The organism is Rhizobium sp. CB3171 (assembly GCF_029714265.1).
Lineage (GTDB): Bacteria > Pseudomonadota > Alphaproteobacteria > Rhizobiales > Rhizobiaceae > Rhizobium.
This window is the reverse complement of sequence record NZ_CP121655.1, coordinates 115,343-173,013: the sequence shown is the minus strand read 5'-3', so window position 1 is coordinate 173,013 and position 57,671 is coordinate 115,343. Positions and strand designations below refer to the sequence as shown.

Below are 57,671 nucleotides of genomic sequence, written 5' to 3'. Positions count from 1 at the left end.
TTGAGCCTAGATTGTGATGCCGGCTGGTTTGCATCCAAACTCGCTGTCAGCGTGTCGGGACCGGCGATCACTGATTGGAAGCTGCTCGGCAGTGGTGACCTAACCTTATCGCAGATCGATCAACCTCAGTTGAGCTTGAGCATCCGGGGGAGCGGCCGCGTTGCCGCCAGTGGAACTGCGGATACGGTCGATGTGGACATCTCGGGTTCGGGCGCAGCGCGGCTTAAGGAACTGACTGCCAAGTCCGCGCAGATCAAGATTCGCGGCAGCGGCGACGCGCAAATGACAGCACAGACAGATGCGGACGTCTTTATCTCCGGGAGCGGCAACGTTGAGCTATTCGGCCGCCCGATCCTGCGGCGCTCGGAGATCAGAGGCAGTGGCCGCATCGTACAAGCGCCGTAGCCTACCGTGCCAAATGCGCTCGTGAAAACGGCTTGCCTGTCGGATTCAAAATAAGCCTCGATTTGCTTGGTTTCGTTCTGATCCGTGCGGTGTGTGCCTCAGTTATCCACGGGATCAGGCCGGTTATACCGCTGAAGCCAAACCGGAAAGACCGTCCCGTCTGCGACTTTCGGGCCCATAAGGATCGAAACCGTATCGAGCGCCTGCTCAACAAGCTCAAGCAGTTTAGGCGCGCAGCCACCCGCTACGACAAAACGGCAAAGCCGTTCGCTGCTTTCCTTGCTCTGGCTGCCGTTCGCGTCTGGTTGCCATCATTCACCGGAATGGTCCGCGAGCCATGATGTAATCGCAGCCTCCTCAGTTCGGACGTCTCTGTAGGCCGAGCTGATCTTACTCAGTACCGTCTCATCATCCGTATCTATCTCGTAGAACGTGCTGTCGACGCCTCGAATCGTAACCCATTTCTTGTCTGACTGCGTCGGTCCCCAGCCGACAAACTCGCCCCAGATAACCTGCCGTGTATTCTCGGCAAGGGCTGCTAGATCGGGGCCGGAAACTCGGGCGTCGTACTGCGCCAATTCCTCCAGTCGCTCGCCGCCTTCACCTGTGGCCTCGAACCATTCGTGCCCCGGTTTGGATGCAAACCAGCCGTCATCTGCTACCGCATTACATAAATCCCCATCACGACATATGTAATAATATTACAATACTCGACCTCGGTAAGTTGGCTAAGACTGCGTCAATCTCCTTATGCAATCAAAGCAATTACCAACGGCACCCAGAAACGTGGAGCTTCACCAGAGGTGAGAACTCTGCGACCCTGCTCTCGGAGGCAATCATTCGTTTGAAGACCATCCATTTAGCATCCCAGTAGATCGTATCGAATTGGAGTTGCCCCCAAAAGACCGGACATGCTCAGGTTTGAGATTGCGAGCTGATGAACTCGCGCGGCGATTGATATCCTAAAGCACTGTGCGGGTGAAGATTGTTGTAATGCTCGAACCAGAACGGCAGTTGAGCGATGACGGTTTCAGCGTCGGGGGTTGGATTCACCGAGACGTAGTCGCGCTTGAAGGTTTTGACGAACGCCTCGGCCATGCCGTTCGATTGCGGGCTTCGCACCGGTGTCGTGCAAGGTTCCATGCCGATGTCGCGGAGCAAGGATGCCGTGTCCCTGGCGATGAAGCAGGAGCCGTTGTCGGTGAGCCATTCGATGGGCTCGGATAGCATGTTGATGCGGCCGAAGCGGTTCTCGACAGCGGTGATCACGAGGTCCTGCACGTCTTCGCTCTTGATGCCCTCGGTGGTGGCGACATGGGCGATTGCCTCGCGGTCGCAGCAGTCGAGGGCGAAGGCGACGCGCACCTTCTCCTTGTTGTCGCAGCCGATCTCGAAGCCGTCGGAGCACCATCTGATGTTTGAACGCTCGACGGCGACCCGGCCGTCGTGAAGGCGATCATTGACCGCTCCGGTATGACGCACCAGCAGCAGATTGTGCAGCTTCATCACCCGGTAGACACGCTTGGCATTGGGCCACGAACGCCCCAGTTTCCGGGCATTCCGACGCAGGATGGCATGGACACGCCGATAGCCGTAGGTAGGCGTATCGGCGATGACGGCCTTGATGTCCTCCAGCAGCTCACGATCAGGTAGTGGCGGGCGTCCTCTGGCTTTGGAAGGGGAGCCTGCGGCGCGCGCGGCGATATTCGAGCGGGCGACACCCAAAGTTTCGCAGACGGTCTTCATTCCAAAATCCCCCTCGGAAGAGAGAGCGAGCGCAACAGATGTTTTTGGGCCACCGGCGATTTCGAGGGCTTCCTTCAGGATTTCGCTCTCCATCGTCTTCTTGCCCAACAGGCGTTGCAACTCCTTCACCTGGGCCTGAAGCGCCCGGTATTCGGAAGCCGGAACGACCTCCTCCTCGGCGGCCGTCGCCGTCAGTGCCCCTTGGGACGCCAGCTTGCGCCACGCAAACAACTGGTTCGGCTGGATACCGTGTCGACGCGCGACGATGCTCACCGTCGCGTCCGCCTCATAGGTTTCGTGGATGATCGCGAGCTTCTCTGCCGTGCTCCAACGCCGCCGACGTTCCGGCCCGGAGAGGACTTCCATCTTAAAATTGCTGCTAGTCATATTACCAACATTACTCCTACCCACTTAGCTAAGTGGTGGAGCATGTCCGGGCCTTTCGGGGGCTAATTCACGAATGCCGCATTTTCCAAAATTTTCAGCTTTCCGCAGAGGTCGATGAGAAAAGAAAGGTAGTGTGGGATGCCTTCCGTCAAAAACACCCCGCTGCCTTTGACGGAGCTTTGTTGCGCATGGCTAGCCATGACGTTGAAAACGGCCGCCTGACTATCTATGCCAATCGCACGTCGTTTTCCGCATAAGTAGCGACGCGCCATCCCGGATTTCTTGAAGAATATCCCGACGCGAAGCGCGCTGACCCGACAGGAATGACCGCCATCGTTTTAACGAAGGATCGTTCCATCATTGTCACCAAAAGAAGCCTTTCGGCGGATCAAAATCCTGGCGCACTTTATTTCGTCGGAGGCTACGCTGACGCGCCTGATGAAGGCGATGTGGTCGATCTTTTCAACGAAGCGGCGCGCGAGGTCATGGAAGAGATTGCCGTCGCTGATCTCAGCCGATCTACCTCATTGGCGATCGGCATAGCTTATGATGCCGTTTTCTGCCACCCAGAACTCTTCCTTCTGACCGTCAGCCAATCCACCGCTGCTGAGATTCTTGAAGGCGCTCACAATGCGCCAGATCGCAACGAAGCGGCTGAGCTCATTGCATTACCTTTGATCGACATTCTCGAAGAGCGAGGGCAATTGGCTACGGCACCCAAAACGTGGAGCTTCATCAGGGGAAGAACATTCCTCGCACGGCATTTGCTTCAATGTTCCGTGTAGAGTTCCGGATATATTTGCCGCTTTCGGACCGTCCCCATAAGCAAGAGAAGCAAAATGTTTAAAGCATTTAGAGCATGCTGCCTTTCTTTATCTTTTGTGAACTCCACTCAGGCGATGGGCCAAGATTGGCTGTCTGTGAACGGTGGAGAGACCATCACCATAGAAACCACGCAGAACATTCTCATGCGCGCCAGTCAGCCCAAGGGAAGCATTCTGTTGCTGACCGGCGGCGATGGGCGGCTGAATGTGAGTGCGGACGCTCGCTTTAGCGATGGCGCGACCAATGTTCTCATCCGCAATCGTGATGCCTTCCGGGACAAAGGCTTTAACGTGCTGCTCGTCGAGCTCGGAACTAATCTCACCGCGGCCACGGATTTCATGGCCGGTCTCAAGCGCCCCGTTACCATTGTGGCCACGAGCAAGGGAACGCAACGCGCGGCGGAAGGACTGCGCCAGGGCGCGCGTCCGGACAAGCTGGTTTTGACTTCCGGCTTCCTCAGTAAAGAATCCGGTCCGACCAAGAGCGTCGCCGCAATCCTCGGCAAGTCGGCGCTCCTGCCTACGACGCTCGTCATACATCATCCAGAAGACAATTGCCGCTTCACAAAGCCCGTCGGGGTGGCACCATTTAGAGAATGGGCCGGGGCGAGCGCTGAAGTGAAGTGGTTGAGCGGAGGAAGCGAACAAGGCAATCCCTGTACCTTCAGCGCGCATCATGGCTTCGCCGGGCAGGATGCCGAATTGGTGGCTTTGATCGCCGATTTCGCTGATCAATAGAAGGGCGTTTGCTTCCTCGATGCCCCTCTGCCGCTGTCATTGGTCTACGTGAACACTCGCATACCGCAAACTGTTCTGGTCGAGCCGAAATGGATCGTCCGGATGACCAATAGAAGGCGCCATTTTGAGGACGTAGTCCTTCTCCGACTAAACGGAATCTGTGCATCAGCGCGTTTAAGCTACATTTCTTGGAATAAGACGCGCAACCCTGGGGAGATTATCACGCCAACTGACGCAACTCCTTTGCTCCGGCGCCAACGCATGGGAAAGTTCAGCGATTTGGGCGCGGGATAGGCCGGATCGTTCACAGAAGAACGGATGCCGCGGTCTGCGTGAGAAGTAATTGTAATAAATCGCACAACGATCGCGGGATATGGCAGGTTTGCCGCGGTGGTACAGGCTGGCCGTATCACTGAAGATGACAGTTCCCGCCGGACCCGTGCAGGTGACGATATCGCGATCAGTGACGGGGCCGCCGAGCCTTGCCTCAAGCGATTCCTGACTGAGTATCGGATACGTGAATTTGTCCGCCAAGTCTCCGGTGATGACGTTCGGGCGGACCACCTCCAATGGGCCACCGCCTTCATCTACATCGTTGCAATAGACCGCGATCTTGATCATCCTCCGATCCTCGCGATCTCGATGCCACTTTCGCGTGCCAATCTGCCGGCCATCCGCAACGGTATAGAACAAGTTCAGTCCGTCATAGGCGACTGGAAGGCCGAGATAGGCCTCGACAATGTTCAACAAGCGCTGATTCAACCCCCAGAGGAAAATGGAAGGGTTACTCGTGATCTCATCCGGCGTCGCCATGATCGTCTCCCAACCATGGTAAGCATTTTGCCGGACGCGCTGCTCGTAGGTTTTGGCGATTAACCGGGCAGACGCGAACATCTCACTATTGAGCGGCAGACCGAGCGACGCTAGAGTGGTAACGTAAACGCCGTCGCGGTTTAGTCCCTCGACAATCTCAGCATCTTGGTCGGAAAGCTTCGGAAGCCTTGCCAAATGGCCAATGCGCGCTTGCTTATATGAGGTGCGAAGCCGAGCCTCGATCGCTGGAAGATTGATCACCCAAAGCGCCAACTCTGACGGCAAATTGCGCAATCGGCGATAGATTTTCCTAGGGATGGTGTTGCGCACCGTACAATCCTCATCAACCATGCCCCCCGTCAGAGGTTGTTTCAGAATTCGTGGCGCCAAGGAAGATGGGAGCGATCTTTGATCCCCAAAAATATGGGACTGTTGCAAGAATTCAGGTTGATTGTTCGGAAAACGTCATTTGATTGTCGGGACTTAGCTATCCCCGTCAAGGAGATGCAGCTGAACGAGGGGTCCCTGCTCGTGGAAGCAAGGCAGAGCCAGAGCATGGAATTCGACTCGTGTTAAGCGAACAATTCACCCTGAGGTCGGCAAATAAGGGGCGAGCATCATCAATGCTGCGGGCGGCGGCCTTCAGCAATGATGCTCGGATCACCTGTTCAGGACACAAGACGCAGCTTAACCAAGCTGCGCCTTGTGGTGGCGAGGTTTATCCCGTGTGAGTGGTGGTGAGAGCGTGCTCGTGATGATCATATAAGATCTTCACGCCAGCAGCGCTGGGGGAGAAATTCTCCAATGTGGCAACGGCGTGGGTTTCCGTGCCAGTGTTCACGTTGATGGTTGTCGTGTTGGTTTTGTCATCGACTACGGCAGTCAGGCGATTAATCGCGTTTCCTTCAGACAGGCTATCCTGCTTCATGAGAGCGTCAATCAAACCGGACACGTCGAGTTTATCACCCTCGGTCGTCGGATGAAAATCCGCGATGACGTCAGCGGGGTCGAGCTTGCTCAAGGCCGAGGCATCAATAATAAACGTGTCGGCACCTGCTCCGCCCGTCATCAAATTAAAACCGGAACCGCCATCCAGCATGTCATTGCCGGCACCACCAGTTAAGATATCGTTTCCGGCGCCCCCGGAGAGAAAATTAGAGTGATCACCTCCGATGATAATATCATCATAGGATGTTCCGATAATACCGTTGATATCCGAATAATCCAGGCCGCCGCCCGAAACGTCGAAATGCGTGGAAGTGCTGCTTTGGGTTAGTGTGATCTCGATCGCATGGTCGAACCGAGAAAAGTCGAGCGTATTGTTACCTCCGCCACCCGTCACCGTGTTGAACGAATTCTCAATCAGCTGAAAAGTGTCGTTGCCGCTACCGCCGATCATGGTGTTGACGGAGAACAGCCCAGCAATGAAGGTGTTGTCACCAGATCCACCGTCCATGGTGTTCGTTGCAAAGTGTCCACCAGAGAGGACGTCGTCGCCGCTGCCTCCATGCATCTCGTTGGTCGCATTCGCCGCGCCAATCAGCGTGTCGTTGCCGCTGCCACCATCCATTTTGTTGAGCGCATGCTGGGCGCCAATGAGCGTATCGTCTCCACCGCCGCCATACATGGTGTTTGTCGAATTGATGCCGCCGATCAAAAGGTCATTGCCGTCGTGCGCCGTCTCTGTCGTCCCATCACCGTAGAGGACATTCTCGGCAGTGTTTGCCGAGCCGATCAAGACATCATTTCCAAGGCCACCAATGATCGTGTCCCCATTGCCGCTTTGAGCTGCTACGAAAATCTCGTTCGCGGAGGTGCCGATCGTGTTCCAATGGCCGTTGAGGCTCGCCGTGGCAACCGTTTCGTGAAGTCCGTCACTAACGGTATAGTCGAATGTCTCGGCTTGGCCAGTCACAGAGATCGCGACACTGTCTCCATTTAGCGTCGCAACTGAACCCGTGATTTTAGCAATGGTAAGGTCTGTGGCATGCGCTCCGGATGCCGCCCACAAAAGCGCCTCCGTGGGGATGGTGATCGTCTCACCCGGCGCCGCGTTGGTGGTAATGGACCAGTTATTTGCAGTAGGGATATCGTTATGAATGTCGACGGAAAATGACTGGGATACCGCGGTCGTATCGCCATCGCCATCATGACCGACGACAGCGAAACTCAGGTGAAAATCAGTCGCGTCAGAATCACTGAGCGGCCTGTAGAGCGTGAAGTCATACGCACCGCTGGTGTGAGCGCCATTTTCGGAAAGAGAGACGGTGAAGACTGTTACCTCATGCCCATCCGAGAGGTAATAAGCTGTCAATGTCGAGTGGTCACTGCTGAGCGCATACTGCAAGGCATTTCCGCCCGAGGTCAGATGCGACAAATCGAGTACGTGACCGGTGCCGTCGGTCAGGGTGATATTTGAAGCCGCCGCCTGGCTAGCAAATGTGACTGCGGTCTTTGCTGGGCCGTCTGCGCCGAAGGAAAAATTCAGCGCGATTTCGCCAGTACTAATGCCGTCGCTTACCAACGATCCTGATGCGTCGATTAGATTGTTTTCCGTAAGCGTCTGATCTGCGATCGAGGCTCCAGCAACCGGTACATCATCGACGACCGAAACCGTAAAACTGTTCGAGGCGGAATCGCCATCAGAGTCGGTGGCGGTATATTCAAAGGTCAAAGTCAGCGGGTTTCCGCCACTCGCGTGGTCAAGAGACTGAACGAGTGTAAAGCTGTAAGCCCCTTTGCCGCTATCGGAAAGTGTTGAGTAAAAGACCACGTTAGCGTCTGTCAGCGCGCTCGCAGAGTCGCCGGTAAATCCGACCAGCGTACCATCCGCCAGGACTGTGGTGTGGACGAGGAGGCCGTGAGATGTCAGCACAGCGCCCGCTTCACCACTAACCGAAACGCTTTCGTTGAAAAATGCGACAGCCTGGTGCCCATCGGCACCCCAAGTGACGTTCAAAGAGCCCACAGCGGTCGCAGAAATGCCCTTTCCGCCCTCGCCTTCGGGAAGTGATGCTTCGTAAGCTGTGCCAGCGGCCCCCAAACCGGCAACCGGCGCGTCGTCGGCAACGGTCATTTTGACTAGCCCTGTCGCCGTGTCTCCATCGGTATCGGTTGCGACGACCTGAATACCATTTATGGTCACCGCGCTGCCGCTGCCATCGAGCGCATGGTTGAGCGTCGCAATGATCGTCGGCGTCGCGGTGTTGCCGCCGGCATCTGCCGTGAGCTGGCCCGTAAGCTTCAGGGTGACGAGCAACGCACCAGCGCTGCCATCCGCATTGGCCAGATGGCCTTCGAGTGTCGTGCCCTTGTTGACCCAGGCGATCGTTTCACCCTTTGCCAGGCCGTCGACCTTGATCGCCGACGGATCGCCGAAGGCGATAGCGATATCGTCCGAATGAGCCGTGAAGGTCAGCGAATTGTGCTTCCTCGTCGAATCCTGTTCCGCTTTGCCTTGCGCGTTCGGGCTCGTGCCATTTTTCAAATCGGCTTCGTTCAGGATCAGGGAAACCGTGGGCTGGCCAAAGAAGTCCCCTTTCGGTCCGCTCACGGTCGGATTCTGGCCGTCTTTAATGGTAATCTGCTGGATGGCTGTCGAGGTGTCGCCATCGCCATCCGTGATGGTAAAGCTGAAGCCGGCGGCTTCACCGTTCTTGTTGTTCTGGTTGAGCGCCGGATCGAAGCTCCAGCTCCCGTCGGAGCTGAAGGTGTAGACGCCCTGATCCGTCTTGATCACCGTCGGCTGGCCGGTTGAAACGGTGAAAGTATAGTTGCTGAGCGCATGCCCATGCCAAGTTGCGGCGCTGTTCAGCGTAACAGAGGTCAGTGTTGCGCCATCCGCACCGGCATGACTGGTGTCGAAGACATTATCTCTAATTTTCGAGGTGGAGTCTTCGCTGATGAATTTGGGGCTTTCAGCAATTGCCTTCGGGCCATCGTCCTGGAACTGGATTTGACCGCTGATATCGACGCTGTCCTGTGCGGTATCCTGGTCGCCATCCGTAACGGTGACGGTCGCATAGACCTTCTGGGAGAGAATCGAGACAATTTCGTGTGATTGGCTTGTGTCGGATTCGCTTAAGGAGGCGTATTGAACGATGTTCAGCTTGCCGTCCTGGGTGATCTCGATCGCGAAGGCAGCGGTCGTCGGTGTACCGCCGTCAGTCGTGCTGTAGCGGCCGACGATCAGTCCGTTCTCGCTATAGAGATAGATTTCGTGGCCATCTGTCGTTTTCAGGCCGGAATCGACTAGGCCGTTTTCGCCCGAAGCGCCAAGCGTCAGCGAATAAACGACCGCATTGTTTGTCGCCTGGCCGTCTGCTCCAAATGTCGGATCGGCACTGACGACAGCGTTGTCGCTGTGAGCATAGGCAATCGCATTGCCGTTGTTTGCTGCGTGATCGACACTGCTGAAAATCTGATGCAGTGCGGCAAGTTCGCCGCGGTTCCAGAACGATACGTCATCGTTATGATGGGGGATGCCGCTTTCGCCGATGACGATGCTTTGGTTGGTGCTGGATATCGTCACACTGGGGCTTGCATCCCCAACCGTAAGGGTCAGCGATCCACTGGCGCTGTCGCCGTCGCCGTCGGTGACCGTAAAGCCGATCGTGAACGTCGAGTTGTCCGCGTCCTTGGCTTCGGCAAGAGCACCCGTTTGCTGGAACGTATAGCTGCCGTCCGCCTGGACGGTCAGCGTGAAAATGACGTCGTTATGTTCGCCAGTCGCGGTGTAAACCGTCGTTCCGTCCGTCGTGACGCTCTTAAAGGTCAGCGTTTCGACATGCCCCACGCCGTCGGCATCGACATAGATGCCCTTGAGATTGCTCGGATCAGTAAATTCGAGTTTTTGAAAGCCATCCGCGCCGGCCTTGAACAGCGTTCCACTGACGCTGTCGGTATTCGAGGACGGCGCATTTTCTTGGCTCGGTACTTCAGCGAGCAGTTCCAGCGGTATCGAAGGTGGCGGTGGGCTGACGACTGAAGTCGTATTGCCATCGTAGAGACCTTCCTTTACTTCGGCATCAAACGCAACAGGCTTGTCGTCATCGACCGTCACCGTGAAGCTGTTCGTTGACGCGTCACCGTCCGAATCCGTCGTAGTGTAGCTGAAGGTCAGATGGATGGCATCGGACTTGACACCGTCGGCCAGCGACTGAACCAGCGTGAAGTTGTAGCTGCCGGCATCCGCATCGGAGACGGTGGCGTAGAAGACGACATTCTTGCCGTGGATGTCGCTCGGAACGTTCTCGCCCGTATAGCCAACCAGCGTGCCGTCGGCGAGAATGGTGGTGGAAACCGCCAGGCCATGCGAGGTCAGTTGCGCATCACTCGCAGCGCCCTCGACCGAGACGGAAGCACTGGTGAATGCAACCGAGCGGTCACCGACACTATTGCTGCCGTTATTGGCATCGTCCGCACCCCAGGAGATGTTGAGTGAGGCCGTCGACGACGCGCTGGTCACCGACGTTTCGTTTGCTACGTTGCCGTTCGAAAGCGCCGATTCCGTCGCTTCTGAAGTCGTGCCCAAACCCGCGACCGGTTTGTCGTCATCGACCGTCACTGTGAAGGTATTGGCGGACGTGTCACCGTCAGAATCTGTTGCTGTGTAACCGAAGGTCAACGAGATGGCGTCAGAGCCCTTTGCATCGTCCAGCGACTGCACAAGCGTGAAGTTGTAGTGGCCGTTATCGGTATCCGAAACCGTAGCATAGAAGACGACATTAGAGTTGGTGGTCGCGGTGGGCACATCGCTGCCCGTATAGCCGACCAGCGTGCCATCGGCGAGAATGGTGGTGGAAACCGTGAGGCCATGCGAGGTCAATTGCGCATCGTTCGCAGCGCCTTCGACCGAGACAGAAGCACTGGTGAAAGCAACCGAGCGGTCGCCAGCGCCGCTGCTGCCGATATTGGCATCGTCCGCACCCCAGGAGATGTTGAGCGAGCCCGTCGACGACGCGCTCGTCACCGATGTTTCGTTTGCGGTACCGCCACTGGAAAGCGCCGATTCCGTCACTTCCGAAGTCGTGCCCAAACTCGCGAGCGGCCTGTCGTCGTCCACCGTCACCGTGAAGCTATTTGTCGACGCGTCGCCGTCAGAATCTGTCGCCGTATAATTGAAGGTCAGCGAGATGGCGTCAGAGCCCTTTGCGTCGTCCAGCGACTGCACCAGCGTGAAGCTGTAGTGGCCGTTATCGGTATCAGAGACCGTTGCATAGAAGACGACATTGGCGTTGGTGGTCGCGGTGGGCACATCGCTACCCGTGTAGCCGATCAGTGTGCCGTTAACGATCGTTGTCGAGACCACAAGACCGTGCGATGTCAATGCCGTGCCGGCCTCGCCAGTCACGGCGAAATTGGCGTTGGTGAACGCGACCGAGCGGTCACCGAGGCCGCCCTTGTCGGTGTTGGCGCTGTCGGCGCCCCAGGAAATATTGAGTGAGCCGGTGGCCGACGTTGCGGCGACATGGGCGTCCGTGGCGCTCCCGTTACCGCCCGCGAGCGCGGCCTCGGTAACTGTTCCTGCATCACCGTTGCCGGCTACCGGAACGCTGTCGGCCACGCTGACGGTCGCCGTGCCGGTGACGCTATGATGGCTCTTGTCGACGACCGTATATTGGAACTGCAGTTGCAGTACGTCGCTGCCCGTCGCGTTCGCGCCAGCCGAATGATCGAGCGCGGCAAACTGTGTGAAAGTGTAGTCGCCGGTCGCCTTGTCGAAGACGAGCGTGAAGATGGTTTTGCCGTTCGCCGTGCCGGTGACGGTCTCGCCGTCCTGCGTGACGATGACGGCAACGCCACCCGACGTCAGGCTCGTTAGCTGCTGCGTGCCGTTGCTGCTGACCTCCGTTTCGCCGAGAAGCGTCACGGTGCTGATCGAGGCGTTGGCGCCGCCGAAACCGAAGCGGCCAGTGGTGCTCTGCGTGACAAAGGCACCGCTTGCGTCGCCCGTCTCGGTCAGCGAGGCGATCTCCGTACGCTGGGTATCGATGAAGGGCAGACCGTTCGGCGTGCCGGAGTTAAGACTGCCACCGCCATTGCCGAATTGGCCGTCTGGGCCGAGCAGGCCGATGAGGTTGAGCGGCGTGCGAGCGTTCTGGGCCGCGCTATCGCTGAATTCATGGCCAGAGGTAGCGCTGCCGGCATGGTAGGAGCCGTCTGGGCCTGCGGCGACATTGACGCCCTGCTGTTCGAGGGCAGCCACCACGGCCTGCTGCGGCAGCGTAACTTCGCCGATCATAAAGGTCGGCACATGCAGCGCACCATTGACGATGACGATGCGTGTTCCGTCGGCCTGGATGACAACGAGGTTGCGCCCCTCGACATGGATGTCGTCGATCGAGGTGTTCGGCGGCAGGTGAGCGATATTGCCTTGGTCGGGGGTGATCTGCACCGTTTGCTTGGCACCGCCATGCTGCGGATCGGCCCCGGCCTGCCCCTCGGTCTTGCCGCTGGCCGCATGCTCGGCGGCCTGCGCTAGCTGGAATTCGGCGACGTCCTCATTCCGCGATAACTGCAGCGGCAGATGCGTGCCGCTGTCGGCAGCATGGGCCTCGTCACGGCCGGAGGATGTTAAGTCCTGCGAAATGGCTTCGTGGTCTGCAATCGAAATACGCGAATCTTCCATCGGTCTATACTCTCGGTGTGTCTCAATATGGCCGCTATAAATTGTGGGAGCGGGCCGATTGCAAGACTTCGTTAACCGCCCAGGCATAACTGGCTATGCCAACATGAAAATAAATTTCCGATTGGTTAACTCTAGCCACAATCACGAACGGGGAGTTCCCGGTGGGAATGACCTCTTTGCAAGCAGACAATCCAGGAGAATATGAACAAGCCGTATGTCGCCGGCGGACCATAGTGAAGACTTTGGCTGTACAGATGCGAGATCGCCATACCGAGCACAGCGTAAACCATCCATGGCTCGCCCTCTCGTGCCCCTATCCAGGTTAAGATGACGCCACCGAACTCGCGACATAGGCGGTCCAGTTGTTTGCTCGCCGTGGATGCTGTATCAGCTTGGCGCAGGTCGATTCAATGTCATTGGTGTATCGACCTCCTTCCCCCTTATCCGGATCAGCGCCACGTCGCGCGGAAGCAACAGAGGTTCTCCCAATGGCAATCCTTATGGCCCTCTATGTTGCGTCGATTGTGGGCGCTCTCGCGATAACTTGGATGGAAGGTGTTCGGGCTGGCGCCAAGTTTGATCTTGGGCGAATTATGGGTCTGTTGCTGTGCCTTGTATGGCCGCTGGTCTTTGCGCTGACGTACTTGTTTATATGCTGGCAACGCCGGCGCCTGAGCCGAACAGCTATGCAACGCGCGAGCAATGCGGGACGCTCCTTGTCTTACCCTTGAGTAATAACGAACCCGGCCGAAGGCTTCCCCCAATACCTCTTGATGAAATGAACTGTCATCTCTTCGCGTGGTTGCCGAATATTAGGCGACAATGCTTGGTTGGTCGCCCCGCTGGCGGAACTTTCTCTATTGCCCCGAGATCAGCGCTCGAAGCCGTAGACCAGCCCAAGCGAGGCAAGCCCCCATGGATGCGCCGGCCGCCTTAACGGCAGCATCATTGATCTCGGCATGTCGCGTGGGAGAAAGGTTTTGCACCAATTCCATTGCTCCCACACCAAGCACAAGCAGGATGAGGCATACCCAAAAACTACGTGGATATGCCAAGACAAATAGAATGGCCAGCACCAGAAATGCCAATGCGCGATCCAAGTTTACGGGCAAGAGATCGTGCGGTCGCAACGCGATAGGGGAAACCGTTACGAAAATGATAGTGGCAAGCGCAAGCCATGCTACTAGTCTGAAAAGACGAACTGTCATCATATCTTCAATTTATACAGATTTATGAATGCTGCAATGCAGCATCATAGGTTATGCACGGACGATGTGTAATGGCTCGTGATCCGACATGGTTTCATCTACCCGTCCAAACTGGACCATTTTTGGTTGGCGTTTTTCGGTGTTCGGCTGGGAAGGGAAATGACAGAGCACCTCGGCGAAAAAATGATTGTACTTCAGGTCGTCCTGTCCGCGATGTCGGTCTTATCCGGCCTCCGTCCCCTTGAGGCCACCGTCTTCAGAAACTCGCGACGCTTCATCTGCGTCTCCTTTCTTACTAATTTGAGCAACGCGCCAGTCAGCAATTTTGCGATACGCGCGATCGCTCAAGCATATTTGCAGAAATATCAACGGTGCTAGGCTGAGTGGGTACGAACCCATCAGGAGCGCTTTGAAAAACAAGGAAAGCGCCGCTATTGGTTTGTTCTGATAAATGCTTTTTGCATAGTGCCACCCGCGATACCCATGATAGGCCCGCTCCGGAATTTGGCCCCTTAAGTCATTGAGCCACGGCAATTCTCCTATGGGCCGGCGACCGATAGAGAGGCGGTCCTCCTGCCATCCGTCAAACCAAACTACGGTGGGAAACAGGTTCATGTGAAACTCGCAGCCACCCAGTTGCAACCTGATCGCAAAGTCGGTGTCATCCCCGAAGGAAGCGTCCGCTCGGTAGTGAACCTTCCTCGCCAGCTCGGCAGGGACGATCAGCCCGCTCGTTTGAACGAAGCCTCGTCCGCAAATCAGGTAAGTTGCCATATCCTCAGTCGGCTTAATACCTCTAGGCGGCTTGACTATGGTGTTTCCGCCTCCCCGATCGACGATAACAGGCGAATAAACAGCTATATTTTCCCTTCCATCAAGAAGGGTGTTCAATGTTTCGAGGTGCATCGGCAAAAACACGTCGTCTGAATCCAAGAACGCGACGAACTTACCGCGTGCACGGTCGATGCCAGCATTTCGAGCGGCACTTGCGCCACTATTGGCTTGCCGGACGAAGGCAACTCGGTGATCCGTTATTTTCGACATTTCGTCGTCGATGAGGTCCTCCGATCCGTCATCGACAACGATGATCTCGAAATCCTCATACGTCTGTGACAGCACGGAGTTCACAGCTCTCCCGATTAGATGGGCGCGATTATAGACAGGTATGATGACCGAAAAGCGCGGCATAGGTTTATAGATCACGCGTTACGCCTGAAGACACTGATAATAATGTCCGAGAACCGTCGATAAATTCGTTCAGGCAACGCGATTTGCATTAGAATCGCCAAAGCGAGCTTTGGTCTGTAACATCCGCTTAAAAGCGCAATTAGGTAGTAGTTACAAGCGCGAAGCGGGCTGCTCGGCGCGATCCCTTTGGCGACATGCCAACCTCGATAACCGAGATATGCCTTACGAGATATTAGGGGCCTCATTTCTTCCAACCAGCCAACTACGCGCGCTCCCTTTCGTGAAGCAGACACACGTCGGGGATCCTCTATGTCCCGCCATATGACCGTCGGCTGTCCAAGCATTTGGAACCGGCAGCCCGCTCTAAACAAGCGAACAGCAAAATCAGTGTCCTGTCCGAACGGCAAGCCAACTCGATATTTCACTGTCCGTGCGACCTTCGTAGGGACCACCAAGCCACTGGTTTGCACAAAACCTCTATCGCGCATGACATAGTCCGCCATGTCTTCGCCGGCGGCAATTGGCCGGGGTGGCTTGACGAAACTTCGTCCCGAACCGCGATCAACGATCACGGGTGAATAAACGGCAAGTGGTAGCGTCGCATCATGACGCAGTATTTCATGCATCCTCTCCAGATGTGTCGGCTTGAATTCGTCGTCCGAATCGAGAAAGGCTATGAACCGGCCATTTGCAAGATCGATCCCCTTGTTTCGTGCTGCACTTCCACCTGCATTCGGTTGGCTCACAAACCGAATTCTTCGGTCATCGAGCTGACTGATGATCTCAGATGGGTTATCCGATGAGCCGTCATCGACAACAACAACTTCAAAGTCACTGAAGGTCTGATTCAATACCGAGTGCAATGTCGCGCCGACGACGTCCGCGCGGTTGTAAAGAGGAATCACTACCGAGAAAAATGGTGTCGCGTTCATGAAATTCTCCCTGCATAGAGGCTCGACCAGGGCTGCGGGACGAGGAAAAAGAGGTGTTACTGGTTTGTAACGGTGCGCGGTGACATTCCGGCCATGCCGAGCATAGCCAGACACCAGCTTCGATTAAAAAACCAACTTAAGGAAAGATATCCAAGGGCCCCAATCGACAAGCCCGCCGCCAATCTTGGCAAGTCACCGTCTATCGGCGTCACCAGTTCAAAAGCTAGCACCGAAGATAAAAGCGTGATCATCAACGGCGTTGCCCACTGAAGTGTATATTCAATAAGGCTGGCGTCGGTAATGGGTCGAACAACTGCCCACCAAACGACAAACGCAAAAACTATGTAAAAAACTGTTAGAGCGGAAGCCACCCCAAGTGTCCCCCAAGCGCTACCCAAGCCAATTGTCGGAATGATTAAGAGGGTTACACAGACGCTCTGTATGAGCGCGAGCCTTGCGTTGCCAGTACCATAAAGGAGGCTACCAATGGGGTTGCCAAGAGCTCTAAACATACCCCATACAGCCATGATTCCGAGAAGGTTTGCCGACGGCAACCAAGCCGAACCAAAAACAGTTATCACGACTTCGCGCCGAAAGACTGCCATACATGCGTAAATAGGAAAGTTGATTGCAGAGGTCATTCGTAGCGTTGAGAGATAGATTTTGCGAAGAAGATCTTTGTCGCCTTGAGCTTTAGCAAGCAATGGCGTGCCAACGCGCGTGACGATCGGATTCGTGGCAAACATTACTTTTAGTGTCAGCTCTCGCGGCACGGTGTAAAGGCCAAGTGCCGCGCTGCCCAGAAGACGCCCCACTATCATGACGTCCGCCTGAACCGTCGCTGTGTTGGCTAAACTTGTAAGAAGAAGATATAAGCCTGATTTCAAATTCTCTGAAGCATCGGCGATATTGAAATGCAGACTAGGTACCCACCTATCTCGTGCAAATAGCCAATAGAGAAGACTGTTACCCCCCGAAAGGGCAATTACGCCAGCTACGAGCGAATAAACTCCGCCGCCGAAATAAGCGACTGTGATGGTCAGCATGGTGCTGAAGGTCGCTGATACGAGTTCGACAACGGCGATCGACCGGAATGCCAAACGCTTCTCGGCAAGCACCTTTATCTGTTGTCCTATAGCAAGCAAGATAAAAGACGTGCCCGCGAGCGCAAGCGGCATCTCGAGTTCTGGCGTCCCATAGAAGCCCGCAATCGTGGGGCTTCCCATCCAGACTGCAATAGAGAGAACCGCTCCTGAAAGAAGGTTCAACCAGTAAAGGGTAGACAACACTTCGGCGGAAATTTCTCTAGCGTAGATTATGGTAGTGCTCAGACCGAGATCGGCAAAGAGTTGGATAAAGGCAGTTACGCTGATTATCATCGCCATCAGACCGAAGTCGTGTGGGGAAATCAGGCGAGCCATAACTATTAATTGTATTGTTTGCAGAACGACGCGCCCAATGGTTGCAAACGTTGTCCATCTGACGGCTGAAAAAGCTTGGGTTTTCGCGCTCACTGATGCACTCCCGGAACTCCATACGCCCTGACCATATTGGCAATCTGCACGTCATTGCCCCCATTCTGACCCCGATTGGAGTTCTGGAGGGCAACCCGCTGCGACCCAGTCCATTCATAGAACCGGATCCAACCGTCGACCTTACGTATAGACGCGCCGTTAAGGCGAGCCATCCAGTTGAGCCACACATCATCAGTCGAGGGGCAAAGTTCTCGAATCTTATCAAGATCAGTAACGTCTGGGTGGAGCACGCCGGGCGGATACAGCACGCCGCCAACACCAGTAAAAAACACATCAGGAGCGTTGCTGGCGGTGCGGATGTTGGAAATCCAGCTATCGTAAGGTTGAAACCCGTCTGTTGAACGCCTCATGAGATGCGCACGATGACAGAGCACCTCGGATACGCCCTCCCTGAACTCGCTCACCAGCCGCCTCAGCCAAGACGTTGGATAGTACACATCGTCGTCAGCAGTGACGATGATCGCATCTCGGTATAGTGCGAGCCCGGGGATCACTTTCTTATAAGAGCGCAAATCTTCAGTTGCGCGAATTGTAAGGCCATATGCCTCAAGTTCGGCGATTGCGCCGGGTATGAAGCTCATGTCTTCGTGCGCGATCCATAACACCACCTCATCGGCCTTAATGTCCTGCATGAGGATAGTTTTCAGAGTAAGCTCAAGTACATCGAACCTCTTCGGATACGATGTCAGAGAGACAACCAGCCTATGGGGAAGGTGATGTGGCTCCGCATTGCGTCGATAGTGCCACTGCCAACGCGTCCAGGCCTCGAGCGCACGCATAAAGGTCGGCTTAAGAACATTCTTTAGCGCTTGAATCATAACATCAACTTTCTGAAAGGTCGGGCGCCTTGCTGCTTCATGATCAGCGTGCTTCTGCTTGGGCCGTTGCCGGGTTGATAGCCTCGCCGTAACGCGACCGTCGGACCGAGACAACGATACCCAAAGTCATAACGATTTGGCCTAACATCACTCCAATCGTCGAATAGATTGGACCTACGACCACAAGGAGCATCGGCACTGCGACCAAAGTCAGAAGCGAGGACTTGATGCTGGCGCCAGCCAGCTCTCTGAAACGGCCTTCAGCCTGCAGAAACACGTTCAAAGGAGTTTGGACACATTGCACCAGGCACACCGCGGCCCATAACACGAAAGAAATTAGGATCAGATTTGCATCAAGGCCAGGTTTGAACGCGAGCGCGGGGAAGAAGTGCACAATGCATGCTACGGCGACAATCGTTGAAAGCCACATGAACCCAAGCACAGCCATGAATCTCGCCACATATCGCAGGGCGCCGGCTCGATTGCCAGTAGACAACGCCCGCGCCATCGCCGGCCTCTCGATTTGGGTCAGGGAGACCATGCAGACCCCAATGGGCCGCAGAAAGAGCATTGCCGCGGCAATAGGCGCGAATGCCGCAGGCCCGGCAACGGAAGTGACGATATAAGCATGTGCATTGGAGGTTGCTTCTGTTGTCACCAGACCAGCCACCGCCCAACGCGCTTGATCGCGCCAGACGGGACCATAAGAAGCTAAAGCGCTCTGCAAACTCACTCGGAAATGCTTCACTAGGAATGCTTTGCCGAATGGCAGCATACCAGCACAGCCGGCGATCGCGAAAAGACCGGCAGCCTCCGAAAGAGACATTCCATAGAACCACGCGATCGCCAAGCATGTCAGAAGGACTGCCGCATAGACGACATCAGACAGGGCAGCTCTGACCGGATTATGCATTGCATATGCTTCAGTACGGGCAAACCACCTTACCGTAAACAGGGCACTGGAGGCCGCGAACGCAAGAGCTGTTCCGACCGTAGCAGTTCCAAGCCAGAAAACGGTGAGAACCGCGACAGCAGCATTGCAAAGCGCGAGACCCGCGTTGATCAAAAAAAGACCCTCTGCCGACTGCGCGGATCTATCCGTGTTGATCAATACGGTGAAGGGTGCGGCTACCATGGAGTTACAGAGTCCCGACCCGAATTGCATCAACGTTAACATAAAGGCAACTAGGCCGAATTCAGCATTGCCGAGACTATGGAGAACGGCGAGCTGGACGAGGAGGTGGCTGCCCGACACTGCCGCCGTTGCAAACGTCGATAGCCCGTAGTTCCCAAGAAGGTGGGAGATGTCCTTGATGTTTCTCGCCACTCGGTGGTCCTCATGTCTGGTTTTTTTTGCAGGACGGCTTAAACCACGCCTGCGCGCATGTTTCGGTCGATTTCAGGTCTTACCTGTTCTCGCTCTTCTTACCGACGGCAAAGTAGCTGAAGCCGTGGCGGCTAACTTCGGCGGCGGGATAGATATTGCGCAGGTCGACGATCCTGGGCGTCTTCACCGTGGTCTTCAGACGTTTGAAATCGAGGGCGCGAAACTCATCCCATTCGGTGACGATGACGATTGCGTCAGCGCCTTCCGAGATTTCGTAGGGATTCTTGCCATAGGTAATCGGGCCAAGCATTTCCTTGGCGGCATCCATGCCCTCTGGGTCGTAGGCATGGACCGTCGCGCCGCCGTCGAGCAATGCCTGAATGATGGTGATCGAAGGTGCGTCGCGCATGTCGTCGGTGTTCGGCTTGAAGGTCAGGCCGAGCACAGCGATCTTCTTGCCGCGCACGCTGCCGTCGCAGGCGGCGATGACTTTGCGGCCCATAGCTCGCTTGCGGTTGTCGTTGATGGCGACGGTTGTCTCGATCAGCCGCATCGGGCTGTCGAAATCCTGCGCTGTTTTGACCAGTGCCAGCGTATCTTTCGGAAAGCAGGAACCGCCATAGCCGGGGCCTGCATGTAGGAACTTGTCGCCGATGCGTTTATCCATGCCGATACCCTTGGCGACCTTCTGGACATCCGCACCGATCTGTTCGCAGAGATCGGCGATCTCGTTGATGAAGGTGATCTTCATCGCGAGGAAGGCGTTGGCGGCATATTTGATGAGTTCGGAGGTGCGGCGTTCGCAGAAGTAGAGCGGCGCCTCGTTAAGATAAAGCGGGCGATAGACCTCTTTCATAACTTCGGTGGCACGGGAATCCTCGGTGCCGATGACGATACGGTCGGGTCGTTTGAAATCGATGATCGCCGCACCCTCACGCAGGAACTCTGGGTTGGAGACGACTGCTATGTCTTTGTCCGGAAACTCTTCGCGGAAGATGCGCTCGATCTCGTCGCCGGTGCCGACGGGAACGGTGGACTTGGTGACGACAACGGTGAAGCCGGTGACCGCAGCAGCGATCTCACGCGCCGCAGCATAAACGTAGCTCAGGTCCGCGTGGCCATCGCCGCGACGGGAAGGCGTGCCAACTGCGATGAAGACGACGTCGGCAACTGCCACGGGGGCTACCAAATCTTTCGAAAAGTCCAGCCGGCCGGCCGCACGGTTATGTTCAATGAGGGCATCAAGCCCCGGCTCGAAGATCGGCACTGCGCCGCGCTCCAGAGCATCGATCTTGGCCTCGGATTTGTCCACACAGGTGATGTGGTGACCGAAATCCGCCAGACAGGCGCCCGAGACGAGACCGACGTAACCAGAACCGATCATAACAATACGCATGCTGCTCTCTTACTTTCTTAACAGTGTCTAAAATGGAATTTTGCCACAATGCTGCATCGCAGCAATGCAATTCCGACTAAAAAGTCAAGTATCCATAATTGGTGCGATTAAGTTACTCTCCTAATGTGCTTAACGGGTCTCATCGACGGGCTTCGCGCTACCGCGCGCCACCTTAAGAGATCCACACTCTTTCAGCGGCCGTGCACAGTTCGGTATTCGGCATGTCCGTAATCTAGCAGTCCCGCCATCTTTCCTAGAACACGGGCACCGAGCCTCGCAGCCTCGAAACGACGGGTCGGATGCCAGAAGAAGACGGCGAGATTTGTCACAACAAAAGCCGTGGTCGCGGCAATCTTCAGAGTCTCCCTAAGTGCACCGAAGCCCGGAGGACGGTGCTTTCGATTGACCAGACTGTAAGTATTGCCAATCCGGTATGCCCGCTCCAACATCCATCGCGCCGAGGATCGCGATTCTGGCATTTCCTCCTTGACGATCGCCTCTGATGACCAGGCGAACTGCGCGCCCTGGAGCTTCAATGCAAGAAAGAGATCTGTATCTTCTCCGCCTAGAAGATCGAAAGCTGGATCGAACCATGGTGCTTCGCGCCGGCGAAAGAGATCGGCGCGAATAAGGACGTTGCAGGTCCCATCAACGAAATCAATGGAACCTGTCCTCATTTGCGAAAAGTCCGCAAGGTTGGCATTCTTCAAATATGCCGGCACCGGCACTGCAAAAACGCGTTCAACGGGCCCCCCCACGATGTCGGCACCGGTTTGCTGCTGCGCTGCGAGCAACGACTGTATCCAGCCCGACAGCGGCCACTCATCGTCATCAATCATCGCAATGAATTCTACTCGCGGATCCTTCAGAGCCTCGGCTATAAGGGCATTTCGGACCTGCGATATGCCGCGCTTCGCGACAGTGATCGCTGTAAGCGAAAACGGCTGCCCAGCAGCTCGATACTTCTCACATGCCTCAAGGCCTGCCTGCCCTGCTGCATCGTTGTCAGCGACGATGACGCGCGCAACGCCTTGAAGGTCGGCTTCTGCTAATGCGTCTAAACAGCGCGAGAGACCAAGCGGCCGGCGAAACGTCGCGATGCAGACGACCGTGTTAGGCAATGTTGCCATGGCGTCTCAACGCTTTCACCGTTCCCATGAATTGAAGTTCAATCAATTACGCCTCCTCATAATAGGCGGCGTAGCGAGAATTGTATTCCTCCGATCCGAAGTCCTGGTAGAATTTGGCCTTAGTAGGATCAACCTTGCTCAGGATCACGCCGGAACACTTACTATGAAGGCGCGGCTCGTTCAGCACAGAGGCCCTAACGATCTTGCGCGATGTTGCTCCCCATTCGACGACATAGATCAACGATCCAAGCAACGGCAGCGCTGCACGCGCGTCGACAACTGGGCGAAGCGGTGGCAGGTCGAGGATCACATAATCATATCGCGCCCGCGCCTCTTCGAGCAGGCGCTCCATGGCAGGGGATGCAAGCAGGTCCGACGAGTGGGGGATGCGGCGCTTCAAAGCGCATGGCAGGAACGTCAGCCGGGTCTGTGGATCGATGAGCAGCGTTTCCGCGATCTGCCGCTCCTCAAGGATCACTTCCAGCAGGCCGGCCTCGGCGTGCGGGCCGACCGCACGGGTCGAGCCACGATTGCGCAAATCGGCGTCGATCAGCAAGGTCTTTGCACCCTGCATAGCAAGAAGCTGGGCGAGGTTGACCGCGACTGTCGATTTCCCCTCTCCTGGCAGCGTCGATACGACGCCGACGATTTTGCCGGTCTTTTGACCGGTATGGAGATCGACTGCGATCTTGGCGCTGCGCATGGTTTCGGCAAAGGCAGAATGCGGATGGTCGATGACGTAACGATAGAGGCTTGAAAGCGGCTGCATCGCCCGCGGATTGTCGCTGTGTTCGGTCAGTTTAATAGCGGCCGAATTTTTGATTAGCTGGGTCGAACCGAGATATTCGAGATCGAGATTCTGGCGGATCTGCTCTCCGGTGCGGAAATAGCGATCGCGGAACTCCCGGTAAGCGCCAATCCCGCCGCCAAGCGCCAGACCTAAAAACGTCGCTATCGCGACGACGAGCAGCTTCTTCGGCTTGCTCGGCTTTACGGGAGGCTTCGCCTCAGTGATGACCCGTGCCTCAACGATCGGGAAAGACTGTTGCTGCGAGGCTTCTTGAAAGCGCTGCATGGATGTCTCCAGCAGTCCACGATAGCTGTCGCTGGTACGCTCAAGTTCGCGTAGCTGTACCTGGGTTTCGTTTGCGGCTGCAGACACGTCCGTGGCCTTGTCCAGACTCGCACGAAGCGTATTTTCTTTGGCCTTGGCCACTTGCAGTTCGCTTTGATAGCTTTCTGCAATGCGGCTCATCTCCTCAAACATGAGTCGCTGATATTCCGCCATTTCGCTCTTCAGCCGCGTCACCTGGACGTGGTCTGCACCCAACCGGTTCGACAGTTCCGCTTCGGTCTTGGAGGCGGCGAGGTATTTTTGTCTGAGGTCATTTGCGACCGAGCTGTCGAGTACATCAGTCACGATCGCGTCGGTGCGACCATTCTTTACGATGGCCTCGATACGATCGTACTTGGCCTGGGCGCGGGCCGTGTCCTGTTCGGCAGCAATCAGAGCACTACTTTGCTCAGACAGTTGCTGATCGGTGACAAGTGTTCCATCCTTCGTGGTGATCAGATTGTGTTCGGCACGGAACTTCTGAACTGCGAGGTCCGCATTGGAGGCTTTCTGCTTCAGTTCGTCGATGCGTTGCTCCAACCACTCACTTGCCCGCCGGGTCGCCTCATATTTTGAGTTCAGCTTGTCCACCAGATAAGCATCAGAAAAAGCGTTGGAAATCTGCGAGGCGAGTACCGGATCGGCGGAGGTATAGGCGATGTTAAGAACGTAGGTTCGGCCGACGCGGTCGACGTCCAAATTATCGGCCAGCGTGTCGGTCGCAATAGTCTCTGGATCTTCGTCGGCGGCACCGCCTTTTTCCGCAAGTACCTTGAGGTAAGAGCGCAGCTTACCAAGCAGGGAATTGCCGGAAGACATGAAAACTTCGTTATTTGTCAGATCGAGTTTCTTGACCACCTGGTCCGCGATGACGTCCGACTTCAGAATTTCGACCTGGCTGAGTACGGTTCCCTCGTCATCGACGGTGATGGCGGAATCCGATAGCTGGTTGACGATCCCGCTGCTGCCCTTGTCGATCAGGAGGCTGCTTGCAGCCGTGAACTTGGGCTCGGCGGTCAGCGCATAGACTACACCCAGAAGCATGAACACGACAGCACAAACGGCGACGACGCGCCATTGCCGCCAGGCGATCGCGATCAGACGATCAAGATCGATCGGCTGTATAGCGGGGCTCGATTCCCAAACATCGTCACTTGCGGAGGCCACTTTATCTGGAGACAGCATTTGTCGCTCTTTAATCTGCGTGTTGATGTGACCAGGCAAAGGGGATCTGACCCGCCTGCCAACTCGAATACCCGTTGGGCTAGGCTGGCAGCCGTAGCCTTCTTATGCGGACGCTTCTTAGCCAAGGCATCAATCTAACCAGATTGCGCCTCAACCTTTCATATGGAGAGCGAACACTTAGCTTCTTATTGCACCCTCACCTGCCCCGGGGCCACATGTGCCCCGGTGGCGGCGAAGGCTCTACTACTTACCGACGTTACTAGCCTGGTTCGCAGTCGACGCGGCCAAATTCAGAATGTTCAGGAGCTTTACCGTGTCGACGGAATCCGAATTTGACACGAAAATCACATCTTTATCCTGCATGGCGAATTTCTGCGCTACGAACATCCCGGCCGGATCACGAAGATTGGCCCGGAATACGACCGGAACCGTATCACCAGCGAAGCGGGACACATCAATACCCATGACTTGCAATTGCTGCCGGGCCACGGGACGATATACATAGACCTGCGACGGATTGGCCCGACTGTCGAGAAGACCACCAGCCTTACCGAGGGCATCACTGAGAGTGAGATTGCTGTCGGCGAAGTCAAATCGACCATTCTCGCCTGATGCGCCGAAAATCGTGTAGGTCCGGCGCTTGTGGTCGGCAATGACGGTGTCGCCGGCAGAGAGATAGATGTTTTCGGCTGGGTTTGCGAGGAGCGCGCGGTAGGCGATGGTTGCATTGCGGCCGCGGCGCTGCACCGTGATATCCGTTTCCATACCAGCCTCTGACAGGCCACCGGCCTGCGAGATCGCATCCAGCACGCGCTCGCCTGCAGCCGTGAGTTCGAATTTTGCCGGGCCCTTAACATCGCCGACGACGGAAAACTGGCTTGAGCGGCTCGTCACTGTCGTCAGAACAACCTGAGGCTCGATGGCGCGACTCTTGAGCTTTTCGGCGATTGCGTTCTCGACATCTTCCTTCCGGCGCCCTGCCGCGGCAACGGGACCAGCGAACGGCACACTAATCTTTCCGTCCCGATCAATAGTCTGGTTGGGAAGCGTCACGTAGTTTCCGGGCCTGCTTCCCGCATCGCTCGGAATGAACAGCCCTCCGGACTGCGCTTCGAAGATCGATACCTGCACCACGTCGCCGTAACCGAGTGGCACGCCTGCCGGACCACTCCTTCCACTGCCGAAAGTACCCTGCAACGAAGTCGGGGCGCTTGACTGGAGATATCCGATGCTGCCTCGGTTCAGATCGACCAGCGCATAGTCAATGCCGACTTTCTTATCCCTGGCAGTAACTGTGAGACTTGCCTTATAGGCAACCTCATGGCCATCGGGCCCCGACTGGGGAAGTGATGTGCAACTGGACAAAGCGAGTAAAAATACCAGGGAAACCCCCCGCCCTACAACTTTATTCATACTCTTATAAAACCCATCAAATTAGTTGCTAAGCCATTACCAAAGGAGTTCTATAAAGGCTAGTGCACTGCAATATGTTTGGCGATATTGGTAAATGACGGGTCCCCAATGTGGCAATGAAACAACAGGTAAATATTAGAAAAATATAGAATATCGATCAGCCACTTGCACTCGTTGCAGTTTTCGCTAAGCAAAAAACTGTGCATTGCGCCTCTCGCGTGGATGCGAAGCGAACGATATAGCAATCCTTAGTGTCCCTTCGAAAATTTTGACTTTTGCGGCAGCAACAGAGATTGGCTGCCCAAGAAGAGAGTGCTTTCTTAATGTCCAACGAGCAGACAGCGGCCAACCTTGAAGCGACCGTTTCTTTCGGACCAAGGGATGGGATCGGCAGAACTCTTCATGAGGTCAAGAAGGCCAACGGCGTACCGCACGGCAATTATCGCGGAGACATCGACGGCTTGAGAGCTATCGCCGTTGGGGTGGTGCTCCTCTATCACACTGGCGTAACACCGCTGCGAGGCGGCTTCATAGGCGTGGATATATTCTTCGTCATTTCCGGCTATCTGATCACGCGGCTTCTTCGCGCTGATCTCAACGCCAGTGCGTTTCGAATCAGCACATTCTATGAACGGCGCATCCTACGGATTTTTCCAGCATTGTTCAGCGTCACCGCCGCAACACTCGTCGCCGCCCCGTTCATCCTGTTTCCCGCTGAATTGAGAACGACAGCGCAAACGGCCATTTCCGCACTCGCATCTGCCTCCAATCTCTATCTACTTGGCTCTAGCGGTTACTTCGGTGCTGACACGCTGTCGCAGCCTCTGCTGCATACCTGGTCACTTGGCGTCGAGGAGCAGTTCTACTTGGTGTTCCCGCTGCTAATGATTCTTCTCGTCCGTCTGCCGGTTCGCGTAGCACGATGGACGATCGCCGTCATTTTTCTGGCTAGCCTCGGCGCTGGTATCGCTCTCGCCTACGTCAACAGGGATTATGCCTACTATTTTCCGCTGACACGTGCTTGGGAACTCTTGACGGGGGCGCTAATCGCCTTTGTCCCCGCAATCAGATTCGGTTCGCGGATCGCCGAAGTTGCGACGGCTTGCGCCTTGGCGCTTCTGCTTGCCTGCGCGGTAAAATTTCATTCCGGCTTGGCATTTCCGGGTTTCTATGCGGTCGCGCCTTGCCTTGCCGTGGCAACCATCATCTTATTCGGTCGCCACAACAAACCGCGGGTAAACGCGCTTCTTGCTAGCCCACCCTTTGCGTGGTTTGGCAAGATCTCCTATTCTGTCTACCTGTGGCATTGGCCTATTCTGATCTACTATCAGCTTGCAACTGGGCGGCTCCTGAGCGTAGGGGAAGCCATCGGTTTATGCATTGCGATCACGGCGATCGGGGCTTTGTCTTGGCGCTACATTGAACAACCCTTCAGAAGCCGGAGAATTCTCAGGCGCCGCTCGCAAATATGGGGTGGAGCGCTTCTCGGCTTCCTCCTACTTTGTGCTGCGGGAGCCAGCCTCTCGTTGCTGTCCATCCGTCAACCGTCGAACGAAGGCGAGCGTCTTGCCGCTTATCTCGACTATGACGAAAATCCCATCTATCGCCGCGGTAGCTGCTTCTTGTTCGGCCACATTGACTCCGTAGGGGTCTTTCACCGTGACCAATGCCTCACCGCCTCCACAACAGAGCCGAATGTCCTTCTCGTCGGCGACAGCCATGCCGCCCATCTCTGGCAGGGCCTCAACGAGACGTTGAGGGACATGAACGTCATGCAGGCGACGGCCACAGGATGCAAGCCTGTGCTCACCATGCGGGGAGAGCGTGGCTGTACTGGCCTGATGGATATGGTCTTTAGTGACTATCTTCAGCGGCAGCATGTCGACATTCTAATCCTTTCCGCACGGTGGATCAGCCAGGATACGCCCGATGTTGTTCGCACCGTAGAGGCATTCCGCGGCAAGGTTGGCAAGATCATCGTTTTCGGCCCAATCGTCGAATACTATCACGCTCTTCCGCGTCTGCTCGGTCAGGCCTTCTGGAGAGACGATCCCGCTATCCTCGTAAGAGGCCGCAACAACGAGCAGAGTGGTATAGACGAGGAACTAGCGCGCGCGGTTACGGCCGCCGGCGGTTCCTATATTTCCACTTATTCAATGCTTTGTCCGAAAAACGGGGACGCGTGTACGACGTCGACAGGTGGTGTGCCAGTCCAATGGGACTACGGGCATTTGACAGCTGAGGGTTCGGCGCTCGTCGCAACGCGGGCAGCCGAAACGGGTCTACTGACGGTCAGGCACTGACTCCCATTGAAGCGATCATCACGGCGCGCCCGCCCGGTGGCAAGGCCGTGCGAATTATGGACTAATGGCGCGATGTGGCCGAATTTGCAGCTGATACCGACGTTCAGCGACTAGAATTCATCGGCCCACTTTCTTTGTCCGTTTGACATGATACGCCAAGGCTGGCTTTGCCTTGAAGACACGGTTTGAGAGCCGGTTTTTGCGCATAACTGCCGAAGGTTTTCGACCGGGTGGAATTCGGGCGTATGCGGCGTCCACGCCCCATCGATTTTTCAGTTGCGGCAACCTGAGGCCGATTTTCGGCCGTCAAATGAGCTCACCGAAGAGTACCTGACGAGCTCATTGTGAGGGCTTGGTGCGGGCGGCATGGGCCCATGGCATCAGGGCATCGATGTCTTCGGCGAGGTGGCCGTTTGCGAGGCGGGTGAAGAGGTCGCACAGATAGGCGTAGGGTTCAACGCTGTTCATTTTACAAGTGCCGATCAGGCTGGCAAACCGGGCCCAGTTGCGGCCCCCTTCATCGTGCCCCGCAAAGAGCGCATTGCGGCGATTCATGGCGGGTCGGCGGATCGCGTTTTCCACCAGGTTGGAGTCGATATCGACGTGGCCGTCGTCCAGGAACAGCCGGAATCCGGCCTGTCGCGTCAGCATATAGGCCAGGGCTTTTCCGAGGTCAGACTTGCGTGAGACGCGCTTGGCTTGCGCTGCCAGCCAGGTGAAGAACTCGTCCACCAGCGGGAGGGACAGGTCCTGTCGAACTGCCCGGCGATGCTCGTGATCGCAACCCCGGATACGGCCTTCGATCTTGTAGAGCGCGGCGATCCGCACCAGCGCCTCGTCGACGATCGGCGATCCACTCTTTGGCGTGGCCTTGATCAGCTTTCTGCGCCCGTGCGCCCAACAGAAAGCCAGCTTCAATGGATCGCCACCCATCCGGTCCGACGTGGCGAGGTGAGAGTAACCACCGTAGGCATCCACCTGGATTGTCCCGTTGAACCCGTCGAGGATTTCAGCGGCATATTCGCCTTTACGCCCGGGCCGATAATGGAACACCACGCCCGGCGGCGCAGAACCGTTCCAGCCGCGGTCGTCACGCAACACGGCCCAGAGATAGCCGGTCTTCGTCTTGCCTCGCCCCGGATCAAGAACCGGAGCTGTTGTCTCGTCGACATAGAGCCGCGTGCTTTCAAACAGCAGCCTTTCGGCCATGTGGTCGACCACCGGTGCGATTTCGCTGCCCGTGCGCCCAAGCCAATCGGAAAGGACCGTGCGGTCGATCGGCACCCCGTGTCGCGCCATGACCTCGGCCTGCCGGTTGAGCGGCATATGTTCGGAATGCTTGGAGACGGCAATCTCAGCCAGAAGGGCTTCCGTCGGCCAGCTCCCTTCCAAGAGATGCGCCGGCGCTCTGGCCTGGACGACGCCCGTTCGACCCTTGGGGCAGGCGTATTTCGGGCGGATCGTGACGATCACCTCGTAGCGTGCCGGAATCCGGTCGAGCCGTTCCGTCCGGTCTTCGCCGATCCGGACCATGTTGCCGCAACCGCAGGGGCAAACGATGCTCTCGGGCTCGATCACTCTCTCGACCCGCGGCAGGTGTTCGGGCAGTGCACGGGCCTTACGCTCCTTGCGAGGGGCGGCCTTGTCCGGATCGGATGCGCTGGCTTCGATCTTTTTCTCGACGGCGGCGATCCGCGCCTGTGTTTCGGCAATCGCCGTTTCAAGGTCTTCCAGCGCCAGTTCCATCTGCGCCGGATCGAGCTTTTCCGATTTCGGCCCGAACTTGGTGCGCCGATAGTCGTGAACCTGACACTCAAGCTTCTCGATCAGTTCCTTCAACTCGGCGATGAAGGCGTCCTTTTCGGCCACCACAGCCTGCTCATGCTGACGTGCAGCACGCTCGACCGACAGTTCGAACTGCATCGCCGCAAAGGCTTTGACCACCTCGGGCGGAAGGTCCGGAAACAGGCTGAGATCAAGGGGCGACGACATGCGGCCTTATAGCAAGGCAGCACAAAAAAGCCAAATAAAACAATGCAAAGACGGCCGGATATTCACCCTGCCGCCGACGGCGCGATCACCCGTTGCGCCATGACCCGTCGCCAGTCAAGACCTTCGAACAAAGCCTCATATTGAGCCCTGGAAAGACGCATCGTCCCATCCTGAACCTTGGGCCAGGCAAAGTTTCCATGTTCAAGAATTTTGTAGGTTAGCACCATTCCGGTGCCATCCCATACCAGGATTTTCAGGCGATCACCGCGCTTCGACCGGAAGATCACCGTCACCCCGGAATGCGGATCGAGCTTCAACTCGGTCTGCACCATCAGAGCCAGCGCCTGATGCCCACAGCGGAAGTCCACCGGCCGCGTTGCAATCAGGATCGGCAGTCGTTGGCCCGCGACGATCATGCCGTCCCTCGCATGGCTCGCACCAGAGCCGCCACACGTTCAACCGGCACATCGCCGGGAACCCGCATCACAACATCCGGGCCGATCTCCAACGTCAAGACCGACGAAACCGCCGCCGGCAGCGGCGGCGCCAAAACATTCACAGCCGCGCTCGGCTCTGCCGCAATCGCCAAAGGCACAAATGCAGGCTCGGCATCGCCGCTCTCCGACTGGCCCGACATAGTCTCAAAAGGCAACGCCAGAATGCCCTCGCGCACTTGCCGGCGCCACAAGGAAAGCTGGTGCGCAACAACGTCATGACGGCGCGCGACATCAACAACACGAACACCAGGCTCAAGGCTTTCCGCCACGATCCGCGCCTTCACATCATCCGGCCAACGCCGGTTTCCGCGGCGCGGCTCGACAACTTCGTAGCGCCCAACAAATCCATCATCTGCCATGCAAATCTCCAGATAGTCCTGGAAACCTTCTCGCACACGCGGCAAGCCTCAAAATACAGCCAATTCAATGGGGCGGAGACGGCGCTTACATTCGGGCCGACTTTGGTGCCAGTAGCAGAATTGTGATGTTTCCGAGCGCGGTGAGATTGATCGACATGTGCCATTCAGCCTGATCCATCAGAAGGTCTGCGTTGTCCGCCACACTGTTTGATATCAATCAGGGGCTGGTTCATGGCACAGGTATCGCACCAAGGCATGACGAGTGCGGCAGTCTTGCCCAGTTGTGAGCAGATCGCGCCAAAGATATAGCCGAACCTTGATCGTTGATTATAGTGAGCCGAAGGCCTCGTCCCGTGCTCGTGGCTCTTCATTTTCATTTCGGCGAATGCCGCAGGCAAGCCGATTGGCGTCGGATCGGCTACTCGGAAATTCTGACCAAACACCGATACTGCCAAGCAGGAGGCCGCCACTTGTGCGGCCATTTCACCCCACACCCAATGATTGGGCGGTGTAGGGTGCCCGGTCTAATACATTGACTGCAGGGCTGGGGAACGAGCGGCGAACGGACCCGATACGATCGGTTCCTTTGCGAGAGGCTTTTTCACGGGGAGCTTAAATGGCCAACTTGTCTGCCTTAGCCAATTCAGATCGCCTCTTTTATATTTCAGGTAGCGCGACTGAACGACTGTAATGGCCACCACCACAAGAATCCAACTTTGCTTCTCCGGGGAAAAGAACTGGCTTTCGGTCAGGTTCTGCAAAATGCCAAAGAACCACATCGCGAAAAGCATGCTGTTGAGTTTGTAATTGTTCGGCTTTGGGTTGGCAAATCTGTAGAAAGGCAAGATCACCAGAGCCGCAATCGCCAACAACAACCCGATTATCCCGGTGGTCGCCAACACCTCCAGAAACCCGTTGTGCGACGTCCCAAGACGCAAGATAAATGGCAGGACGGCATACCGATATATCGGAGCGCTGTCCCCGATACCCCAGAAAGATCCGTAGCCAGAACCTAACCATGGGTGATCTCGGATATAGGGAATCATAGACTGCCAAATCGCGACACGCCCGGTCAGATTGTCCCAGTTGTTAAAGAAAGCCACGACGTCTGACCAGGAAACTAAAACTAAGACGGCGATGAAGGCCATAACAAAAGCCATCAAAGAGCTGAAAAGGGGCGCCGCCTTACGCGACATGAAGAAATGATAGACGCCTCCCATGCAGATCACGAAGAGAGCAAGGGCAAGAGCCGTTTTTGATCTTGTCCCGATCAGAAAGACGACAGTCAAAATCAAGAGGAACCAATCGAGCTTTCTGCCCCGGGAAATACCGTGGTAGAGGAACAATATTGAGGCGTGAACGGCGACTGGCCCGGCTGCGTTTTTGTGGGAGAAAATTCCCCTCCACGCTCCTGCCACGCTCGGATCTGATTCATCAATTGGATGGATCGAGAACGCAAAAATGGGAATGCTATGCAGCAGAACGGATACTAAGGAGGCGACAATTGCCGCTGCCAAGAACATGTAGACGAGATGGATCGTGCGCCTCGCACCGAGGTGATGGATGGCGACAGTGAACGGCAATAATATCGCATACATCAGAAGGGATCTGCGGATTGATTGCCCGGGTTCGATTGCCCAACTCGAAGACAATATCGCCCAAGCAATTCCCAAATGATAGGCGTGTGAGATTGGCACTGTTATCCTAAAGTTAGAACGATAGAGCGCCAACAACAAGGTTACGGCGATAACAGTGCTGTAGATAAGCTGGCGAAACGGATTCCCGTCGGCAGTAACGACAGCTTCTTGCTTATCTAAAATGCTATCCGTGGCGGTGTAGACTATGCCCACCATTACGTCGAATAGAATGTAGAGAAAAACGAGCGAGAAAATTGCATTTGCGAACCCGTCATCACTCGCACCGCGAGCGATCCAAGATGGCGGCCGCCGATATCTCTGCAACAACATTCTACTTAGCCCAATCTACATTTACTCCGAACTACTTCTTCAATCACGGCAGTAGCGTCATTTCAAGACGCTTCCTTGGTGCCTCGAAGATATCTTTCTACAACACAACCGTCGTCGCGGAGACCGCCGCTCCCCAACCTCGTAAGCAAGGAGCGGCAGTTGGGCTACAACTCTCCGATCTTTCAAACGGCAAAAACATTGTTTATTCAGCAGATCGGTCATTCGCACAGTGGATATATCGAGATTCTACTCACGACAGGGGTCATTGGGCTTTTTCTTGCGCTCATCGCTCTGCTGATCATGCCATATTATCGGTTTGTTACGGCGATTCCTGCCGACGCGTTGCTCTATCCCATGCTGTTTTCAATCTGGCTCTTTGGGATGCTTCAGAATCTAAGCGAGAGCCAATTCTTCTCTCCGGACAAGCAGAGCTGGATTTTTGTTGTTATTGCGATAGTGATTGTCCACACCCGTCACGTCGCCGCGTTGCGAGGTCATGTCGGTTGGCTTCAAAGCACTGCTTGGATGCCTATGCGTGGCGGAACTCGGCTTACTTCGCTCGGAGTCCATACGAGGCGAGCATAGTGTCGACCAAGCGTTTCGGTTGATAATTGACGTCAAAAGGAAGCGATCTACATAGTTGGCCGTCAGCCCGTTGATATTTGGGGGTGGAGTTCAACCAAGAGTACTTATCGGTTATTCCCCAGGTAATGCATCCCAGAGTATGCGGCTTGCTGAAGGCAACATTCAGAAAGCGTTTTGCTAGGGATGCGATAGCATCATCTCTCTGCTCTGGATCGGCAGGCCCATCACTGTCTGCCAAATCCATTTCTGTGATCATAACCTTGAGACCTCTCGAACCAATCTCATCCAGGAATTGAGAAAAGACCTCGTCGCTATAGGCAGTGCGAAACGTCTTTAAATGGGCCTGGATCCCGACAGCTTCGACCGGGACGTTTCGCTTAAGCAGCCGATCAAGGAGGTCCAAGGTTCCTTTCCGGATGTTGGCACTCCATCGTTCATTAGCTTCAGTATTAAGCTCGTTCAAAAATAGTATCGCATCCGGATCGGCTTGTTTAGCAGCGTGAAAAGCGATGTCGATGTAGCTCTCGCCGAATGCCTTATACCAAGGCGAGCTCGTTCGCATGAACCCAGGAGCTCTGTCCTCGATGTTGATTACCTCATTCACGACGTCCCAAGAGTGAACTCGGCCGCGATAGCGCTTTGCTACGGTCGAAATGTAGTCAGTGATGATCGTGTCGCGGGGCTTCTGATCGAGCGCGTCGATCAGCCACTCCGGCATTGCATCGTGCCAAACGAATGTGTGGCCACGCATCTTCTGGCCGTTCTTCTGCGCAAACCGAAAAATGGTATCCGCTGCGTTGAAATCATAACGGTCCGGCGCGGGCTGGAGTGCCTTACGTTTTGTTTCCGCTTCACATACTAAGATGGAGGCTTGCTTTGCTAGGAGGTCTGCATATTGCTCGTCTACAGTGAGAAACTTGGCGGCGGCGGCCGAACCGTAAAGCAGACCGGTTTTGTCTGCCGCATCGCGAAGGGCCCGCTGGCCTTGCGCCGTAGTAGGTGTGGCGACAAGGTGGGCGGCGACACCGGCAGCGACTGTCATGAACGAGCGTCGGGTAAATGCGGGCATAATAGATCCCAAATCAAAATCTTTGCGTGAGAGTAGAAGGATCAGTCTTCCGAAGCCACAAATGCACCAATGGGTGGGCGTGAGCAAATTACTGCGAGCCGCTTCTTTTTACGCGCCCAGGCGGGGTCGGGATCAAATTGAACCAGCCACCACGGATCTGCAAGTCCGTCGCCATCGAAGCGAGCGAACATGCTCGACGCTGCGGTCGGGATTTAGAAGCCCTTACCGCCCCGCAGCTCTGACAGTAGAGTGCCGAACAAAATCTTGATATCGAGCAGAATCGAGAAGTTCTCGATATAAAAGAGATCAGAGACGATGCGTGCCTTAGCTTTTGCTGGGCGGTCTGTTGGGCCGCGCAAGCCGCGCATCTGAGCCAGGCCGGTCAGGCCCGGCCTAACCACATGCCGCCTATGGTACTCAGGGACGAGCTCTTCATAAAGCATGCCCCCGGCGAGCATTCCAATCGCATGGCATCGCGGCCCGACCAGGGACATGTCGCCGCGCAACACGTTCCATATCTGCGGGAGTTCGTCGAGATTCGTGCGTCGCAGGAAGGCGCCGACTTTAGTGATTCTGGGATCGCCGCGTACCGTCTGTGCGACACCGGTCGGATCACCAAGATCTGTCCGCATGGAACGGAACTTAAGAACTCGGATCTTCTTTCCATCCTTTCCCCAACGCATTTGTGCGAAGAGTGGCGAACCCTTGCTCTCAAGGCGAATGATGATAGCGATCACGACGAGAAGCGGAGCAAACAGCAGGAGCGCAGTCAAAGAAATGCAGATGTCCATCGCCCGCTTGCAGGCGAAATGCCAACGTCGCTTATCAAGACCCGACTTCGCCCGGGAGGACACGACGTCGGGCGATTGCCCTTGGCCGTAGGCGACCATCATACCAGACGCGAACTGATTCGGCCTATCCCGATTTTGGACTGCAGTATACACTGGAAACTCCATCGCGAAATGTGTGCTATCTATATGATTTTGTTATACAATATAATGACAGAAGTCATTTCGAATGTTAGTAACTGGTTAACGCGCAGGCCGCTTTTCGCTGCAGTTGCGTGCGGCTTTAGCTCCCGCTACGTGGCCTGCGAGTCACATCTCAACTTGAGGACTTGAGTTGGGCTGTGCTCAGCTCGGTGGTGCGCAGCAGAAGAAGTAAAAGTGCGACCGGTGTTGTCGAAAGATAACGCCAAAACAGCTTCTTCGGCTGGGTCAGCATCCTATGAAGCCACTCCGTTCCGGTCTGCTGCATCCACACCGGCGCGCGGCTATAGGCGCCGGTAACGTAATTAAAGCAGCCGCCGCAGGTGACCAACCAGCCTACTTTGAGCCGATGTTTGTTTCGCACACAAAAGGCCTGCTCCTTCGGCTTGCCGAGGCCGACCCAGACGATGTGGGCGCCCGAGGCATTGATCTCGGCGCAAACGTCCGCTTCTTCGGCCTCGGAAAAATAGCCGTTACGCGTCCCGGCGATCTTCACGCCGGGATAAAGCTTGCGCATCTTGTCTGCGCAGGCCCGCACAACATCGTCGGTGGCGCCGAGAAGAAAGAAGCTCTTCCCGCTCTTCTGAGCGGCCGAGGCGACGTCGTGGAACAGGTCAGTCGTTGCGCTACGCTCTGGAACCGGGGTCTTTGTCATTAGCCTCGATGCCGTCACAAGCGGCTGACCATCGGCATGGACAATATCCGCAGAGTTGAGATTATCGCGGTATGCCTTGTTGAACAGGCACAGCGCCAAACCCTGGCCGTTAATGTCGAATAGCAACTTCGTAGCATCGTTGTTACGCAGGTCATGCCCACCAAGCATGAGTTCCACCAGATCGGCACGCGATACACAGTCAGTTGGAACCCCACCAATAATGACCCGTTTAATGTCACCCTTCATTCAAATACCCCGGCATAAAGACAAAAATTAATCCAATCGGAGGTCAAAACTGCTCGTCATGGTTAGTAAGATGTTAATCGAATTAATTACCAAAGAATGTGCTTTCCGCAAGTGCTAACGCCCGGCCTTTTTCGGGTGCATTGCGCAAATCCAATATTCAGTTAACAACTGTGACTTTGTTTCTACGATCTGCAACATCAAACGAAGCATATCTTCGCGTATTATTATAAACTAATACATTGAGAGCGGTAGCATAATTAGAATCCGCTCATTTAAATTCGAATGAGATATCGATTTACTAAGTGTACCGAACCATTCGCGGCGATGGTTCTACAGCCGCGCGTCAATTTACAAACAGTGGCTCTAGAATGAACAACACTTGGGGGCGAGCAGCGGCGAGACGGTCTACACCATGAGCAACGCCTTAATTTGGCGTATAGCCGCTATCTCCGCAGAGTCAGCAACGAGCTGATGGTCCAGGACGAGGCACGAACCTGCTGCAGTCGCAAGCGGTGTCGGCTTGCGACTGCAATGCCGGCTTTAGATATCTCTAACCAGTGCCTTGAACCCATCCTCGATGGTCGGACGGATGTCCGCGCGGGCGAGCGCGAAGGCGACGTTGGCGAGGATGAAGCCATCCTTGGCGCCACAGTCGAAAGTCTGGCCCTGGAAGTGATAGCCGGCGAAATCCTGCTCTTGCGCAAGCTTCAGCATGCCGTCGGTCAACTGGATCTCATTGCCCGCACCGCGCTCCTGGCGTTCCAGGATATGGAAGATCTCCGGCTGCAGGATGTAGCGGCCATTGATGAAGAAGTTCGACGGAGCCGTGCCCTTGGCCGGCTTCTCCACCATTTCGGTGATGCGGAAGCCGCTGCCGATCGTCTCGCCGACGCCGACGATGCCGTATTTATGCGTCTGATCCGGAGCGCATTCCTCGACGGCGATGACGTTGCCGCCGCTATGCTCATAAAGCTCGATCATACCCTTTATGCAGCCCTTTTCGGCACGCATGACCATGTCGGGCAAAAGCAGCGCGAACGGTTCGTCGCCGACGATCTCGCGGGCGCACCAAACGGCATGGCCGAGCCCGAGCGGCTCCTGCTGGCGCGTGAAGCTCGCCGTGCCGGCCTTCGGCAGCAGGCCGTTCAGCAGCGACAGTTCGGCATTCTTGTTGCGCTGGCGCAGCGTGTGCTCGAGTTCGAACTGAATGTCGAAATAGTCCTCGATGACATGCTTGCTGCGGCCGGTCACGAACACGAAATGCTCGATGCCAGCTTCCATCGCCTCGTCGACGACGTACTGAATCACCGGCTTGTCGACGACGGTCAGCATCTCCTTCGGCACCGCCTTGGTCGCCGGCAAGAACCGCGTCCCTAGTCCGGCGACCGGAAATACTGCCTTACGAACTCTTTTGTGGCCTGCCATAAATGATCCTTAAACCTTGCGAAGGGACGGTCCGGCGAGGCACAACCTGTGAGACTGCCAGGACGACTTAAATCGTTTTAGAATCAAGTCGCGAAGAAATTCAAGGGGCGATTCTGGAAGCCACCAATATAAATCCAGGATAGTTCGATTTTCTATACTTTGCTAATTACAAATTTTCTGCGCCATAAGGCTATTATATTAATTTCGAGATATCTAAATAAGTATGGCTCAACGCCGCCGCGCACTAGATCTCTATTCGGCTCCCAAACGCGACCGCTAAAACTACCGTGTACTCGCGGTCTGCTGTTGGTCGATCCCAGGCTGGATCTGATCGATGACCCACTTGCCGCTACCTACTATACCGCTCCACATCGCAACAGAAACGCCAATTGCCACTAGCAGGTTTTTCAATCTCGAGCTCAATGTCGTTCTCCTAGGCCAATGGACTGGCACCCGTGTCGCGTTGAGCGTTAGGGACAACATCTTACCAATGTGCTTACCGCAACCGCACACCTCGACAATCGGTTAATCGGGAGTGAATATGGAAACGGATACATTCGCCATCGGCACTTTCTGGGTCGGATGCTACGACTGCCTGGGGATTTCGCACTGGCGAAAATGCTTCCGGCACCAGAGATTGATCATACCTGGAGCGCCATCGTCGATCATGTCCCGAAGAAACCGTACCTATGCCCGGCGTGAAAACAGTGATTGTACAATCACAGCCATGAGTGTGACGGGCCAGAACAAATATGCGAGGGCCATTTTCCACGAAGAAACACGCTTTTTCTCGTCGGAACTTGACAGAAGCAGGAAGCCAATACTTAAGAAGACTAGGCCCACCAGCCAGAAAATAAAGACAATGTAAAACATGTGCTACTATTCCTCCCGTATAACACTTATCACATCTTCACGACTTAGCTCCAATGTTAAATCTTGCCAGTGCGGCTGCGGGGCGACCAACGGTTCCGCGGCACGCCTCCCGCTGAGGCAGACAGTGATTCGTTGGCTCCTGGCGCTCCTAGCTCTTTCGACCGCGGTATCGCCTGCCGCAGCCGGCTCCTTCGTGACCGTATGGCAGGACGACTTCAACGGACCACCGGGACGGCCTGACACGACCAAATGGGTTTATGATGTGGGCTCTGGAAATGCGCTCTGGGGAAACAACGAGTATCAGACCTACACCAGCACGATGGACAATGTCAGGCTGGATGGCGCAGGCCACCTCCTTATCACAGCGCGCAAAGAAGCCGACGGACGCTATACATCAGGGAGGATCAAGACGAAGGGACGGTTCAGCCAGAAGTATGGGCGCTTCGAGGTAGAACTGAAGATACCGCGTGGCCCCGGTTTGCTGCCGGCCTTTTGGCTAATGGGCAATGCTGGACAATGGCCAGCGAACGGCGAAATTGACGTAATCGAAAACGTCGGTGAAAACCCTGGCACCGTGTTCGCTAATTTGCATGCACCGGGCTATTCAAGCCCTGGCGAACATGTGGCTGATCAAGCTCTTGCCGAGGGATTTCACAATTACGCAATCGAATGGACCCCGGGGCGAATCCAGTGGTTTTTCGACGGGAAGCTTTTCAAGACCGCCGAGGCAGCCAAACTCCAACCTGGCCAGGCATGGGTTTTTGACGACCAGCCTTTCTATATGATCATCAATGTCGCGATTGGTGGCGATTGGCCTGGCCCGCCGGTCGACAGTGCGTTGCCGCAATCGATGATTGTCGACTGGGTGAAGGTCATGGCCTACCGGCCCTGAGCGATCCTGTGGGCATCTCCGCTTCTATGGCCTATTGGTGACCGGCGACAGGTCGGAAAAATGATGTCATCGAGTCCCGAACACGGGTTGAGGAAGCGTGGTTAAGAGATAAATAGCCGGCTAACTGCAATGTCGCCACACTGCAAAGAGATTGTCTATGTCTCCGATCAGACCGCGGGCCGTGTCATCGTGATGCAGCTGTAGCTGACCGCTAAGCCTTTCTTAATCATATTGGCGTGTCTAGTGTGAAGACTGCGCAAACGGTCACTATCGTTGGACCATGACGAATCGCCTAAAATATCTTTTGCTAGCCATCCTAGCTTCCATACTTCTATGGGTGCTCCTGGTTCTCGCAGCCTATTGGATCGCCGGGACCTGAGCGTTAGGCGTCGTCGGCGCTTCACAATATCACCGAGGGGCATTCGCTATGGGGCGGGCGTCCTTGTCTTTTGGAGAATATCTGTCTGCTCTTTAGCCGTTTGCCGTACTGGTTTCAGTTATTCCGAGTGTGATCGGTAGTCCGTATTCATGAGCTTGGGCCGGAGAAGCGTTCGGAGCATGTTGGATCGGTGGCCCCGGCGATTTAGGAAGGCCGACAACGCTCCCGCTCGCCGCCTTATGGGACGCCCTTCCCAATTTCTCTGCCTGCCATATGGCGTGGTTTTTTGATGCCCGACTGCCGTTAACCTCGTTCGTCAACCATTACAGGAGCTTCAGATTGCCGACGGATTCATAAATCAATAACCATCTTTTCGGTTGCAAGCTTAGAGATGGAATACGAATGGCACCGATGAAAATTCCTTTCGAATACACAATTGAAACAAAAGAACTGCGATTTGGTCGATGGATCTATGTCATTCAATTGAACGAGGGCCGAAGCCGGCCCAGCAGAAAATTTCGAACGCAGGAAGCTGCACTCGATGACGCTTACCAGATGCTCTCCTATATGCTCTGAACTGTTACCGGCCCGTATTTCTATAAGCGTTATGCATTGACTGCTCATGATTTCGCCGTGTCTCTCGATGACGCCACCAATCAGATAAAACCCCCGGCGGGTGTGGCTTTTGCCTGCAAATTTCACAATTGAGACGCTAAGCTGCAGTCAGCCACTTCGCAACGTGTCGAACTGCCGGCGTCGGCAGTTTGGACCGATTGTTTAATCCGTCGAACGCGATAGATAGCTTGCGACTTCAGCGACCCAAGGCCGTCTTGAGAGCACGCGAGCCGGATTGGTGCTTCTCCATGCTCGATTCCATGACGACGCTTCCACGTCCGGCTGATTTCGCACAATAGAGCGCCGCGTCTGCGCCTTTAAGGGCAGCCTCACAAGTGGTCCCGTTCGTCGCAATCTCGCTAATCCCAAACGAAGCACCGACGGAAATCTCGCATCCTTGCAGATGCATCTTGTTTGAAAGAGAGACCGACAGGCGTCGGCAGATTTCCGCAGCTTCTATTGCCGATAGACCCGGCATCATAATAGCGAATTCGTCGCCGCCCAGCCGAAAGAGCCGATCTTCCGCGCGAATACCCGCTCGCAGCCTCTCAGCCACGACCTTCAAGAGTTCGTCACCCATGGCATGGCCGCGAGTGTCGTTTACCGTCTTAAAGCCGTCCAGATCGAGGCAGGCGACCATCAGCGGCCCTTTCTCCGCCAAAGCCGCAAATTCCGGTTGCAGAAGCGAGCGGTTGGCAAGACCCGTCAGGAAGTCATGGGTCGCGGCGTACCGCATCTGCCGTTCCCTGCTCATCAGCATCTGCGCTGCCGTCTGGGTGATGCGAATCATCAAGACAGCACCTGCCACAAGAACAATGCCGACAGTCAAAATCAGGGGCAGCGACTGCCAAAGAATGTCGGAAGCAGGCGTTGGCGGAAGCCAGGACAGAACCTCGACTTCCCCCTCCGTTCCCACGGCGATTTCGGCGCGGGCGCGGTCGGGCGAAACGGCTGGAAGGGGACTGATTTGCGCGTCGTTGAGCAGAAAGCGCTTTCCGAAAAAATCCTGTAGGGTGCCGCCGATTGGCATGGCTGTGATGAGGACCGGTGCGCGATCGCCCTTCGGCTTGGATGTCCCAAAATCCGGCTGGAACAGGCTGGCCGAAAGGAGGACGGCTTCGTCCCCAATGACCTCGATCCGACTGATCGCGAGCGGTGACGGAATGCCAGGTTTTGTCGGTTGATGCTCACGAGAGCGGACATTTACCAGAAGTTCGGAGGCATCCTTCACCATCGCCGCCGGACCACGCACGAAAAAGGGCTTGTCCTTTACGGTATCATCCGTCCGGGAGTAGATGATCGCGTCATGCGAATCCAGGACGACCACAGAGCGGGTCCTCGATGTGCCGATCAAAGAAGCGCCTATGTTTCTGTCGGTCCATTCCTCATCGAAGGAATTGTCCAGCTTTGCGATCGCCTCGTCCCAGATAGTCCAGGCTGTCAGAGAAAATTCGACGTCAGAAATCCACAACGAGATATTCCGCTCGACAAGCATCTCCTGGCTTCGCCGTGCCTCCGCGTCGATCCGCTTCACACCGTAGTAGGGAAAGGTGGCCATCCCTGCGATGAATAACGCTACGCCGACAATAGCGGGGCCGACGAGCCTGAAATGTAAGAAGCGCATCAGCTTTCGTCTTCCCAGTCTTCAATCTCGCCCTGGATATCTGCGATGACCTCGGCCAGAAGTTGGCTGTACCCATCGAGCATGTAAGCTAAATCATGGTCAGAGTCGGAGTGGGCCTTCGCTACGCGCGCTGCCACGCGTTGCTCTTCAAGCATAAGGGCATCACGTTTGCCGGTCAGCTCGGCGGTGCGCATCAGTCAATGGCCTCTCTAGCTTTTGGCAGAGTTTCGGGGAAATCATCATCGCCGCTGCGTTCGATCAGGTCCTTCTTCGCTGATCGCAGAGCGAATGGCGTTCCCATGCAAAACGTCATCGTGCCAGTCAACCCTCGATCCGATAGACCGCAGCATTATCCTGTTTTTCCCGCAAGCCTTTGTAGGACGAATGCCGCAGTTTCCCGTCATCAGTCCAACCACGATATTCGATCTCGGCGATAAGCGTCGGTTGTACCCATATGGCGCCCTTCCGCTTCACGGCGACTGCAGGTTTTGATGTTTTCAGATTGTCCAGATCCTTGCGCAGCTTCATGGTCTCGCGCTGCTTGAACCCGGTCCCCACTCCGCCAACATAAACCAGGTCATCGCCCTGGCGCGCCGCCAGCAAAAGGCGGCCCATGCCGCCCAATGCGGCTGTTGATGGTTCGTAGCCGACGACAAAGAAGCTGTCGCTCTGAACACACTTGATCTTCACCCAATCGCCGCGCCGATCCGAATGGTATGGCGCGTCAAGTCTCTTGGCGACGATGCCTTCTAGGCCATGTTCGCAGGCGGCCGCGAAAAGCACGTCGCCATCGCCTTCGATCTCCTCCGATAGCCGAATAGCGCCGAAAGCCTTGACCGGAATGAGGCTCTCAAGCACCTGCCGACGTTCCGCGAGGACCATTCGCCGAAGATCATGCCCATCGAGATAAAGGACGTCGAAGGCAAAGAAAATCGCTTCACTTGCACTTCGCTTACCGCCGCGGCCGCCGAGAGCCTTTTGCAGGGCGCCGAAATCGGCGCGGCCCTGTTCATCAAGCACGACAGCTTCGCCATCCAGGATCATCGTACCGCCAACCCAGGACGCTCCCTGTGCGATCGATGGGAACCGATGGGTCCAATCGTGGCCACCGCGAGTGATGATGCGAACCCTCGTCGGCTCCATGTGGATGGCGAGGCGGTACCCGTCCCATTTGATTTCATAAAGCCAATTATCACCCTTCGGCGGCTTGGAAACGAGTTGCGCGAGGCACGGCTCTACGCGTTCCGGCATTGGATCAAATGGAAGGCGTGGCTGCTTAGGATCGCGCGGCTTGCGCGGCCTGCTGCGAAGCGGCGGCTCTGTCTCGCGAAGAAGCGGGCGAGATGCCTTACGAGGAGCCTTTGTCATACGCGAGAGTGCAGCAGACAAAGTAGGGAGAGTCGAGTCATCCTGATGGAGTAGCGAGAGGGCCGTCACTTGACGCAGACGGAAATAATCACGACATTTCAGAGATGTCTGATATTCAACCTCCTCGCTGTGACAATTCCGATCCGGACCGGCGCCTTTGGTGCCAGTACGCGCTGCATTTGTCCTTCGCCGAACTTGTCAGCAAGGCGGTCGACGCTGGTTGGGGCGAGCGGGAGGTTGCGGCAGCCCTCGTCGATCTTGCCGACCATCACATGCTCGGCCTGATAACATCAGGTGAAATTGACGAACTGCTCGGCGCCATCAAAAAGCGTTCTTGACTCATCCCGAATACAGGAACATAACAGGAACACATTGGCGGCGGCATGACCCGCCGTTCACCCTCGATACCCTGTTTTGTGCTGAAACTCCCTGGCGACAGTGGAGAAGGAAGACGTTTGCCCGATGAGTACCGTAGTCGCCCAAACCGAAGAACCGGAATTCGATCTTGTTGAGGCAGCACTTGCCCTTTGTGGCGGTGACGCCCATGCGACGATTACTGCGCTGCTGGACGAATTGCGGTTCGTCCGCGGCCAGTTGGCCTTGAGCGAAGCCGGAATGTCGGTTGGCTTTACGCGAGGCTGGAAGCCGCGTTTTGAAATCGAAGGAGATACGTGATGTTAGAGGTCAAGTATGATCCTGAGTGGGATCCGACGCCGAAGGAAGGCGCTTTAACGGTCAGTGAGACGGATATCGAGGCCGTAAGTGCTCTGGTGAAATACATCAGCGACGACGCGTTTGATCACTTTCACGGAAGCCGGCTTGAATTCCGTGAAAAGTCTCCGGAGTTTTTGGCTCATATCCGACGTGTCGGAGGTATTGTTGCCAGCGTGCGGCCTGACTCGACTATTGGCCAAGAGAATGTCCTTGCCATCTACCTGCTGATGAGGTTCATCGGCTACAACGTCTTCGATGTGTTCGGAGATCCGCCGGGCCATCGCGGTAAATCGTTCGAGCTTCAAGAGCTAGAACGCCCCGTAGATGCGATGCTTGCGAAGCTCATGAACCCAGGAGCGCCCGACTTCGAGGGCTTCTTCTGGAGGGAACCTTCCCCGCTCGCCGTCGACGAAGTCCATCCCAACCTCCTAGAGGAGATCGGCAATCGGCAGGTGCGAATGCTGCAAGTCGATCTTTCTTACCAGAGTGAGGAGTTTTATCTTGGGTCACTCGAAATGGCATTCGATGACGACAGCGGAAAGGTGTGCGGCGTAGTCCGTTTGAATGCCAATGGAAGCGACTTCATCGCTGGCCCTGCTTGGATCGAGACGACGGCGGATGTGAATGACGTGATCCAGACCTTTGCCGATGCGATACCCGTAGATAAGTTCTTTGCTCTGATGCAGGGGAAAGACGAGCCCGCACATAAGGTCGCCTGATTGTGCCCGAAACGCATCCGCCAGCTTACCTATCGCCAACGAAGATCGCGCAATTTCCAAAGCTTTCAAGCTTCCAAGACAGGCATTACATTCAGATCAAATGCAGTTGGTGTCGAAGCCAACATCTTTACGAGCCAGCCGACCTCGTGCAGATTTTCGGCGATCTTCCGTTCATGGGGATCGAGGGGAAGTTCCGGTGCAGTCAGTGTGGGAAGAAAGAATATCTCACGTCGAAACTACGATCCGCTAGCGGCGCTGAGGCCGTCGGCATTACTGTCCGTCGCCTGGTCGGGATCAAAACACTCAGGCGTCCCGTCTGGAAAGATGAAAAGCGATAGTCGGTGCATCGACGCCGAGTGTGTCGTAGACACCCCGGAGAATTTTACGATGATGGTTTTGGGAAGAAGGAGGGAGCGAGATCGTGTGCAATCTCTATAACGTCACAACGAACCAAGAAGCCATCCGACAATTCACCAGGGCGATGATCGACAGCATCGGCAACCTGGAGCCGTCGCTCGACGTCTATCCGGATCGCATGGGGCCAGTCGTTCGAAACACTCCGGCCGGTCGCGAAATGGCGATGGTGCGGTGGGGATTGCCTAGCTCGCAACAGGCGCTCATGCAGGCGGCCAAGAAACGCGCCGACAAGCTGCAGGCAAAAGGCATACCGTTTGACTTCGCGCAACTCCTGAAGATGGAACCGGACGGCGGCACCACCAATGTCCGGAATACCAGCAGCAAGCACTGGACGCGCTGGCTCGGCGTAGAAAACCGGTGCGTCGTGCCTTTCACCCGCTTTGCTGAGCCGGACTATGGAAGTCGTGCGGAAGGCGGACGTGTACCGAACGCCTGGTTTGCGGCCAACGAGGAACAACCACTCATGTTCTTCGCCGGCATATCGGTGGCGCAATGGCGATCGGTGCGGAAGATCAAAGAGGGAGAAATCATCGCCGACCTCTACGGATTCCTGACGACAGACGCCAACAGGGTCGTTGGTGAAATCCACGAAAAGGCGATGCCGGTCGTTCTTCGGAATGTGGAAGAGATCGAACTTTGGCTGACTGCCTCGTGGGAGGAAGCGAAACGGCTGCAGCGTCCAATGCCGGATGACGAGCTGCTGTTGCTTTCGCCAGAGAGCGTGCCCGCATGACCGACTGGAAACAGAATGAAGAACGCCCGCCAAGTGACATGGCAGGGCAGCTCGAATATGCAGCCGATCGCATTCGAGACGCGTCTCGTGCCGACCTACAGATTATGTTGCGACGTGCGGCGCTTGTGATCCGGAACGCAACACCGATTGGCCTGGATGCCGATACGGACGATGCATTGGTCTCGATTGCTGGCGAGCTCGGTATGACGCGAAACGACATAATCCGGCACATCATCAAAGAATGGCTGGAGACGAACGCCTATCTGCCGGTGCGGGAATTGGATGAGGATGGTGACGTGGAAGGCACGGCATGAAGACGTGGATTATTTCACGATGCCTGCCGCTACTCCTTGGATACCTCGCCCTCTGGAGCGTCGCACTTGGCGGCTCTATTCGTAACGACGGGTATCCCCCATTGGCACTCGCCATGAAAGACTTCGACGCATTCGTGCAGAAACTGGCCACTGAGGCGAACGGAAGCAAAGCTGTGATAGCGGAGAAGCTCCGTGGATTGGGCTTCACCTGTACTCCAGTTTCTAAATCGACGCAATTTGAATGTGTGAGGTTTGGTTGCCAAAGAGGCTTTTGGGGTCGTGGTTCGCTCATCCAGTGGTCGGTGAGCGAAGACCCCTTCAAACCGACGAAGAATGCTGTCGCTGGTACCGCCGTGAACTATTCGTGGGTCGCTCGTTGCCTCCCGGTTGAGGATACTGAGGAAGCTCAGAAAAGATTTCTTTCTCGGAACATTCCGGGCCGGTGACCCTAACTTCCGACTTCGTTGGCAACCTAGTACTACAGTTGTAAATGGGAGCAAATCATGATTCTCTTCAAGGAGTTTTTTGAAGGGGCTGCGGCATGTCTGTTTCGGAATGGTCGGGTTCGGGGATTTCCTGGGAAGGGGAACTGTCGGTGCTGAAGGCGCGTCTTGGCGTGGTGTTCCGACGTTCTGAGGCGCGGGAGGGCTGCGGGGCATTTATCGACGGGCTTTTATCGGGGATTGAGCGCAAGACGGGCTGGCTTCTTTCCGAGCAGGCCGGCCTTGGGCGCCCGTGGCGAATCCAGGCCCTGCTGGGGCGCTCGCAATGGGATGCGGACCGGTTGCGTGACATCGTTTGCGATTACGCCATGGAGGCGCTCGGCGATCGATCGGGCGTGCTGGTGGTGGACGAAACCGGTTTTTTGAAGAAAGGCACCCATTCGGTCGGGGTGGCGCGGCAATATTCGGGCACCGCCGGCCGGATCGAGAGCTGCCAGATCGGCGTGTTTGTCGCCTATGCCAGCCGCTTTGGCCAGACGCTGATCGACCGACGGCTCTATCTGCCGGAGGCGTGGGCGAAAGACCAGGCGCGGCGCAAGGCGGCCGGGATTCCACAGGAGACGGAATTCTTGACCAAGCCAGCAATGGCGCGCGCCATGCTGGCACAGGCGCTTGATCGCGGCGTGCCGTGCGCCTGGGTTCTGGCCGATGCGGCCTATGGCGGCGATTACCAGACGCGCCGCATGCTCGAGGAGCGCCGACAGCCTTATGTGCTTGCGGTGCGCTCCAACCATACCTTGCGAATGCTGACCGATCAGGGGCTGCTGCAGACGGACCCGAAAGAGATGGCCGAGGAACTGCCCGTTGCGGCCTGGACTGCTTGTCCTGCCGGCGAAGGCGCCAAAGGATTGCGTCTCTACGACTGGGCCCGGATTGCGCTGCCTTATGTCGTCGAGGAAGGCTATGCCCGCTATGTCCTCATCCGCAAAAGCCGAACGGATCCGCGCGCCCTCAGCTACTATCTGGTTTTTGCACCCGCCGAGGCTACGCTTGCGGAACTGGCCGGCGCGGCAGGATTGCGCTGGACGATCGAGGAATGCTTCCAGCGCGCCAAGGACGATCTCGGCCTTGACCATTGCGAGGCGCGCTCCTGGCATGGCTGGCATCGCCACATGACGCTCGTCATGGCGGCCGCGGCCTTCCTCGCCAAGCTCGGCGCCGATCTACGCCGTTCGGCCTGCGGCAAACCGAACGAAACGAGTCCAAATCCGAAAATCGCTGCCTGACGCGCAAGATCAGGCTCATCCCCACCGTCGCCGAAATCCGCACGCTCATCGCTCGGCTGATCATGCGAAAGCCCGCAAAGCGGGGATTCATTCTCGCCTGGTCTCTCTGGCGACGAAACCATCAGGCGCAGGCCATGCTCGCCCACTATAGAAAACGAGGTCATTTACAACTGTAGTACTAGATCAAGTGCGGCGAAAAGTCGGTCGTCGTTACATTCCTTCTTGCATCCGCCCGTCTGGCCGGAAACCCAGGAGGAAATCAATCACCTTGGACGACGACATCTCGCACGGCTTCAGCGTCGGCCGTCCCGACAGACGATAAATGTTTAAGCTGACGATGTCTCTCCCGCCGAGCTCTTCGGCGAACAACCATATTCGACGGCCGTCAGCGACCGTCACAGTCGACCCCCATCTTCGACCTCGGAAGTTGCCTTCGACGTACCCGTCCGGATGACACGCCAATGCCGCCTCGGAGTCTTCAAGGGACCTGTCGGAGACTTGCGTTATGGCGCCAGGCATTCTTCGCATATCCCGCAGCCGTCATCATGCATCCACTGACGTGACCGGAGTTGGCCGCAGCAGAGACATAGCGTTGCTCCCTCACCGACCCTGTCGTGTCGCTTGGGTGGAAGGATTTCGATTGATTGGAAGGATAGCGTTTCGGTCGGCAGGTCGTCCATCTCGAGACTCCAGTTCGAGGTCGACCAAGGAAATGGGGAGCCGCTCGAACAGCGGCAAGGCCACGCCAACATTCATTTTATTGTCGGCATATTCGCTGAACAGCAGTCGGCGGTTGCCGTCCCATAGGACGTCATCGAGGTCGTCCGGGCTGAAATTCAACGAGGTCGCCAGGCATTGCAGTCACTGTGCCACACCAGTTATCAGATCAACGATCGGCCGCTAGCTCTCCTCCTGCTATTTGGCACGTTACGAGCAAGATAAATTTCTCTCGCCAAGATTGTCTGCTATAGGCTGTCCCGCCCTGTCGCTGTCACACCCATGCCATCCGTGCCAGCGACCGCCCTGTCATTGCCCGCCACGCGGTAGTGACAGGGCAGCCCCCAAAACGTTGAGAATTGGATATCACGTCAGTCATTCGCGAAAGTGAGGCTGATGGCCAACGCTGTTATCGCAACCTCTCTGACGAGGCTCTCGGGATCTCGCCGGCGTGCCTGTCATCAATCCTCGGACGGATTGGTGATCTTAAAACTGTCTTCGGCCGCGAGCTCGATGGCCGAAAGAGCGGCAGGCCGCTAGCCGGCGCCCTCTCCGCCCGAAAGAGCAAGGATGAAATCGGCCGCCGCCGCGGCGGCTGTCGCAGCTCGGAAAATAGCCCGCTTGTCTTCCTTGAGCATTTTGAGGTAGCCCGCGATGTATTGGGCGTGATCAACCCTCGGAACCGGCGTGATATCGAGGCGAGCGCAAAGGAAAGCAGCGGTCATCTCGGCAATGATCTCTTCGAAATTGTAGACGGCGTCGAACTGCCGCTTGTGATCTTCGCGGTTGAGCCTGTGTGCTGCGCCTGCCCAATGGGCCAGCTCATGAAAAATTGTGCTGTAGAAAGACTCCTGCGGCGAACTGGTAGGCGTTCCTGTGAAGTCGGCAGGAACAGGTATCTGAATGTGATCATCCGAGGGCAGATAGAAGGCGCGCGAGCCTCCATAGCGGATGTCAGCTCGGGTCTGAGAAATGATGTCCTCGACTTGGGTCAGGCGTTCGAAGAGCGTGCGCGGTTCCGGAGCTGGGGGAGCTTCGTAGCCGTCGACCTGATCGACATTAAACACCCAGCTTGCTTGTGCGAAGGGAATCTTACGCCGATCGGCGTCCAGCTCAGCGAGAGTCTCTTCGATCTCGATTTGCCGATAAAAGACAATGGGAGTACCACGTTCACCCTTGCGAACCTGTGCACCGACCTCCTGCCACTGCTTGAAGGTTGCCCAGCCGCGACTTGTGAAACCGCGATTTTGAGCGCCAATCCAGAGCGACAGGACATTGATACCGCGATAGTCTCTGCCGGTCACGGCGTTGATTGGCATCTGGAGATTTGGAGCGGAATGCCAGGGCATCACGAAATTGCCGGGACCATTCTCGATCGCATTGACGATCGTGCTGGTGATAGTGTCGTAAATGTCGAAGCTCGGTTGCTGTTTCATCTTTTGCTCTCCTTGGGGAACGGTCCCCGTGAGAGCGACGAAGCGCGGGTGACGGCTGGCGCACCCGTAAGGCAGGCTCCGCCTGAGGGCTTGCCCCTTGCGCCTGGTGCCGGCGTCTGCGCTAGAAGCGAACTGATATCGGGGCCGTGACCAGGGCGTGCGAAAAGGAAAAGCCGATGCTGAAGAAATTCGACATGGAGCCGGGAACGCGCATCATCGTCGCGACGGTCCTGATCCTAGTGCTGTCCGGTGCCCGAGTATTTAATCAATGGGACAGTCTGTCGTTTTGGAGAGAACCGGGTCTGATCGCCGCTATCGCCCTTGGCTTGATTTCGGCGATTGCGCTTGCCGTCACTTTCGTGATCCGGCGGCGGCCTCTGCAGGATGTCGACTATGATGGAGTTCACGAAGGTCCGGTTATTGATTTGCAGGCGGAATCGAAGCCTGAGCGGGCGCATTAGCGGCGTTGCGGATATCCCGTAGGATGATGACGTTGGGATCGGGAACGTCGGAGAATTGCCATAGACCAAGGCGCTGTTTCTTTGCGACGTCCTGCGCGACGATATAAGGATCATGGACCGGAGCGCCGTTTGGTGTGACGGCCGCAAAGGCCCAGCCGGTCGAAATTAGCGCTGTGCCCAGATCGATGCGGGAACCCGCCGCAGATCCAGAAGTAGGCTGAGCGACGCAAATGACGAAGCGTGTCTTGGTCGCGGCCTGCCAAGCCGCGGTGTAACATTCGGGTTTAAGATCCCTGATAAGAGAGACGAGCATGGCAAGGCTTGCTTCGCCGCAATCAACACACACCCCTACGCCATTTGTGAAGTATGTGCCCCGCAGGCAGGCTTGAACGCCATAGAGGCGGTGCGTCTCGCCTGCATAGGTCCAGGTGTCACCGGTCGTGAAAGAGGCTGTGGCCGGCACCTGAAACCAGGGATTGGGTTTATCCTCGGCCCGTGCCGGAGCGCTGGCGAGGAAAGCTGCGAGAATGCCGGCAGCGAGAAATCCAGGCTTTTTCATTGATACTTGCTCAGATTAAACCAAAAGCGCTGTTTGCCGTCTGTCGTTGTCAGGTCCAGGTAGTTGGGCTCAGTCCGGACCTCACGCGGTATGGCGGTCGGTGAAAGGCGTGCACCTGAATTTGATCCCCATTGGGACCCGTACGATGTGGAGGTCCCGAGCGGCCGGGCGCAGAACGCCCCATCTTTGTCGGCCTTATAAACAATCTCCGAATGGGCGCTGTTGGAGCTTCCATTCCATTCGTTGGTGGCGGTCGCTGCCACAGTCCCATCCGGACAAGGCATGTATTTTTCATAACCGATCCGGCCCGAGCTGCCGGCTTCCGGGCATTGTGGCCAGGGATGTCCTCGAGCAACCAGGCTGAAAGCCCTTTCGACCGGCGGCACACATTCGCTGACACTCGCCCAGCCCTCAGGGTTGAGGATGCACAACAAGACCTTACAGCCGAAATCGTCAGCATAGACCGGCTCGGTCGAGAGAGCCGCCAGGGTCGGCAAAAACGCCACAACATGTAGAACTCTGCTCATTTTCATCGATCCACCTCAATTTCGCGATTGCAGTTCATCGGATCATTGTATTAATTCGATAGCGCAATATCTGCAACGGCGCAGGATTATTTTAATGGTTCTAATTCGAAACGCGGTTCTGGCGGTTTGCGCATCCATGGCGGTAAGCCAAGTTGCGGTTGCGCAGGAAGCTTCACCAAAGTTCCAGGATCGCGTGACAGCACCTGCTAAGCGCGTCATTTACGCTGCCGTCGACACCGACGGTCGGGTCGTTCCGGCCTATCAGGTTGAGAGCCAAGACATTCAGCGGGTTGGTGGGACGGATGGCGCGCAAGGCAGTGCGCCTATTCCTGCGACCACGACGATGGCCCAGAATCCCTGCCCGGGCATCGCAGCCCTTCCCAAAGAAGACGGCAGGCGCATCGTCGAAACGGTCGCACGACAGCAAGGTTTCGATCCGCCGCTTGTCCTTGCGGTCGCTCGCGCAGAAAGTCGCTTCAATTCCGCTGCGCTATCGCCCAAGGGTGCCTATGGGCTTATGCAGCTTTTGCCATCCACTGCGGTGAGCTACGGCGTCAACATCTGCGATCCGGCAGACAATGTGAAAGGCGGAATTGCCTTTCTCCGGGATCTCCATCGCAAATATCCGAACCCGATCTACATGCTCGCCGCCTACAACGCCGGCGAGGTCGCGGTTCTCAAATATAAGGGCGTGCCGCCCTACTCTGAGACTGTCGGCTACGTCGCCAACGTCATCAATGATTTTTACCAATGGCCATCGGTCGGGTCCGAGGATGTGATGCCCGCAGGGGCGATGACCCTCGACCGGACGGGTGCGCAACAGGCTGTGATCAGCGCAGCGGATCATTTAAATGATCCGATATCCCAAACCAATTCTCGTAATGCCGGCACGGCAAAACGTCGCGCGACGCCGCCGGTCTGGCAGGGCGGAATGGTGCAAAACTTTGACTAAGGAGAAGGGTCGATGAACTTGTTAAAGACGATTGCTGCTCGCAGCACGGGTGCGGTGCTGCCGCTGATGCTGCTCGCAACGCAGGCGATGGCCGCGGGCGGAACTCTCCAGCCGGTGCAAAGCACGCTTCAGACGTTGGTGGAGACGTTGACCGGGCCGATCGCGACGGCGCTGGCGGTTCTGTTCTGCATTTTCATGGGTTTCATGGCATGGGCGGCACGCCTCTCATGGTTTGTGGCTGGAAGCTGGATTTTGGGCGTGGTGCTGGTCTTCGGGTCGGCCCAGATCGTCGAATTCTTTCAGTCCGCAGTGGGTACGTGATTGAGATGGCAGACGGTCGGATCGATCCTAACGAACCCAAATTGTTGATCACTCCGCTCGTCAAGGGTTTGACCCGAGCGCCGACGGTGCTCGGCATACCCTACGAGCTTGCCGGGTTCATCGGCGTACTGACGGCCGTCGTCTTTCTCGCAACCCACAATCTGTTCATGCTCGGTGCCTGCGTCCCACTCTATGCGGTCGCAAGGATCGCTATCATGCGCGATCCCATGTTCATCGAGATCATGTTCATCCGCTCAAGAAAGACGCCGCCCCGAAGCGCAAGCTTCTGGGGCGCGCGCAGCTATCGGGTGTGACCATGGCAATTGCGCGTGCTCTTCGTGACGAATTGAGTTTTGGGGCCGTATCCCGGCGGGAAAACCCGGTCTCGGTCCACATCCCCTATTCGCGGCATGTGTCCGACGAGGTGATCAAGACTGAGGACGGCATGTTGATGTCCTTCATCCACATGAGCGGGCTGTGCTTCGAAACGATCGATATCGCAGAGATCAATTCGCGGCTGCTCGGCCGCAACGATCTCATTCGAGGGCTGGCGAATTCCCGCTACGCGATCTACTCGCACATTGTACGTCGCGAAGTGAAGCCGGCAATCGAGTCGACCTTCGAAAACAAGTTCTGCCAAGACTTGGACGAGCGCTATACCGGGGCACTGCGCACCCAACGCATGTTTGTGAACGATATCTACCTGACAATCGTCCGGCGAGAGCTGCAGGGCACGGTCGGCGCCGCGGATCTTTTGATACGCAAGCTCTTCGGACGAAGGACCGCCGACGGCCGCTCGTCCACGGATGAGCGGGCACTCATCGAACTCACGGATGTGATGAAGGCCGTCCGGGAAAGCCTGCAGGCCTACGGCGCGCGGGTTCTGTCCGTCATCAAGCGCAACGATGTCTGGCATTCCGAGCCGCTGGAATTCCTGGTGCAGCTTGTTAACGGCGGCGCTCCGCGGCCGATGGCCCTTCCCCGCATGAAGCTGTCGGAGGCTTTGGCGACGAAGCGGTTGTTCTTTGGCCCGAATACGTTCGAAATTCGCGGGGCATTCCCCAGTGAAACACGATACGGCGCCATTATCTCCGTGAGCGAGTATCCCTCCATCACCGGGCCGGGGATGCTCAACCCCATGCTGAAGGTCCCGCACGAATTCATCGTGACGCAATCCTTCGCGATCATCGACAAGCCCCAGGCGGTGACCCAGATGGAACGGGTCGGGCGCAAGATCGATATGTCCGATGAAGCCGGCTCGATCGTGGCCGACCAGCTCGGCGAAGCACGCGATGAGTTGCTGTCTTCGGAAGCACTCTACGGGATGCACCATCTGTCGGTGCTATGCCTCGGGAAGAGCATGGACGAGGTGGCCCGTTGCGTGACCGATGTCGGCACGGCGCTGACGGAGGTATCCGCTCTTTGGGTTCGCGAGGATCTGAATTGTGAACCGGCATTCTGGGCCACTCTGCCCGGCAATTTCGCCTATGTGGCGCGCAAGTCGATGATTTCCTCAAAGAACATGGCGGGCTTCTCGGCCTTCCATAACTATCCGAGTGGCCGGCCGAGTGGCGTTCATTGGGGACGCCCGATCAGCGTTCTCGAGACGACATCGCAGACGGCTTACTTCTTCAATTTTCATGTTCGCGACCTCGGCAACTTCACCCTGAATGGCCCCTCGGGATCGGGTAAAACGGTGTTGCTCGGTTTTCTCGCGGCGCAAGCACAGCGCATTACCCCTCGCCCCAAGCTTGTGATGATCGACAAGGACCGGGGCCTGGATATCTTTGTGCGGTCGCTGGGCGGCCGCTATGATGTGCTGAAAGCTGGGGAACCGTCCGGGTTCAATCCGCTGCACCTTCCAGATACGGCGCACAACCGGGAATTCCTCTTTCAGCTGTTCGGCTTCATGCTGCGTCGGTCCGACGGACACGAGCACTCGACGCGTGAGGAGCAAGTCATCCGGAACGCGATCGCCCAGGTGGCGAGCGCACCGCCGGAGGGGCGGACCATGGAGGAATTCGCCGAGCTGCTGCGCGGCGCCATGCGCGCCGGCGATGACGATCTCTACTCGCGCCTCCAAACCTGGATCAGGCGCGATCAGCGGGGCTGGCTGTTCAACAACGCCGAAGACTCGTTCTCGATATCGTCCATATTCGGGTTCGATATGACGAGTGTGCTCAGCGATGCCACGACCAGCACGGCAGCACTGCTTTATATCTTCCATCGCATCGAGGAGCTGCTTGACGGGCAACCGGTCATGATCTTCCTCGATGAAGGCTGGAAACTCCTCGACAATGAGATTTTCAGCTACTTCATCAAGGACAAGCTGAAGACCATCCGAAAGCTGAACGGCATCATTGGCTTCGGCACGCAGTCTGCGGCAGATATTGTGAAATCGTCGATCGCCAACACGCTGATCGAACAGACGCCGACCAATATCTTTTTCCCCAACCCGAAGGCCGACGAGGAATCGCACCGGGCGTTCGGGCTCTCGGATCGCGAAATCAAATGGATCCGCGAAACTCCGCCGGAAGCGCGCAAATTCCTGATCAAGCATGATCAGGACAGCGTCATCGCGCGCCTGAACCTTTCTGCCATGCCCGATGTGATCAAGATCCTGTCCGGTCGAAATTCGACGGTTCAGGAACTCGACGCGCTGCGCGCCCGTGTGGGCGATGATCCGGACGTTTGGTTGCCGATCTTTCTCGGGAGGGACCCGGAATGAAAACCATCCTAGGCGCCACAGTCGCCCTTCTAACGATATCAGCCGGAGCGGCGGCCATGGCGGCCGTACCGGTATCCGACAGCTCGCTCCTGTCGCAGCGAAGCGAGGGCAAGAGCGACAAGGTTCAGATCAAGCTCATCCAGGACAGCACGAAATCCTCGACGCAAGGGGTCAATTGTGCGCTGACGACCCCGAAAAAGGCCGAAAACGTAAAGAGCCCGACAGGGACGGTCGTTCCGGAAAGCGGCCGCGCGTCGCTCGAACAGGCCAATCCGGATATCAAGAACTCTACTGCGTTCGCCTCGACTGGATCTCAGTCGGGCGCAGTCGGCAGCAGTGCCGGCGATCGGGGCCAGCTGGATATAACAGGCCAGATCGCCGGCGGCATGAATGGCAGCCTATCGACCGTCGCACCCAATAGCCAAGTCTTTCAGACCATGGGGCAGGATATCGGAACTGACAAAACAGCCATGGAGGCCTTCGACCGCAACAGCGCTATCCGGGCTCAAGGAGGGTTGACCTTCAATGAGGTGATCCAGGCGACGGGTTACTTCGCCCAAGCATTCAACGTTCGAAACATCGGCACCGCAACGATGACGAGCCGCGGAACCTCCGGATTGGTGGTACCAGCACCGGCGCCTTCTCGTTCCTCAAATGGCGCGGACGGCGCCACAAACTGCCCGAAGGGTATGAGCGGCGCCGGCACGACCAGCAGCCCGTGCTGCTCGTCGGCTGACACCGGGTGCACCATTCCGCGCACGGCCGATACGGTTGCGAACGTGTCGCCCATGCTTTCGCAGGTTCAAAACGAGGCGAACAACGCCCCTGTCACCATGACCGCGGACGATCTGACGTCCGCAGTCAATCAGTATCAGGCGCAATAGGAGAAATGGCTATGTGTAGATTTGCGTTTTCAGCGGCTCTCTTTCTAGGCTACGCCAGCATCGCCCTGGCGCAGGTGCCAACGAGAGACGACGCCAATCTGGAGCAGGCGCGCGAGATTGCATCGGCTACGAGCCAGATCCTCAGCACCGACCGCAACATCATGAACTATACGCAACGGACGCTGCAGGCCGTCACGGGCGACCGGTCGAGCCAGGCCGGCCAGCTCGCGCAGATGGCGCTCGGCAATGGCGGCTTCTCTATGGGCAGCGCGCCGTCCCTTGGCGGCGTAATTTCTGGCGGCTCTCTGTCGTTCGGTGGCCTTGGCAGCGGATCACAGGGCATCGTTTCAAACCTGATCAATGGCCTGCAGCTTGTGCAATCCATCTCCGGCCTCATCAACGGACAAGCGACCCAGATGGATAAAAACTATAACTCCCTCGTCAATGTTGCAGCCACCGTGACCGGTCTGGTCGACTCCTCGCAAAATAGTGTGAAGACCCGTTCGAGTGCTTTTCAATCGGGAGCGCAAAAGATCGGCACGGCGCAGGATATCAAGGGGTCAATCGATCAGAACAGCCAGATCATGGTCCAAACCGGCCTCACCGTGAATGAGCTGATCGGTTCCGTTAACACCGCTACCGCCGCAGCCAATCAGGAAAACATCGATCGGATGAACCTGATTACGCAGGCGACGCGCGCGCTTGATTACAAGTCGGGCCAATGACAGCGCGCATTTTCCTTCTGACCGCCGCCGTCATTGGCGCGGTCGCGATCTCGGGCTGCAGCCACAAGCCGCTCAAGGCCCCATGTGCGCGCGACGAAGGGCGGATGC

The 57,671-nt window shown here is 56.4% G+C and carries 51 protein-coding genes (2 of these 51 running past the window's edge); 22 read left to right on the top strand and 29 right to left on the bottom strand.

The annotated features are described in order from the left end of the window. Positions 1-405 carry the 3' portion of a DUF2807 domain-containing protein gene (locus tag QA648_RS35265; protein ID WP_283054825.1) on the top strand. 303 nt of this gene lie to the left of the window's left edge, so 405 of the gene's 708 nt are visible here — the last part of the coding sequence; its start codon lies off the left edge, out of view; its stop codon occupies positions 403-405. Between the two features lie 89 nt (positions 406-494). Continuing rightward, positions 495-746: a transposase gene (locus QA648_RS35260; RefSeq protein WP_283054938.1), complete on the top strand. Its 252-nt coding sequence runs from the start codon at positions 495-497 to the stop codon at positions 744-746. A gap of 574 nt (positions 747-1,320) precedes the next feature. Here QA648_RS35260 and QA648_RS35255 read toward each other — a convergent pair. Together QA648_RS35255 and QA648_RS35250 are read right to left on the bottom strand one after the other, a co-directional pair. Next, entirely contained in the window at positions 1,321-2,538 is a 1,218-nt protein-coding gene (locus tag QA648_RS35255; protein WP_283054824.1) for an IS3 family transposase, read from the bottom strand. A 62-nt stretch (positions 2,539-2,600) separates the two neighbouring features. Further along, positions 2,601-2,810 carry a hypothetical protein gene (locus QA648_RS35250; protein ID WP_283054823.1) on the bottom strand — a complete coding sequence of 70 codons (210 nt, stop codon included), beginning with the start codon at positions 2,808-2,810 and terminating at the stop codon, positions 2,601-2,603. 51 nt (positions 2,811-2,861) lie between these two features. Here QA648_RS35250 and QA648_RS35245 point away from each other — a divergent pair, with 51 nt between their 5' ends. Beyond that, the gene (locus tag QA648_RS35245; protein WP_283054822.1) at positions 2,862-3,323 is read left to right on the top strand and encodes a hypothetical protein; all 462 of its coding nucleotides are present in this window, start codon (positions 2,862-2,864) and stop codon (positions 3,321-3,323) included. Positions 3,324-3,377: 54 nt separating this feature from the next. After that, a complete protein-coding gene (locus tag QA648_RS35240; RefSeq protein ID WP_283054821.1) occupies positions 3,378-4,100 on the top strand; it encodes an alpha/beta hydrolase in 723 nt (240 codons plus the stop codon). A gap of 174 nt (positions 4,101-4,274) precedes the next feature. Here the strand turns inward: QA648_RS35240 and QA648_RS35235 are convergent, their stop codons facing one another. The 11 genes from QA648_RS35235 to QA648_RS35185 all read right to left on the bottom strand — a co-directional run bounded on the left by QA648_RS35235 (position 4,275) and on the right by QA648_RS35185 (position 25,789). After that, positions 4,275-5,264, bottom strand: a complete 990-nt coding sequence (locus QA648_RS35235) for a hypothetical protein (protein WP_283054820.1) — start codon at positions 5,262-5,264, stop codon at positions 4,275-4,277. A gap of 367 nt (positions 5,265-5,631) precedes the next feature. Then, positions 5,632-12,543: a DUF5801 repeats-in-toxin domain-containing protein gene (locus tag QA648_RS35230; RefSeq protein WP_283054819.1), complete on the bottom strand. Its 6,912-nt coding sequence runs from the start codon at positions 12,541-12,543 to the stop codon at positions 5,632-5,634. 1,430 nt (positions 12,544-13,973) lie between these two features. Further along, complete coding sequence (locus QA648_RS35225) at positions 13,974-14,954, bottom strand: glycosyltransferase family 2 protein (protein WP_283054818.1); 981 nt, start codon at positions 14,952-14,954, stop codon at positions 13,974-13,976. After that, a complete protein-coding gene (locus tag QA648_RS35220) occupies positions 14,951-15,871 on the bottom strand; it encodes a glycosyltransferase (RefSeq protein WP_283054817.1) in 921 nt (306 codons plus the stop codon). Before QA648_RS35220 ends, QA648_RS35225 begins: the two co-directional genes overlap by 4 nt. Before the next feature lie 56 nt (positions 15,872-15,927). Next, complete coding sequence (locus tag QA648_RS35215) at positions 15,928-17,385, bottom strand: MOP flippase family protein (RefSeq protein WP_283054816.1); 1,458 nt, start codon at positions 17,383-17,385, stop codon at positions 15,928-15,930. Next, positions 17,382-18,038 (bottom strand): hypothetical protein, encoded by a 657-nt coding sequence (locus tag QA648_RS35210; protein ID WP_283054815.1) that lies wholly within the window; start codon positions 18,036-18,038, stop codon positions 17,382-17,384. Before QA648_RS35210 ends, QA648_RS35215 begins: the two co-directional genes overlap by 4 nt. 229 nt (positions 18,039-18,267) lie before the next feature. Further along, a complete protein-coding gene (locus QA648_RS35205) occupies positions 18,268-19,551 on the bottom strand; it encodes a hypothetical protein (RefSeq protein WP_283054814.1) in 1,284 nt (427 codons plus the stop codon). Between the two features lie 79 nt (positions 19,552-19,630). Continuing rightward, positions 19,631-20,947 carry a UDP-glucose/GDP-mannose dehydrogenase family protein gene (locus QA648_RS35200; RefSeq protein ID WP_283054813.1) on the bottom strand — a complete coding sequence of 439 codons (1,317 nt, stop codon included), beginning with the start codon at positions 20,945-20,947 and terminating at the stop codon, positions 19,631-19,633. Positions 20,948-21,138: 191 nt separating this feature from the next. Beyond that, complete coding sequence (locus QA648_RS35195; protein WP_283054812.1) at positions 21,139-22,077, bottom strand: glycosyltransferase; 939 nt, start codon at positions 22,075-22,077, stop codon at positions 21,139-21,141. 46 nt (positions 22,078-22,123) lie between these two features. Beyond that, on the bottom strand, positions 22,124-24,376 hold the full coding sequence (locus QA648_RS35190; RefSeq protein ID WP_283054811.1) for an AAA family ATPase: 2,253 nt from the start codon (positions 24,374-24,376) through the stop codon (positions 22,124-22,126). A gap of 243 nt (positions 24,377-24,619) precedes the next feature. After that, entirely contained in the window at positions 24,620-25,789 is a 1,170-nt protein-coding gene (locus QA648_RS35185; protein WP_283054809.1) for a polysaccharide biosynthesis/export family protein, read from the bottom strand. Positions 25,790-26,112: 323 nt separating this feature from the next. On the opposite strand from QA648_RS35185, the gene QA648_RS35180 reads away from it, so the two are divergent. Next, entirely contained in the window at positions 26,113-28,092 is a 1,980-nt protein-coding gene (locus QA648_RS35180) for an acyltransferase family protein (protein WP_283054808.1), read from the top strand. Positions 28,093-28,431: 339 nt separating this feature from the next. Here the strand turns inward: QA648_RS35180 and QA648_RS35175 are convergent, their stop codons facing one another. The 5 genes from QA648_RS35175 to QA648_RS35155 form a co-directional block, all read right to left on the bottom strand. Then, positions 28,432-30,084, bottom strand: coding sequence for an IS66 family transposase (locus QA648_RS35175; protein ID WP_283054807.1), 1,653 nt, complete (start codon positions 30,082-30,084; stop codon positions 28,432-28,434). Positions 30,085-30,146: 62 nt separating this feature from the next. Beyond that, a complete protein-coding gene (gene tnpB, locus QA648_RS35170; protein WP_283054400.1) occupies positions 30,147-30,500 on the bottom strand; it encodes an IS66 family insertion sequence element accessory protein TnpB in 354 nt (117 codons plus the stop codon). Continuing rightward, positions 30,497-30,940 carry a transposase gene (locus tag QA648_RS35165; protein WP_283054806.1) on the bottom strand — a complete coding sequence of 148 codons (444 nt, stop codon included), beginning with the start codon at positions 30,938-30,940 and terminating at the stop codon, positions 30,497-30,499. Before QA648_RS35165 ends, tnpB begins: the two co-directional genes overlap by 4 nt. A gap of 164 nt (positions 30,941-31,104) precedes the next feature. Beyond that, on the bottom strand, positions 31,105-31,422 hold the full coding sequence (locus QA648_RS35160) for a hypothetical protein (protein WP_283054805.1): 318 nt from the start codon (positions 31,420-31,422) through the stop codon (positions 31,105-31,107). Positions 31,423-31,464: 42 nt separating this feature from the next. Further along, on the bottom strand, positions 31,465-32,907 hold the full coding sequence (locus tag QA648_RS35155; protein ID WP_283054804.1) for an O-antigen ligase family protein: 1,443 nt from the start codon (positions 32,905-32,907) through the stop codon (positions 31,465-31,467). 159 nt (positions 32,908-33,066) lie between these two features. On the opposite strand from QA648_RS35155, the gene QA648_RS35150 reads away from it, so the two are divergent. After that, positions 33,067-33,492 carry a hypothetical protein gene (locus tag QA648_RS35150; RefSeq protein WP_283054803.1) on the top strand — a complete coding sequence of 142 codons (426 nt, stop codon included), beginning with the start codon at positions 33,067-33,069 and terminating at the stop codon, positions 33,490-33,492. Here the strand turns inward: QA648_RS35150 and QA648_RS35145 are convergent. From QA648_RS35145 to galU, 4 genes are all read right to left on the bottom strand, one after another. Further along, positions 33,458-34,561, bottom strand: a complete 1,104-nt coding sequence (locus QA648_RS35145) for an endo-1,4-beta-xylanase (RefSeq protein WP_283054802.1) — start codon at positions 34,559-34,561, stop codon at positions 33,458-33,460. The genes QA648_RS35150 and QA648_RS35145 overlap by 35 nt on opposite strands. 212 nt (positions 34,562-34,773) lie before the next feature. Then, positions 34,774-35,454 (bottom strand): sugar transferase, encoded by a 681-nt coding sequence (locus QA648_RS35140; RefSeq protein WP_349254340.1) that lies wholly within the window; start codon positions 35,452-35,454, stop codon positions 34,774-34,776. Positions 35,455-35,665: 211 nt separating this feature from the next. Next, positions 35,666-36,451, bottom strand: a complete 786-nt coding sequence (locus QA648_RS35135; protein ID WP_283054801.1) for a WecB/TagA/CpsF family glycosyltransferase — start codon at positions 36,449-36,451, stop codon at positions 35,666-35,668. A 540-nt stretch (positions 36,452-36,991) separates the two neighbouring features. After that, a complete protein-coding gene (gene galU, locus QA648_RS35130; protein WP_283054800.1) occupies positions 36,992-37,876 on the bottom strand; it encodes a UTP--glucose-1-phosphate uridylyltransferase GalU in 885 nt (294 codons plus the stop codon). 1,066 nt (positions 37,877-38,942) lie between these two features. Between galU and QA648_RS35125 the strand changes: the two genes are divergently transcribed. Further along, positions 38,943-39,641 carry a glycoside hydrolase family 16 protein gene (locus QA648_RS35125; RefSeq protein ID WP_283054799.1) on the top strand — a complete coding sequence of 233 codons (699 nt, stop codon included), beginning with the start codon at positions 38,943-38,945 and terminating at the stop codon, positions 39,639-39,641. A 1,190-nt stretch (positions 39,642-40,831) separates the two neighbouring features. On the opposite strand, the gene QA648_RS35120 is transcribed toward QA648_RS35125, so the two are convergent. The 3 genes from QA648_RS35120 to ligD form a co-directional block, all read right to left on the bottom strand. After that, positions 40,832-42,259 (bottom strand): diguanylate cyclase, encoded by a 1,428-nt coding sequence (locus QA648_RS35120; RefSeq protein WP_283054798.1) that lies wholly within the window; start codon positions 42,257-42,259, stop codon positions 40,832-40,834. Continuing rightward, positions 42,259-42,453: a hypothetical protein gene (locus tag QA648_RS35115; protein ID WP_283054797.1), complete on the bottom strand. Its 195-nt coding sequence runs from the start codon at positions 42,451-42,453 to the stop codon at positions 42,259-42,261. The genes QA648_RS35120 and QA648_RS35115 overlap by 1 nt, the downstream gene beginning before the upstream one ends. Positions 42,454-42,580: 127 nt before the next feature. Beyond that, positions 42,581-43,627 (bottom strand): non-homologous end-joining DNA ligase, encoded by a 1,047-nt coding sequence (ligD, locus tag QA648_RS35110; protein WP_283054796.1) that lies wholly within the window; start codon positions 43,625-43,627, stop codon positions 42,581-42,583. Positions 43,628-43,731: 104 nt separating this feature from the next. Here ligD and QA648_RS35105 point away from each other — a divergent pair, with 104 nt between their 5' ends. From QA648_RS35105 to QA648_RS35075, 7 genes are all read left to right on the top strand, one after another. Then, positions 43,732-43,965: a hypothetical protein gene (locus QA648_RS35105; RefSeq protein ID WP_283054795.1), complete on the top strand. Its 234-nt coding sequence runs from the start codon at positions 43,732-43,734 to the stop codon at positions 43,963-43,965. A 124-nt stretch (positions 43,966-44,089) separates the two neighbouring features. After that, a complete protein-coding gene (locus tag QA648_RS35100; RefSeq protein WP_283054794.1) occupies positions 44,090-44,302 on the top strand; it encodes a hypothetical protein in 213 nt (70 codons plus the stop codon). Next, positions 44,302-45,060 (top strand): hypothetical protein, encoded by a 759-nt coding sequence (locus QA648_RS35095; RefSeq protein ID WP_283054793.1) that lies wholly within the window; start codon positions 44,302-44,304, stop codon positions 45,058-45,060. Before QA648_RS35100 ends, QA648_RS35095 begins: the two co-directional genes overlap by 1 nt. A 421-nt stretch (positions 45,061-45,481) precedes the next feature. Next, positions 45,482-46,210 (top strand): SOS response-associated peptidase, encoded by a 729-nt coding sequence (locus QA648_RS35090; protein ID WP_283054792.1) that lies wholly within the window; start codon positions 45,482-45,484, stop codon positions 46,208-46,210. Next, positions 46,207-46,524, top strand: a complete 318-nt coding sequence (locus QA648_RS35085) for a ribbon-helix-helix protein, CopG family (RefSeq protein WP_283054791.1) — start codon at positions 46,207-46,209, stop codon at positions 46,522-46,524. Before QA648_RS35090 ends, QA648_RS35085 begins: the two co-directional genes overlap by 4 nt. Then, on the top strand, positions 46,521-46,970 hold the full coding sequence (locus QA648_RS35080; RefSeq protein WP_283054790.1) for a hypothetical protein: 450 nt from the start codon (positions 46,521-46,523) through the stop codon (positions 46,968-46,970). The genes QA648_RS35085 and QA648_RS35080 overlap by 4 nt, the downstream gene beginning before the upstream one ends. A gap of 95 nt (positions 46,971-47,065) precedes the next feature. After that, positions 47,066-48,253, top strand: a complete 1,188-nt coding sequence (locus tag QA648_RS35075; RefSeq protein WP_283052815.1) for an IS701 family transposase — start codon at positions 47,066-47,068, stop codon at positions 48,251-48,253. A gap of 600 nt (positions 48,254-48,853) precedes the next feature. Here the strand turns inward: QA648_RS35075 and QA648_RS35065 are convergent. Then, the gene (locus tag QA648_RS35065) at positions 48,854-49,093 is read right to left on the bottom strand and encodes a hypothetical protein (protein WP_283054788.1); all 240 of its coding nucleotides are present in this window, start codon (positions 49,091-49,093) and stop codon (positions 48,854-48,856) included. A gap of 413 nt (positions 49,094-49,506) precedes the next feature. After that, on the bottom strand, positions 49,507-50,406 hold the full coding sequence (locus tag QA648_RS35060; RefSeq protein ID WP_283054787.1) for a zincin-like metallopeptidase domain-containing protein: 900 nt from the start codon (positions 50,404-50,406) through the stop codon (positions 49,507-49,509). 176 nt (positions 50,407-50,582) lie between these two features. Between QA648_RS35060 and QA648_RS35055 the strand changes: the two genes are divergently transcribed. Then, complete coding sequence (locus QA648_RS35055) at positions 50,583-50,867, top strand: hypothetical protein (RefSeq protein ID WP_283054786.1); 285 nt, start codon at positions 50,583-50,585, stop codon at positions 50,865-50,867. Here QA648_RS35055 and QA648_RS35050 read toward each other — a convergent pair. Further along, on the bottom strand, positions 50,824-51,426 hold the full coding sequence (locus QA648_RS35050) for a thermonuclease family protein (RefSeq protein ID WP_283054785.1): 603 nt from the start codon (positions 51,424-51,426) through the stop codon (positions 50,824-50,826). The genes QA648_RS35055 and QA648_RS35050 overlap by 44 nt on opposite strands. Continuing rightward, the gene (locus QA648_RS35045; RefSeq protein ID WP_283054784.1) at positions 51,423-51,953 is read right to left on the bottom strand and encodes a hypothetical protein; all 531 of its coding nucleotides are present in this window, start codon (positions 51,951-51,953) and stop codon (positions 51,423-51,425) included. The genes QA648_RS35050 and QA648_RS35045 overlap by 4 nt, the downstream gene beginning before the upstream one ends. A gap of 94 nt (positions 51,954-52,047) precedes the next feature. Between QA648_RS35045 and QA648_RS35040 the strand changes: the two genes are divergently transcribed. The 7 genes in view from QA648_RS35040 to QA648_RS35010 are tightly spaced (at most 12 nt apart) and all read left to right on the top strand, a layout consistent with a single transcriptional unit that may run on beyond the window. Beyond that, entirely contained in the window at positions 52,048-52,905 is an 858-nt protein-coding gene (locus tag QA648_RS35040; protein WP_283054783.1) for a lytic transglycosylase domain-containing protein, read from the top strand. Positions 52,906-52,917: 12 nt separating this feature from the next. Continuing rightward, positions 52,918-53,226 carry a TrbC/VirB2 family protein gene (locus tag QA648_RS35035; RefSeq protein ID WP_283054782.1) on the top strand — a complete coding sequence of 103 codons (309 nt, stop codon included), beginning with the start codon at positions 52,918-52,920 and terminating at the stop codon, positions 53,224-53,226. Positions 53,227-53,231: 5 nt separating this feature from the next. Next, positions 53,232-53,540, top strand: a complete 309-nt coding sequence (locus tag QA648_RS35030) for a type IV secretion system protein VirB3 (protein WP_283054780.1) — start codon at positions 53,232-53,234, stop codon at positions 53,538-53,540. Between the two features lie 2 nt (positions 53,541-53,542). Then, positions 53,543-55,954 carry a VirB4 family type IV secretion system protein gene (locus tag QA648_RS35025; protein WP_283054778.1) on the top strand — a complete coding sequence of 804 codons (2,412 nt, stop codon included), beginning with the start codon at positions 53,543-53,545 and terminating at the stop codon, positions 55,952-55,954. Next, positions 55,951-56,838: a hypothetical protein gene (locus QA648_RS35020; protein WP_283054777.1), complete on the top strand. Its 888-nt coding sequence runs from the start codon at positions 55,951-55,953 to the stop codon at positions 56,836-56,838. The genes QA648_RS35025 and QA648_RS35020 overlap by 4 nt, the downstream gene beginning before the upstream one ends. An 11-nt stretch (positions 56,839-56,849) precedes the next feature. Further along, entirely contained in the window at positions 56,850-57,563 is a 714-nt protein-coding gene (locus QA648_RS35015) for a type IV secretion system protein (protein ID WP_283054776.1), read from the top strand. Then, positions 57,560-57,671, top strand: partial view of a hypothetical protein gene (locus QA648_RS35010; RefSeq protein ID WP_283054775.1) — the 5' end (the start) only. Its footprint extends 122 nt past the window's final position; 112 of the gene's 234 nt are visible here — the first part of the coding sequence; the start codon lies at positions 57,560-57,562; the stop codon falls past the right edge of the window. Before QA648_RS35015 ends, QA648_RS35010 begins: the two co-directional genes overlap by 4 nt.

Coding starts and splice junctions, on each gene's coding strand:
- QA648_RS35255 (WP_283054824.1), bottom strand. CDS start 2,538: ATGACTAGCAGCAATTTTAAGATGGAAGTCCTCTCCGGGCCGGAACGT.
- QA648_RS35250 (WP_283054823.1), bottom strand. CDS start 2,810: ATGGCGCGTCGCTACTTATGCGGAAAACGACGTGCGATTGGCATAGAT.
- QA648_RS35245 (WP_283054822.1), top strand. CDS start 2,862: ATGACCGCCATCGTTTTAACGAAGGATCGTTCCATCATTGTCACCAAA.
- QA648_RS35240 (WP_283054821.1), top strand. CDS start 3,378: ATGTTTAAAGCATTTAGAGCATGCTGCCTTTCTTTATCTTTTGTGAAC.
- QA648_RS35235 (WP_283054820.1), bottom strand. CDS start 5,264: ATGGTTGATGAGGATTGTACGGTGCGCAACACCATCCCTAGGAAAATC.
- QA648_RS35230 (WP_283054819.1), bottom strand. CDS start 12,543: ATGGAAGATTCGCGTATTTCGATTGCAGACCACGAAGCCATTTCGCAG.
- QA648_RS35220 (WP_283054817.1), bottom strand. CDS start 15,871: ATGAACGCGACACCATTTTTCTCGGTAGTGATTCCTCTTTACAACCGC.
- QA648_RS35210 (WP_283054815.1), bottom strand. CDS start 18,038: ATGCAGGACATTAAGGCCGATGAGGTGGTGTTATGGATCGCGCACGAA.
- QA648_RS35200 (WP_283054813.1), bottom strand. CDS start 20,947: ATGCGTATTGTTATGATCGGTTCTGGTTACGTCGGTCTCGTCTCGGGC.
- QA648_RS35195 (WP_283054812.1), bottom strand. CDS start 22,077: ATGGCAACATTGCCTAACACGGTCGTCTGCATCGCGACGTTTCGCCGG.
- QA648_RS35190 (WP_283054811.1), bottom strand. CDS start 24,376: ATGCTGTCTCCAGATAAAGTGGCCTCCGCAAGTGACGATGTTTGGGAA.
- QA648_RS35185 (WP_283054809.1), bottom strand. CDS start 25,789: ATGAATAAAGTTGTAGGGCGGGGGGTTTCCCTGGTATTTTTACTCGCT.
- QA648_RS35180 (WP_283054808.1), top strand. CDS start 26,113: ATGTCCAACGAGCAGACAGCGGCCAACCTTGAAGCGACCGTTTCTTTC.
- QA648_RS35175 (WP_283054807.1), bottom strand. CDS start 30,084: ATGTCGTCGCCCCTTGATCTCAGCCTGTTTCCGGACCTTCCGCCCGAG.
- tnpB (WP_283054400.1), bottom strand. CDS start 30,500: ATGATCGTCGCGGGCCAACGACTGCCGATCCTGATTGCAACGCGGCCG.
- QA648_RS35165 (WP_283054806.1), bottom strand. CDS start 30,940: ATGGCAGATGATGGATTTGTTGGGCGCTACGAAGTTGTCGAGCCGCGC.
- QA648_RS35160 (WP_283054805.1), bottom strand. CDS start 31,422: ATGGCCGCACAAGTGGCGGCCTCCTGCTTGGCAGTATCGGTGTTTGGT.
- QA648_RS35155 (WP_283054804.1), bottom strand. CDS start 32,907: ATGTTGTTGCAGAGATATCGGCGGCCGCCATCTTGGATCGCTCGCGGT.
- QA648_RS35145 (WP_283054802.1), bottom strand. CDS start 34,561: ATGCCCGCATTTACCCGACGCTCGTTCATGACAGTCGCTGCCGGTGTC.
- QA648_RS35140 (WP_349254340.1), bottom strand. CDS start 35,454: ATGATGGTCGCCTACGGCCAAGGGCAATCGCCCGACGTCGTGTCCTCC.
- QA648_RS35135 (WP_283054801.1), bottom strand. CDS start 36,451: ATGAAGGGTGACATTAAACGGGTCATTATTGGTGGGGTTCCAACTGAC.
- galU (WP_283054800.1), bottom strand. CDS start 37,876: ATGGCAGGCCACAAAAGAGTTCGTAAGGCAGTATTTCCGGTCGCCGGA.
- QA648_RS35120 (WP_283054798.1), bottom strand. CDS start 42,259: ATGCGCTTCTTACATTTCAGGCTCGTCGGCCCCGCTATTGTCGGCGTA.
- QA648_RS35115 (WP_283054797.1), bottom strand. CDS start 42,453: ATGCGCACCGCCGAGCTGACCGGCAAACGTGATGCCCTTATGCTTGAA.
- ligD (WP_283054796.1), bottom strand. CDS start 43,627: ATGACAAAGGCTCCTCGTAAGGCATCTCGCCCGCTTCTTCGCGAGACA.
- QA648_RS35105 (WP_283054795.1), top strand. CDS start 43,732: ATGTCTGATATTCAACCTCCTCGCTGTGACAATTCCGATCCGGACCGG.
- QA648_RS35100 (WP_283054794.1), top strand. CDS start 44,090: ATGAGTACCGTAGTCGCCCAAACCGAAGAACCGGAATTCGATCTTGTT.
- QA648_RS35095 (WP_283054793.1), top strand. CDS start 44,302: ATGTTAGAGGTCAAGTATGATCCTGAGTGGGATCCGACGCCGAAGGAA.
- QA648_RS35085 (WP_283054791.1), top strand. CDS start 46,207: ATGACCGACTGGAAACAGAATGAAGAACGCCCGCCAAGTGACATGGCA.
- QA648_RS35080 (WP_283054790.1), top strand. CDS start 46,521: ATGAAGACGTGGATTATTTCACGATGCCTGCCGCTACTCCTTGGATAC.
- QA648_RS35075 (WP_283052815.1), top strand. CDS start 47,066: ATGTCTGTTTCGGAATGGTCGGGTTCGGGGATTTCCTGGGAAGGGGAA.
- QA648_RS35060 (WP_283054787.1), bottom strand. CDS start 50,406: ATGAAACAGCAACCGAGCTTCGACATTTACGACACTATCACCAGCACG.
- QA648_RS35055 (WP_283054786.1), top strand. CDS start 50,583: ATGCTGAAGAAATTCGACATGGAGCCGGGAACGCGCATCATCGTCGCG.
- QA648_RS35050 (WP_283054785.1), bottom strand. CDS start 51,426: ATGAAAAAGCCTGGATTTCTCGCTGCCGGCATTCTCGCAGCTTTCCTC.
- QA648_RS35045 (WP_283054784.1), bottom strand. CDS start 51,953: ATGAGCAGAGTTCTACATGTTGTGGCGTTTTTGCCGACCCTGGCGGCT.
- QA648_RS35040 (WP_283054783.1), top strand. CDS start 52,048: ATGGTTCTAATTCGAAACGCGGTTCTGGCGGTTTGCGCATCCATGGCG.
- QA648_RS35035 (WP_283054782.1), top strand. CDS start 52,918: ATGAACTTGTTAAAGACGATTGCTGCTCGCAGCACGGGTGCGGTGCTG.
- QA648_RS35030 (WP_283054780.1), top strand. CDS start 53,232: ATGGCAGACGGTCGGATCGATCCTAACGAACCCAAATTGTTGATCACT.
- QA648_RS35025 (WP_283054778.1), top strand. CDS start 53,543: ATGGCAATTGCGCGTGCTCTTCGTGACGAATTGAGTTTTGGGGCCGTA.
- QA648_RS35020 (WP_283054777.1), top strand. CDS start 55,951: ATGAAAACCATCCTAGGCGCCACAGTCGCCCTTCTAACGATATCAGCC.
- QA648_RS35015 (WP_283054776.1), top strand. CDS start 56,850: ATGTGTAGATTTGCGTTTTCAGCGGCTCTCTTTCTAGGCTACGCCAGC.